This window comes from Actinomadura sp. NPDC023710, from assembly GCF_040639875.1.
Classification (GTDB): Bacteria; Actinomycetota; Actinomycetes; order Streptosporangiales; family Streptosporangiaceae; genus Spirillospora; species Spirillospora citrea.
On the sequence record NZ_JBFAGB010000056.1, the window covers coordinates 1 to 45860 of the forward strand.

The 45860-nt window shown below is 73.2% G+C and carries 41 protein-coding genes and 1 tRNA gene; 20 read left to right on the forward strand and 22 right to left on the reverse strand.

Annotated elements, in window-relative coordinates; translation table 11 throughout:
- Positions 1–109 precede the first annotated feature (109 nt).
- The 4 genes from AB0H37_RS40400 to AB0H37_RS40415 all read right to left on the reverse strand — a co-directional run bounded on the left by AB0H37_RS40400 (position 110) and on the right by AB0H37_RS40415 (position 2318).
- Positions 110–183: transfer RNA gene (locus AB0H37_RS40400), tRNA-Met, on the reverse strand.
- Between the two features lie 50 nt (positions 184–233).
- Positions 234–1283, reverse strand: a complete 1050-nt coding sequence (locus AB0H37_RS40405; protein WP_360617900.1) for a PDZ domain-containing protein — start codon at positions 1281–1283, stop codon at positions 234–236.
- A gap of 27 nt (positions 1284–1310) precedes the next feature.
- Positions 1311–1754, reverse strand: coding sequence for a molybdenum cofactor biosynthesis protein MoaE (locus AB0H37_RS40410; RefSeq protein ID WP_360617902.1), 444 nt, complete (start codon positions 1752–1754; stop codon positions 1311–1313).
- Positions 1755–1787: 33 nt separating this feature from the next.
- Positions 1788–2318 carry a PPA1309 family protein gene (locus tag AB0H37_RS40415; protein ID WP_179833053.1) on the reverse strand — a complete coding sequence of 177 codons (531 nt, stop codon included), beginning with the start codon at positions 2316–2318 and terminating at the stop codon, positions 1788–1790.
- Between the two features lie 118 nt (positions 2319–2436).
- Between AB0H37_RS40415 and AB0H37_RS40420 the strand changes: the two genes are divergently transcribed.
- The gene (locus AB0H37_RS40420; RefSeq protein WP_329094440.1) at positions 2437–5355 is read left to right on the forward strand and encodes a UPF0182 family protein; all 2919 of its coding nucleotides are present in this window, start codon (positions 2437–2439) and stop codon (positions 5353–5355) included.
- Between the two features lie 39 nt (positions 5356–5394).
- On the opposite strand, the gene AB0H37_RS40425 is transcribed toward AB0H37_RS40420, so the two are convergent.
- The gene (locus AB0H37_RS40425) at positions 5395–6477 is read right to left on the reverse strand and encodes an NAD-dependent epimerase/dehydratase family protein (protein WP_329094441.1); all 1083 of its coding nucleotides are present in this window, start codon (positions 6475–6477) and stop codon (positions 5395–5397) included.
- 89 nt (positions 6478–6566) lie between these two features.
- Here AB0H37_RS40425 and AB0H37_RS40430 point away from each other — a divergent pair, with 89 nt between their 5' ends.
- From AB0H37_RS40430 to AB0H37_RS40455, 6 genes are all read left to right on the forward strand, one after another.
- Positions 6567–7976, forward strand: a complete 1410-nt coding sequence (locus AB0H37_RS40430; protein ID WP_360617905.1) for a zinc-dependent metalloprotease — start codon at positions 6567–6569, stop codon at positions 7974–7976.
- Positions 7973–8149, forward strand: coding sequence for a hypothetical protein (locus AB0H37_RS40435; RefSeq protein WP_179833049.1), 177 nt, complete (start codon positions 7973–7975; stop codon positions 8147–8149). Before AB0H37_RS40430 ends, AB0H37_RS40435 begins: the two co-directional genes overlap by 4 nt.
- 193 nt (positions 8150–8342) lie before the next feature.
- Positions 8343–8972, forward strand: coding sequence for a hypothetical protein (locus AB0H37_RS40440; RefSeq protein ID WP_360617907.1), 630 nt, complete (start codon positions 8343–8345; stop codon positions 8970–8972).
- The gene (locus tag AB0H37_RS40445; RefSeq protein WP_360617909.1) at positions 8969–9973 is read left to right on the forward strand and encodes a radical SAM/SPASM domain-containing protein; all 1005 of its coding nucleotides are present in this window, start codon (positions 8969–8971) and stop codon (positions 9971–9973) included. Before AB0H37_RS40440 ends, AB0H37_RS40445 begins: the two co-directional genes overlap by 4 nt.
- Positions 9960–10619, forward strand: coding sequence for an HD domain-containing protein (locus tag AB0H37_RS40450; protein ID WP_360617911.1), 660 nt, complete (start codon positions 9960–9962; stop codon positions 10617–10619). The genes AB0H37_RS40445 and AB0H37_RS40450 overlap by 14 nt, the downstream gene beginning before the upstream one ends.
- Positions 10616–11218 carry an NUDIX domain-containing protein gene (locus tag AB0H37_RS40455; protein WP_360617913.1) on the forward strand — a complete coding sequence of 201 codons (603 nt, stop codon included), beginning with the start codon at positions 10616–10618 and terminating at the stop codon, positions 11216–11218. The genes AB0H37_RS40450 and AB0H37_RS40455 overlap by 4 nt, the downstream gene beginning before the upstream one ends.
- Here the strand turns inward: AB0H37_RS40455 and AB0H37_RS40460 are convergent.
- The 3 genes from AB0H37_RS40460 to AB0H37_RS40470 all read right to left on the reverse strand — a co-directional run bounded on the left by AB0H37_RS40460 (position 11208) and on the right by AB0H37_RS40470 (position 13401).
- Positions 11208–11876 carry a hypothetical protein gene (locus tag AB0H37_RS40460; protein WP_329094447.1) on the reverse strand — a complete coding sequence of 223 codons (669 nt, stop codon included), beginning with the start codon at positions 11874–11876 and terminating at the stop codon, positions 11208–11210. The two genes, AB0H37_RS40455 and AB0H37_RS40460, sit on opposite strands and share 11 nt — an antisense overlap.
- A complete protein-coding gene (locus tag AB0H37_RS40465) occupies positions 11873–12463 on the reverse strand; it encodes a M48 family metallopeptidase (protein ID WP_229810412.1) in 591 nt (196 codons plus the stop codon). The genes AB0H37_RS40460 and AB0H37_RS40465 overlap by 4 nt, the downstream gene beginning before the upstream one ends.
- Positions 12464–12600: 137 nt before the next feature.
- Entirely contained in the window at positions 12601–13401 is an 801-nt protein-coding gene (locus AB0H37_RS40470; RefSeq protein ID WP_179833045.1) for an enoyl-CoA hydratase/isomerase family protein, read from the reverse strand.
- Between the two features lie 173 nt (positions 13402–13574).
- On the opposite strand from AB0H37_RS40470, the gene AB0H37_RS40475 reads away from it, so the two are divergent.
- Positions 13575–14906 (forward strand): AarF/ABC1/UbiB kinase family protein, encoded by a 1332-nt coding sequence (locus tag AB0H37_RS40475; RefSeq protein WP_229810413.1) that lies wholly within the window; start codon positions 13575–13577, stop codon positions 14904–14906.
- A 285-nt stretch (positions 14907–15191) separates the two neighbouring features.
- On the opposite strand, the gene AB0H37_RS40480 is transcribed toward AB0H37_RS40475, so the two are convergent.
- The 5 genes from AB0H37_RS40480 to AB0H37_RS40500 form a co-directional block, all read right to left on the reverse strand.
- On the reverse strand, positions 15192–15500 hold the full coding sequence (locus AB0H37_RS40480) for a hypothetical protein (protein ID WP_218935012.1): 309 nt from the start codon (positions 15498–15500) through the stop codon (positions 15192–15194).
- A 7-nt stretch (positions 15501–15507) separates the two neighbouring features.
- Positions 15508–15786 carry a WhiB family transcriptional regulator gene (locus AB0H37_RS40485; protein ID WP_052357680.1) on the reverse strand — a complete coding sequence of 93 codons (279 nt, stop codon included), beginning with the start codon at positions 15784–15786 and terminating at the stop codon, positions 15508–15510.
- 118 nt (positions 15787–15904) lie between these two features.
- The gene (locus tag AB0H37_RS40490; protein WP_179833042.1) at positions 15905–16291 is read right to left on the reverse strand and encodes a hypothetical protein; all 387 of its coding nucleotides are present in this window, start codon (positions 16289–16291) and stop codon (positions 15905–15907) included.
- Positions 16292–16509: 218 nt separating this feature from the next.
- Positions 16510–17406: an acyl-CoA thioesterase II gene (gene tesB, locus AB0H37_RS40495; RefSeq protein WP_360617917.1), complete on the reverse strand. Its 897-nt coding sequence runs from the start codon at positions 17404–17406 to the stop codon at positions 16510–16512.
- An 88-nt stretch (positions 17407–17494) separates the two neighbouring features.
- Positions 17495–19561 (reverse strand): ATP-dependent DNA helicase UvrD2, encoded by a 2067-nt coding sequence (locus AB0H37_RS40500; protein ID WP_360617919.1) that lies wholly within the window; start codon positions 19559–19561, stop codon positions 17495–17497.
- Between the two features lie 128 nt (positions 19562–19689).
- Between AB0H37_RS40500 and AB0H37_RS40505 the strand changes: the two genes are divergently transcribed.
- Positions 19690–19980: a mycoredoxin gene (locus AB0H37_RS40505; protein ID WP_173395930.1), complete on the forward strand. Its 291-nt coding sequence runs from the start codon at positions 19690–19692 to the stop codon at positions 19978–19980.
- A 61-nt stretch (positions 19981–20041) separates the two neighbouring features.
- Here the strand turns inward: AB0H37_RS40505 and nudC are convergent, their stop codons facing one another.
- Together nudC and AB0H37_RS40515 are read right to left on the reverse strand one after the other, a co-directional pair.
- Positions 20042–20974 carry an NAD(+) diphosphatase gene (gene nudC / locus AB0H37_RS40510; protein ID WP_360617921.1) on the reverse strand — a complete coding sequence of 311 codons (933 nt, stop codon included), beginning with the start codon at positions 20972–20974 and terminating at the stop codon, positions 20042–20044.
- A gap of 20 nt (positions 20975–20994) precedes the next feature.
- A complete protein-coding gene (locus AB0H37_RS40515) occupies positions 20995–22380 on the reverse strand; it encodes a dipeptidase (RefSeq protein WP_360617923.1) in 1386 nt (461 codons plus the stop codon).
- A gap of 137 nt (positions 22381–22517) precedes the next feature.
- Here AB0H37_RS40515 and AB0H37_RS40520 point away from each other — a divergent pair, with 137 nt between their 5' ends.
- Positions 22518–22811 (forward strand): DUF4031 domain-containing protein, encoded by a 294-nt coding sequence (locus AB0H37_RS40520; RefSeq protein WP_329094452.1) that lies wholly within the window; start codon positions 22518–22520, stop codon positions 22809–22811.
- Here the strand turns inward: AB0H37_RS40520 and AB0H37_RS40525 are convergent.
- Positions 22808–23416, reverse strand: a complete 609-nt coding sequence (locus AB0H37_RS40525; protein ID WP_329094453.1) for an HD domain-containing protein — start codon at positions 23414–23416, stop codon at positions 22808–22810. The genes AB0H37_RS40520 and AB0H37_RS40525 overlap by 4 nt on opposite strands.
- Positions 23417–23553: 137 nt before the next feature.
- Between AB0H37_RS40525 and AB0H37_RS40530 the strand changes: the two genes are divergently transcribed.
- The 4 genes from AB0H37_RS40530 to AB0H37_RS40545 are packed head-to-tail and all read left to right on the forward strand — an operon-like array spanning position 23554 to position 29019.
- Complete coding sequence (locus AB0H37_RS40530; RefSeq protein WP_360617926.1) at positions 23554–24714, forward strand: siderophore biosynthesis protein; 1161 nt, start codon at positions 23554–23556, stop codon at positions 24712–24714.
- Positions 24711–26294: an IucA/IucC family protein gene (locus tag AB0H37_RS40535; RefSeq protein ID WP_360617928.1), complete on the forward strand. Its 1584-nt coding sequence runs from the start codon at positions 24711–24713 to the stop codon at positions 26292–26294. Before AB0H37_RS40530 ends, AB0H37_RS40535 begins: the two co-directional genes overlap by 4 nt.
- Positions 26285–27892, forward strand: coding sequence for an IucA/IucC family protein (locus AB0H37_RS40540; RefSeq protein ID WP_360617930.1), 1608 nt, complete (start codon positions 26285–26287; stop codon positions 27890–27892). The genes AB0H37_RS40535 and AB0H37_RS40540 overlap by 10 nt, the downstream gene beginning before the upstream one ends.
- Positions 27889–29019, forward strand: a complete 1131-nt coding sequence (locus AB0H37_RS40545; protein WP_360617932.1) for an alanine racemase — start codon at positions 27889–27891, stop codon at positions 29017–29019. Before AB0H37_RS40540 ends, AB0H37_RS40545 begins: the two co-directional genes overlap by 4 nt.
- On the opposite strand, the gene AB0H37_RS40550 is transcribed toward AB0H37_RS40545, so the two are convergent.
- Entirely contained in the window at positions 28987–29625 is a 639-nt protein-coding gene (locus AB0H37_RS40550; RefSeq protein WP_329094458.1) for a maleylpyruvate isomerase N-terminal domain-containing protein, read from the reverse strand. The genes AB0H37_RS40545 and AB0H37_RS40550 overlap by 33 nt on opposite strands.
- A gap of 35 nt (positions 29626–29660) precedes the next feature.
- Positions 29661–30512 carry a PhzF family phenazine biosynthesis isomerase gene (locus tag AB0H37_RS40555; protein ID WP_360617934.1) on the reverse strand — a complete coding sequence of 284 codons (852 nt, stop codon included), beginning with the start codon at positions 30510–30512 and terminating at the stop codon, positions 29661–29663.
- Positions 30513–30583: 71 nt separating this feature from the next.
- Here AB0H37_RS40555 and AB0H37_RS40560 point away from each other — a divergent pair, with 71 nt between their 5' ends.
- The 4 genes from AB0H37_RS40560 (at position 30584) to AB0H37_RS40575 (ending at position 34359) form a co-directional block, all read left to right on the forward strand.
- Entirely contained in the window at positions 30584–31501 is a 918-nt protein-coding gene (locus tag AB0H37_RS40560) for a LysR family transcriptional regulator (protein ID WP_360617936.1), read from the forward strand.
- Between the two features lie 60 nt (positions 31502–31561).
- Entirely contained in the window at positions 31562–31705 is a 144-nt protein-coding gene (locus AB0H37_RS40565; RefSeq protein ID WP_360617938.1) for a hypothetical protein, read from the forward strand.
- Positions 31706–31728: 23 nt separating this feature from the next.
- On the forward strand, positions 31729–32652 hold the full coding sequence (locus tag AB0H37_RS40570; RefSeq protein WP_329094462.1) for a MerR family transcriptional regulator: 924 nt from the start codon (positions 31729–31731) through the stop codon (positions 32650–32652).
- Positions 32653–32769: 117 nt separating this feature from the next.
- Positions 32770–34359: an AMP-binding protein gene (locus tag AB0H37_RS40575; protein WP_360617950.1), complete on the forward strand. Its 1590-nt coding sequence runs from the start codon at positions 32770–32772 to the stop codon at positions 34357–34359.
- Positions 34360–34413: 54 nt separating this feature from the next.
- Here AB0H37_RS40575 and AB0H37_RS40580 read toward each other — a convergent pair whose 3' ends face one another.
- The 4 genes from AB0H37_RS40580 to AB0H37_RS40595 all read right to left on the reverse strand — a co-directional run bounded on the left by AB0H37_RS40580 (position 34414) and on the right by AB0H37_RS40595 (position 42383).
- The gene (locus tag AB0H37_RS40580; protein ID WP_329094463.1) at positions 34414–34722 is read right to left on the reverse strand and encodes a hypothetical protein; all 309 of its coding nucleotides are present in this window, start codon (positions 34720–34722) and stop codon (positions 34414–34416) included.
- A 54-nt stretch (positions 34723–34776) separates the two neighbouring features.
- Positions 34777–35556 (reverse strand): methyltransferase domain-containing protein, encoded by a 780-nt coding sequence (locus AB0H37_RS40585; protein WP_360617940.1) that lies wholly within the window; start codon positions 35554–35556, stop codon positions 34777–34779.
- A 73-nt stretch (positions 35557–35629) separates the two neighbouring features.
- The gene (locus tag AB0H37_RS40590) at positions 35630–39214 is read right to left on the reverse strand and encodes an ATP-dependent DNA helicase (RefSeq protein ID WP_360617942.1); all 3585 of its coding nucleotides are present in this window, start codon (positions 39212–39214) and stop codon (positions 35630–35632) included.
- A gap of 19 nt (positions 39215–39233) precedes the next feature.
- Entirely contained in the window at positions 39234–42383 is a 3150-nt protein-coding gene (locus tag AB0H37_RS40595) for an ATP-dependent DNA helicase (protein WP_360617944.1), read from the reverse strand.
- Positions 42384–42637: 254 nt separating this feature from the next.
- Between AB0H37_RS40595 and AB0H37_RS40600 the strand changes: the two genes are divergently transcribed.
- Entirely contained in the window at positions 42638–44152 is a 1515-nt protein-coding gene (locus AB0H37_RS40600) for a hypothetical protein (RefSeq protein WP_360617946.1), read from the forward strand.
- Positions 44149–45522 carry an amidase family protein gene (locus AB0H37_RS40605; protein WP_360617948.1) on the forward strand — a complete coding sequence of 458 codons (1374 nt, stop codon included), beginning with the start codon at positions 44149–44151 and terminating at the stop codon, positions 45520–45522. The genes AB0H37_RS40600 and AB0H37_RS40605 overlap by 4 nt, the downstream gene beginning before the upstream one ends.
- The last annotated feature ends 338 nt before the right edge of the window (positions 45523–45860 follow it).

Below are 45860 nucleotides of genomic sequence, written 5' to 3' on the forward strand. Positions count from 1 at the left end.
GGGGGATGGCGGAGGCACAGGGGGCTCCGGGGGATCGTCCCCCGGGCGAAATGCGAAGGGCCCTCCCGGGGAAGCCGCAAAGCGGCGACCAGGAGGGCCCTAGGACCAGTAGCGGGGGCAGGATTTGAACCTGCGACCTCTGGGTTATGAGCCCAGCGAGCTACCGAACTGCTCCACCCCGCGGTGATGTCTTAAGTCTATGGCATGCGAGGGAGTGGTCGGTACGCGTGGCGTCAGCGGGTGCAGGCGGGGACGGCGCCCTTGCCGCTCGTGAGGGCGTTGAGGGCCTGGACGGCGTCGTGGAGGGTGTCGGCGCGGACGAGGCGGAGGCCGTCGGGGCGGGAGCCGGCGGCGTCGGCGCAGTTGTCCTTGGGGGTGAGGAAGACGGTGGCGCCGGCCCTGCGGGCGGCGATCATCTTCTGCTGGATGCCGCCGATGGGGCCGACCTTGCCGTCGGGGGTGATGGTGCCGGTGCCGGCGATGAACCTGCCCTGGGTGAGGGGGCCGGGGGTGAGCTTGTCGACGATGGCGAGGGAGAACATGAGGCCGGCGGAGGGGCCGCCGATGTCGCCGATGCTGATGTCGATCTTGAAGGGGAACTTGTACTGGTCGGAGAGGACGATGCCGACGACGGCGCGCTTGCCGCCGGGGTCGGCGACGGTCTTGAGGGTGGCCTTGCCCTGCTTGCCGTCGCGCGTGTAGGCGAGGGTGACGGGGGAGCCGATCGCGCGCTTGGCCATGCCGCCGGTGACCTGGGAGACGCTGGTGACGGCGGCGCCGTCGAGTGCGGTGATCTCGTCGCCGGGCTTGAGGGCGCCGTCGGCGGGGCGCCCCTTCTGGACGCCGTCGACGACGACGCGGGTGGTGACGGGGACGCGGAGTTCGTGGAGGGCGGCGGCTTCGGCGCTCTGCTGGGAGTCCTGCATCGCGCGGGTGTTCTCCTGGTCGACCTGCTTGGGCGACTCGTCCTTGGGGAAGATCGTCTCTTCGGGGACGATGGCGGTGTCGCCGGCGAACCAGCCGCGCAGGGCGGTGAACAGGTCGATGCGTCCGCCGGGGCCGCCGCGGTAGGTGACGGTGGTGAAGTTGAGGTGGCCCTGGTCGGGGTAGGTCTGGCGGCCCTCGATCCTGATGAGGGGCTGGCCCTTGTCGTTCGTGCCGAGGGTGTTGCTCGTGGGGCCGGGCATCAGGGCGACGTACGGGACGCGCATGACGGAGCCGACGAGGGCGAGCACGAGGACGAGCACGCTCGCGAGGGTGAGCGTGGCGGCACGACGAGACATGCCGGAAACTCTATGCGGTTCGGGCCCTCAGCAGGCCCCGACCCACTCGTCGCCCCCGTCGGCGAACGTCTGGTGCTTCCAGATGGGGACGTGGGCCTTGAGGTCGTCGATGAGGCGGCGGCAGGCGGCGAAGGCCTCCTCGCGGTGGGGGCTGGACGCCGCGACGACGACGGCGATGTCGCCGATGCGCAGGTCGCCGACGCGGTGGAGGGCGGCGAGGCCGAGGACGGGGAAGTCGGCGGCGACCTTCTCCATGACGGCGCGGAGTTCGCGCTCGGCGCTGGGGTGGGCGCTGTAGGAGAGGGCGGTGACGGCGCGGGCGTGGTCGGTGTCGCGGACGGTCCCGGCGAAGACGGCGGTGCCGCCGGCGCCGGAGGCGCCGACGGCGGCGTACACCTCGTCGACGGACAGGGGCGTGTCGCGCACGCCGATCAGCCGGATGACGTCCCCGCCGGTAACGCTTTGGCTCACGTCCCGCAGGCTACCTCTCCGGGGCGGTCGCCTTTACTCGGGTGCGCCGGGCTCGTCGGGTTCGAGGGTGGCGGCCAGCGCCTCGGCGAGGGCGGGGACGAGGTCGGGCCCGGTGAGGACCTCGTCGTCGGTGTCGTGGCGGCGCAGCCGGAGGGCGGAGTGCCGGGCGCCGTCGCGCAGCACGCCGACGATCATGCGCACGTCCTCCCGCCTCGGGTGGGACGTGGCGAACTCGGCGGCGCGGGCCTCGTCCTCGGGGATCTCCTCCTCGACCTCGGGCGGCAGGACGATCCGCTCCAGGACGAGGGCGCAGCCCTCGACGGTGTCGGGCCAGGCGATGGTGGCGAGGGCGTCCTCGACGCCGGCCTGGTCGGGCAGGGCGGGCTGTTCGAGGGCGGCGAGGGTGTCGGCGCCGTCCTGCAGGCCGAGTTGCTCGGCGAGCTCGGGCTCGGCGCGGCGCAGTTCGGAGCTGCGGACGAGGGCGTAGATGCGCGGCGCGCTGTCCCAGCCCTCCTGGGCCGAGTGACGTTCGAGGTCCAGCACGACTTCTTCCAGAAGACTCACGGGCCCATCTTTCCCCCATTCAGCCCGGGGAAGTGCGGGAACCCCCGTCCCAGTCGGTAAGTTGCATCTACAGCACCGGCGGGCGGCCGGTGGGAGAGATCTCGATCGGAGGGGCCACTTGACCTTCCGGACTCCCGGTATCGGGCGCCGGCTCGGTACCGGACGGACGCGGCTGCTGCTGCCGGTGATGGTGGCGCTGGCCGCGCTGCTGGTCGCCTTCCTGGTCTTCACGGCCGTGTACACGGACCTGCTGTGGTACCGCTCGATCGGTTTCTCGTCGGTCTACACGACGCAGCTGCGGGCGAAGGTGGTCCTGTTCTTCGGGGCCGGGCTGCTGATGGCGCTGGTGGTGGGCGCGAACGTGGCGGTGGCGTACCGGCTGCGCCCGGCGTACCGCCCGCTGTCGGTGGAGCAGCAGGGCCTGGAGCGCTACCGGGCGGTGATCGACCCGCGGCGGCGGCTGATCGCGTGGGGCCTGCTCGGGGTCCTGGGGATGCTGACGGGGTCGTCGGTGGCGGGCCAGTGGCCCGTGTGGCTGGCGTTCCTGAACCGGACGCCGTTCGGCGTGAAAGACCCGCAGTTCCACAAGGACGTCTCGTTCTACGTCTTCACGTACCCGTTCCTGCGCCTCGTCATCGGGGTCGTCTTCGCGACGGTGATCCTGTCGATCCTGGCCGCGGTGATGGTGCACTACCTGTACGGGGGCCTGCGGCTGCAGGGGCCGGGCGACAAGGCGAGCCCGCCCGCGCGGGCGCACCTGTCGGTGCTGTTCGGGTTGTTCATCCTGCTGAAGGCGGTCGCGTACTGGTTCGACCGGTACGGGCTGGTGCATTCGGAGCGCGGGGTGGCGACGGGCGCGTCCTACACGGACGTGAACGCGCTGCTGCCGGCGAAGACGATCCTGGCCGTGATCGCCCTGCTGTGCGCCGCCATGTTCTTCAGCAACCTGCTGCGGCGCGGCATGATGCTGCCGGGCGTCGGGTTCACGCTGCTGGTGCTGTCGGCGATCCTGCTCGGCGGGGTGTACCCGCTGCTGATCCAGCAGTTCCAGGTGAAGCCGGACGAGCTGGCCAGGGAGCGCCAGTTCATCCAGCGCAACATCGAGTTCACGCGCAGGGCCTACGGGGTGGACGGGGCGCGGGTCGTTCCGTACGGGTCGCAGCCGGTGACCGACAAGAAGTCCCTCCAGGACGAGGCCGGGAAGCTCGGGCAGAGCGGGGTGCGCGTCCTCGACCCGAACGTGGTGGGCGAGACGTTCCAGCAGTTGCAGCGGATCCGGCCGTTCTACCGGTTCCCCGACACGCTGGACGTCGACCGCTACCAGGTGAACGGCAAGCTCGTCGACACCGTGGTCGCGCTGCGCGAGCTGTCCGGAGCGCCGGTGGGGCAGCGCAGCTGGGTGAAGGACCACATGGTCTACACGCACGGCTACGGGTTCGTGTCCGCCTACGGCGACCGTTTCGACTCGACGGAGCCGGCCTTCATCACCCCGGACATGCCGGCGTCCCCGAACCAGCCGATCAAGGTGGCGCAGCCGGAGATCTACTTCGGGGAGCGCTCGCCGCGGTACTCGGTGGTCGGCGGCCGCGGTCAGCAGGAGCTGAACTACCCGGACAACAGCCCCTCGGGGCAGCAGAGCAGCACCTACGACGGGCAGGGCGGCGTGCCCGTCGACTCGTTCGCGCACCGGCTGCTGTACTCGGCGAAGTTCCAGGACAAGAACCTGCTGCTGTCGGGCGCGATCGACAAGAACGCGAAGATCCTCTACGACCGGTCGCCGCGGCAGATGGTGCAGAAGGCGGCGCCGTGGCTGACGCTGGACGGCGACCCGTACCCGACGGTGGTGAACGGCCGCATCCTGTGGGTGGTGGACGGCTACACGACGTCCGGCAGCTATCCGTACTCGGAGGAGATGAGCCTCGGGGAGGCCACCCGCGACACGATCACCGACACGCGGTCGGCGGTGGCGCGGCAGGCCAACGACCACATCAACTACCTGCGCAACTCGGTGAAGGCGACGGTGGACGCCTACGACGGCACGGTCCACCTGTACCAGTGGGACGAGAACGACCCGATCACCAAGACGTGGATGAAGGTGTTCGACGGCACGGTGCAGCCGCGGTCGTCGATCCCGCCGGAGCTGGAGTCGCATTTCCGCTACCCGCAGGACCAGTTCAAGGTCCAGCGGAAGGTCCTCACGAAGTACCACGTGACGGACCCGTCGGCGTTCTACAACGGGGAGGGCTTCTGGGAGGTGCCCGAGGACCCGTCCGCCAAGGGCAAGCAGCAGCCCCCCTACTACCAGAGCCTGCGGATGCCGGGCCAGGACGCCCAGTCCTTCTCGCTGACCACGGTGTTCAACCCGCGCGGCAACCCGCAGCTCGCCGCGTTCATGTCGGTGGGGTCGAACCCGGGGCGCGACTACGGGCAGATCCAGATCCTGCAGATGCCGCGCAACGCTCAGCCGGCGGGGCCGGGCCAGGTGCAGAACTCCTTCGAGACCGATCCGAAGGTGAAGTCCGATCTGTTCGCCTTGCGGCAGGGCGGGACGAAGACCGTCCCGGGCAACCTGCTGACGATCCCGTTCGGGGGCGGCCTGCTGTACGTGGAGCCGATGTACACGAAGGCGGCGGGCGGCTCCGAGCAGCAGCCCTACCCGATCCGCGGCAAGATCCTCGTGCGGTACGGGGAGGGCATCGCCGCGGCCGACACCCTCGACGAGGCGTTGAAGCAGGTGCTCGGCGGCACCGGCGCCCCGGCGCAGCCTGGATCGCAGGTGCCGCCGGACCAGCAGCTGAGCGCGTCGGCGCAGAAGGCGATCGAGGATCTGAAGGCCGCCGTGGCCGACTACGAGAGCGCCCAGAAGAAGGGCGACTACCCGGGCATGGGCGAGGCCTGGAAGCGGATCAAGGACGCGCAGGCCGCGCTGTCGGCCGCGGGCCACAAGGCGCCGAAGACCTCCCCCAGCCCGTCGCCGAGCCCGTCGGGGTCGCCGTCGCCGTCCGCCTCGCCGAGCGCCACGGCGCCGGCGAGCTGACGGCGCCGCCGGCCCGCCGGAAGGGCGGGCCGGCGGGGTTCAGCGGCGGCGCTTGCGGGCGCGGCGGATGGCGGCGGCCGCGCCGATCGCGGCGACGGTGGCGCCCGCGGCGGTCGCCATGGTGGCCTCCTTGCCCCCGACCCGACGGCCGACGACGGCGTGCCGTCCGGCGGTCTCCTCCATCACGGCGCGCAGGGCGGCCGCGTTGTCGTGGAGGGGTTTCCAGCCGGCGGCGCGCAGCCGCGCGCAGTCCACGACCCACGGGTAGGCGACGTAGTGCAGGTCGGTGGCGGGCGCGGGGGTCATGCCGAGCCGGTGCAGGCGCTGCGCCATCCCGAAGGTGAGGGCGGCGGGCAGCTCGATGGGGCGCTTGCCGGTGATCTCGGCGACCTCCTCGGGGCCGAGCCAGCCCTCGGAGCCGACGGCGAGGGGGCCGGCCAGGTTCTCGATGACGACGACGTCCAGGGCGGACGCGAGGTCGTCGATGTGGCAGAACTGCCAGCCGGGGGTGCTGCCCTTGACCGACAGGAGCCGGGGCGCCTCGAAGTGCCGGGTGACGACGGTGTCCACACCGGGCCCGGCGAGCGCGGCTGGGCGGACGACGGTGACCTCCACCCCGGGGTGGGTGAGGTGCGCGGTGGCGGCCAGCTCCTCGATCTCCAGATAGTCGCCGGCGATGGAGGTGCTCGCCTCGGCGAGCAGCGGCGCGTCCTCGCTCAGCGGCACCTCGTTGCCGGGCCCCGCCCCGTACACCATCGCGGACGTGACGAGGACCACGCGCCGGACGCGGGCCGCCGCCGCGGCGGTGACCACGGTCTGGGCGCCGCGGACGTTGTGGGTGCGGCGCTCGCGCGGGTCCACGTCCGGGGACCGTTCGAGGTCCAGGTTGACGATCACGTCGACGTCGGAGAGCCGGCCGGGCAGCAGCGGATCCCTGATGTCGACGACACGCCAGGTGACTCCGGCCACGTCGCCGCGGTGCCCGTCGATGGCGACGACCTTGCGGATCTCTTCCCGTTCGGCGAGCCGGGCGGCCAGCAGCCGACCCGCGCCGGTGGCCGCGCCGGTGACGGCGACGACCGGGCCCTTGCTACGCCGAGGGCGAACCTTGCCCGTTGCCACGGGGGTGCCCCCTTCCTTGAGTACGCGACCTTGCCGGGACCGGCTAACGTTGCGGATATGAGCCCATCATGCATCCCAGGGGCAAACCGATGAGTGACACTCCGTTCGGCTTCAACCGTCCCGGGGACGGCGACGACGACGACCGGCCCCAGGATCCGTTCAAGGGCATGGGCGGCGACATGGCCCAGTTCGCCGACATGCTGCACCGGTTCGCGGACATGATCGGCGCGCAGGGTGCGGGCGGCGAGGGCGGCGGCCCCCTCAACTGGGACCTGGCCAAGAACATCGCCCGGCACACCGTGGTGGAGCAGGGCGACCCGTCGATCGTGGACACCGAGCGGCGCCAGGTCGAGGAGGCGCTGCGCCTGGCGGAGCTGTGGCTGGACGAGCGGACGACGCTGCCCGCCGGGATCCGCACGCCGCAGGCGTGGAGCCGGTCGGAGTGGATCGAGCAGACGCTCCCGGTGTGGGCGAAGGTGTGCGACCCGATCGCGTCCCGCATGGTCGACTCGATGGGCGGGGCGCTCGGCGGCGGCGAGATCCCCGCCGAGATGCAGGCGATGGCGGGCCCGCTGATCGGGATGGTCAAGCAGATGGCCGGGGCGATGGTCGGCGGGCAGGCCGGGCAGGCGCTCGGCGGGCTGGCCCGCGAGGTGACCGGCTCCGCCGACGTGGGGCTGCCGCTGGCGCCCGACGGCGTCGGGGCGCTGCTGCCCGCGGGCGTCGAGGCGTTCGGGGAGGGCCTGGAGGTCTCCTCCGACGAGGTCCGGCTCTACCTGGCGCTGCGGGAGGCCGCGCACCAGCGGCTGTTCACGCACGTGCCGTGGCTGCGCTCGCACCTGCTGGGCGCGGTCGAGGAGTACGCGCGCGGCATCACCGTCGACCTGTCGGGCATCGAGCAGGCCGTCCAGGGGCTCGACATGAGCAACCCGGAGGCCATCCAGGAGGCGCTCGGCGGGGAGATCCAGCTCCAGCCCGAGGAGACGCCGCGGCAGAAGGCGGCGCTGGCCCGGCTGGAGACCGCGCTGGCGCTGGTCGAGGGCTGGGTCGACACGGTCGTGAACGAGGCCGCGCAGGGCCGGCTGCCCGGCTCGGTGAAGCTGGCGGAGGCGGTGCGGCGGCGCCGCGCGACGGGCGGCCCGGCGGAGCGGACGTTCGCGACGCTCGTCGGCCTGGAGCTGCGCCCGCGACGGCTGCGGGAGGCGGCGACGCTGTGGCGGTCGCTGACCGAGGCGCGCGGCACCGAGGGCCGGGACGCCGTCTGGGAGCACCCCGACCTGCTGCCGACGTCCGACGACCTGGACGACCCGGAGGGCTTCGTCCACGGCCGCGCCGAGATCGAGGGCCTGTCCGACATCGATCTGTCCAGGCTCACCAAGGGGCTGGACGAGGACGAGAAGCCCGACGAGAAGCCCGACGAGAAGGACTCCGGGGAGGAGCCGGACGGCGGCGATCCCGGTGGCGAACGGGGGCCCGGCGACGAGGGGCCGCGCGCATGAGCCGGTCGCGCCCGTCGCGGGTGAACGGCTGCCGGTACGAGCCCGGCTCGTCCACGAACGCGATCCGCAGGCGGATCGCGCGGGCGAGCCTGTGCTGGCAGCGGCCGCTCGACCAGGAGCGGCGCCGCCGCCATCCCGCCAACTCCCGCTACCCGCGCGTCGGGAGGGCCTGACGACGCCGCCGGCGCGACGATGCGGAAATGGCGCTGCATTCCGTGTAATCACGCATTGAGCGGCTAAGCGGATCACCGTACGCTGATGCCGAAATCTTCGGCCGCGCACGCTCTATCCGTCACAGGCAGGCTTCGGTTGGACAGGTTCCGTTCCTTCGTCAGGTTCGCCTTCGGTGTGGCTCTCGTCGGCATATTGATCAATCTGGTTTCCAGCGTTATCGACGACCGCTATCCGGCCTTCCGGAACCTGCTGATCGGCGTCGCGGTGGCGGGCGTGGTCGGCTGGCTGCTCGTGCTGCTCACCCAGTACGTCTTCTCCTATGTGGCGGGTGGCCGGTACGCCGTTGAGGCGCTCATATTGAACTCGCGGAACGAACTGCTCATGTACCGGCACCCGCACCACAAGGTGATGCTGCCGCCCGGCGGTCGCGTGAAGCGTTCGGAGTTCCCCAATTTCGCACTGCAGTTGCGGCTGGAGGAGCGGCTGGGTCTCAATCCGCGGCAGTACAGGTTCGATGACCACTTCCACCACGGCATCGACGAGAACACCGGGCACCTCGGCGAGATCCAGCGCTTCGCCGCGCCGTTCCTGGTGCAGCGCGAGATCCACCGCCAGCGCACCTTCGTGCGGTTCCACTACGACCTGATCTACGTCCTGCGGCTGCTGGACGACCACACGGCGTTCGACTCCCCGAAGTACGACCCCGTGCACTTCGTGGATCTCGCGGCGCTGCGGGAGATGGTGGCGCAGCGCCGGTCCTTTCCGGACGTCCTGGACGCCTACCGCAGGGTCCTCGACACCATCCACGGGGCGCAGGCTTGATCAGGATCAGGTTTCCCCGCGGCGTCGCCGCACCGGCGTGGCTGCGCGACCTCGGCGACCATGTCGAGGTCACCGAGGACCCCTCCGTCCTGGCGCTGGAGGAGGAGAAGAACACGGACCGGCAGCGGGCGGCCGTCGACCGCGTCCTGCGCCCGGAGTTCGCGCGGCTGTGGTCCGCCGAGGACCGGATCTTCAATCTGGTCTCGGTGGAGACGCGCGCGGGCTGCAACCACACCTGCACGTTCTGCCCGGTCTCGCGGGCGGTCGACCCGCGTCCCGCCGGCGAGCTGGACCTCGCCGCGATCGATCTGATCGCCCGGCAGCTGGGCGAACTGGGCTACACCGGGCGGATCGCGCCCTTCGGGAACAACGAGCCGTTGCTCGACCACCGGCTCCCCGACATCGTGGCGACCTTCCGCCGCTCCTGCCCGGCAGCCGACATCCGCGTCCTCACGAACGGCACCCTGGCCCGGCCGGCCCAGGTGGCGGAGCTGTTCGAGGCCGGCCTGTCGACGTTGTCCGTCAACAACTACTCCGACGGCAGACGCGTCATCGCTCCGATCCGCGGGTTGCTGGCCGAGGCCGACCGCCTGCGGCATCATGACATCCGGATCAGCGTGCGGCGGCGAACGGAGATCCTCACCACTCGGGCGGGCCTGGCACCGAACAAGCCTCACCCCACCGCGGAGCCCCGCGGCTTCTGCGCGCTTCCGTTCACCGACCTGCACATTTCCTACACCGGTGAGGTCAACCTGTGCTGCTTTGACGCCTACGGCCGCATCCGCGTGGGGAACGTCGCCGAGACTCCGTTGACGGAGATCTGGCGATCCCCGCTGCTCGCCCGCTACCGCGCGAGCCTGCTGCGGTCCGAGCGCGCGGACCTCGAACCGTGCCGGCACTGCGACTTCGACGGTTTCCGGGCCCCCACCCCCGATGCGTCCCGGCCCCTGGTCCGCAACGACATCCTGACTCCGGGAGCACCGACTCGTGAACAAGACTGAGGTCATCGAGCGCACCGCCGAATATGCCCGGGAGACGCTGCACTCGGACTCGTCCGGGCACGACTGGTGGCATGTGGCGAGGGTCCACCGGCTGGCCCGGGAGCTCGGCGCCGGAGAAGGGGCCGACCTGTACGTGGTCGAACTCGCCGCCCTGCTCCACGACATCTCCGACTACAAGCTCAACGGCGGCGATCTGGACGAGGGCTCGCGCCGGGCCTTCGCCTGGCTCGTCGGCCTCGGCGAGCCGGAGGATCTCGCGCGGGCCGTGGCGGACATCATCGCGACGATGTCCTTCAAGGGAGCGGGCACCGTGTCCGCGATGCCGACCATCGAGGGGAAGGTGGTCCAGGACGCCGACCGGCTCGACGCGCTCGGGGCCATCGGAGTGGCGCGCGCCTTCGCCTACGGCGGCTTCAAGGGCGAGCCCATGCACCTGCCCGACCTGCCGCCGCACCTGCATGCGTCCGTGGACGACTACCTCAACCGCCAGGGCACCACGATCAACCACTTCCACGAGAAGCTCCTCCTGCTGAAGGACAGGATGAACACGCCGGGCGCACGCCGCCTGGCCGAGCGACGGCATCGCGTCCTGGAGCAGTTCCTCGCCGACTTCCTCACCGAGTGGGACGCCGGGGACCTGACATGATCCCCGGCTCCGGCTCCCGGCCCGCCGGCGCCTCGGACCGTCACACCGATTCGGCTCCTCACGGTGAGGCGGTCTCGATGCTGCTCGGGTGGAGTGCGCCGAGCGGGGAGCAGGAGCGGCTCCGGACGGAGTTCCTGGAGCATCTGGCCGTTCATCCCGACGGCACCGATCGCGGCTGCGGGTCCGGTCACATCACGGTCGGCATCGTCGTCTTCGACCGGGCACGGGCGAACGTGCTGCTCACGCACCACCGCGGGCTTGGCAGATGGACTCAGCTCGGCGGCCACTGCGAGACCGGCGACGCCGACCTCGTCGCGGCGGCGCGGCGGGAGGCCGCCGAGGAGTCCGGCATCCCGGGCATCGAGGTGGAGCCCTCCCCCCTCCGGCTCGATCGCTATCGTGCTCGCTGCCGTGGCCGGGACCTGCTGCATTTCGACGTGCAGTTCGCGGCGACGGCCCCGCCCCGGGCGGTGCCGGAGCCTGCGGCCGGCGGGGACGAGGCGCGGTGGTTCCCGGTGCCGGCCCTGCCCTTCTCGGCGGACGAGTCCACGCGAAGCCTGGTCCGGCACGCCCTGGCCCGGCGTGGGCTCAACCCCTGAGCGGGTGGCCTTCCAGGAGGGCGCGGGTGCTCTCCCAGCCTTCCAGGCCGGGGTCCAGGAACCGCAGGTCGTCGGGGGTGCGGAGGCGGTGCCAGCCGGGGCCCTGCGGCACGAGCCCGGGGCGCGGCGCGGCGGCGCGGAGCCGGGCGAGGGCGTCGGGGGTGTCGAGGTCGACCTCGCGCAGGGCGCCGGCGAGCCAGCCGGGCAGCGGGAGGCGGGCGGCGAGGGCGACCAGGCCGTTGCCGCGGGCGTCGGCGCCTTCGGCCTGGCAGGCGGCGGCCGGGGCCGCGCCGAGGGCGCGGAAGAGCTTGCCGAGCAGCAGCGGCGGCAGGTCGGGGGCGTCGGGGGCGATCAGTGCGGCGGTCTCGGCGCCGAGGGCGTGCAGGGCGGCGAACGCGCCGGCGAGGGTGGCCTCGCGGACGATCGGCGTGCCCGGCCAGGTGACGGCCTCGGCGTCCGGCTGGTCCGGCGGGTCCAGGACGAGCGCGGGCGTCACCAGTTCGAGTCCGGCGACGACCTCGTAGGTGTCTTCGAGCAGCGCGAGCCGGAAATCCTCCGGGTCGAGGCCGGGCGGCACGGCGGAGCCGGAGGGCCACGCGAGCACGGCGGCGCAGCGCGCCGGGCCTTGCGGCCGCCCCGTGGTGACCTGCTCGGTCACCCGGCGGCCTCGTGCGGGTACTCCTCGCCGGGGTGCAGGCCGTCGCCGTGGTGGATGTCCGCGACGTCGTCGGGGGCGTCGGCTTCGAGCGGCAGGTGGGCGGCCGCGGCGACGCCCTCCAGGTAGCCGCGGGCGCGGTCGGCCTTCGGGTAGTTGCCGACCAGCTGCCAGAAGTCGGCGCCGTGCCCGGGGATGAGCAGGTGCGCCAGCTCGTGGACGAGGACGTAGTCCACGACCCAGCCGGGCATGCCGCGCAGCCGCGTGGACAGCCGGATCGTGCCGTCGTCGGGGGTGCACGATCCCCAGCGGGCGCGCTGGTTGGCGACCCAGCGGACGCTGACCGGGTCGGCGCGGCCGGCCAGGTAGCGGCGGGACAGCTCCTGGGCGCGGGACTGGAGGTCGGCGTCGGTGGGCCGCCGCCGGCGCTCCCTCTCCGCGAGGCGTTCCAGGATGGTCGCGATCCACTGTTCCTCTTCGGCTTTGCTCAGCCTGGACGGAACCATCACCACCACCTTGTCGCCCTCACGGTAGGCGGACACGGTGCGCCTGCGCCTCGGGCTGCGGCGGACCTCAACGTTAGGGGGCACGGTCAGAACCGTACTCGAATTTTTGCCAAATCCACAGGGGGTGTTGGGCGTTACCGCAGGTCAACCCCTACGTTTTGGACAGTTCTCCAACGCTTCCACCAATCTCGGCGGACGGTTCCGGCGACCGCCCGCGCACTTTACTCGCCTGAGAATTGCGGGCGGCGCTTCTCTCGCTGGGCCGCGAGCCCTTCGCGCATGTCCTTGGACGCCATCGTCACCGGCTGGGCGAGGGACTCCCAGCGCAGCGCCGACTCCATGTCGGGGTGGCCGCCGTTCGCCAGGGCGACCTTGGTGAGCCGGGTCGCGATCGGCGCCTGCGCCGCGATCCGCGCGGCGACGGCGAGGGACTCCTCCAGCACGTCCTCGCGCGGGAGGGCCCGGTTGACCAGGCCGTGCTCGGCGGCCTCGGCACCGGTGAGGACCCGTCCGGCCAGCAGCATCTCGCGGGCCAGCGGCAGCCCGGCGACCTCGGGGAACAGCCAGGTCGCGGCCATGCCGGGGTGCAGGCCGAGCGCGGTGAACGGGGCGAGCAGCTTGGCGTCCCGCGCCGCGTACCGCAGGTCGCAGGCCAGCGCGAGGCAGAGGCCGGCGCCGACGGCGTGCCCGTTGACGGCGGCGATCGTCGGCACCTCCAGGCCGCGGATCGCGAGCCACGTCCGGTAGAACTCCAGCATCCGGTCGCGCAGCGGCGGGACGGCGACGTCGCCGGTGCCGGCCAGCCAGGACAGTTCGCCGCCGGAGCTGAACGCGGTGCCGGCGCCGGTCACGACGACGCAGCGCAGGGCCGGGTCGGCGCGCAGGTCCTCGACGGCCCGCTTCCACGCGGCGGTGAGGTCGTCCGCCATGGCGTTGCGGCGGCCGGGGTCGTTCAGGGTGAGGACGGCGATCCCGTCGGGACGGCGGTCGATCACTAGCACATCGGCAGGCTCCGCGGACATGTCCGGCACCGTACCGCGCCCGCCGGGGCGCGCGGCGCGCGGCCCCTCCTCCGCGTGAGAAAGCGCACACTTACCACATTTGCCCAGGTCAGCCGGGTGGGCCGGTTCCGGCTTCGGGGAGAGTTCGAGAGGGTTGTGGCGTGCACGACAGTGGATCATCGACAATGGTCGACGTGAGCGATCTTCCCCGCCGCGCGGTGACGCGGTCAGCAAAGCTGGCGTCCCTCCCCATCGGCTTCGCGGGACGCACCGCCCTCGGCATGGGGAAGCGGACCTTCGGCCGGCCGGCGGAGACGGTCGCGATGGAGATCCAGACCCGGACCGCCGAGCAGCTGTTCAAGGTGCTCGGCGAGCTCAAGGGCGGCGCGATGAAGCTCGGCCAGATGCTGTCGATCTTCGAGGCGGCGCTTCCACCGGAGATCGCCGGCCCGTACCGGGCCACGCTGACCAGGCTGCAGGAGGCCGCTCCCCCGCTGCCGGTGTCGACCGTCCACAAGGTGCTGGAGGAGTTCCTCGGGGAGGACTGGCGCGACTACTTCGAGTCGTTCGACGACCGGCCGGCCGCCGCCGCGTCGATCGGCCAGGTGCACCGCGCCGTCTGGCACGACGGCCGGGCCGTCGCGGTGAAGGTGCAGTACCCGGGCGCGGGCAAGGCGCTGATCAGCGACTTCAACCAGCTCGCCCGGCTGGGCCGGCTGTTCGGGGTGCTGATGCCCGGCCTGGACGTCAAGTCGATGCTGGCCGAGCTCAAGGAGCGGGTGGTCGAGGAGCTCGACTACACGATCGAGGCCGAGTCGCAGGCGCGGTTCCGCGAGGCCTACCTGGACGACCCCGACTTCGCCATCCCCGAGGTCATCGCGCAGTCCGGCAACATCCTGATCACCGAGTGGATGGACGGCACCGCGCTCTCGAAGATCATCAGCGACGGGGACCAGGAGACCCGCGACCACGCGGCCCTGCTGTACTGCCGGTTCCTGCTGTCGGGACCGAAGCGGTCCGGGATGCTGCACGGCGACCCGCACCCCGGCAACTTCCGGCTGCTGGAGGACGGCCGGCTCGGCGTCCTGGACTTCGGCGCCGTCGACCGCATTCCCGGCGGGTTCCAGCGCCGGCTCGGGCTGCTGCTGCGGATCGGAACGATGGCCGACATCGACGAGGTCGAGGACGCCCTGCGCCGGGAGGACTTCATCCGCGAGGGCGTGGACATCGACGCCGAGTCGCTCCAGGCGTTCCTCGCACCGATCACCGAGCCGTTCGTCACCGAGACGTTCAAGTTCAACCGCGAGTGGCTGCGCGACATGGCCGCCCAGGTCACCGACCTGCGCCCCTCCAACGTCGTCCGGCAGCTGAACCTGCCGCCCGAGTACGTGATCATCCATCGGGTGCTGTCGGCGGGCACCGGCGTGCTGTGCCAGCTCGAGTGCGAGATCCCGGCCCGTGCCGAGTCGCTGAAGTGGGTGCCCGGCTTCGCCGACGACGCGGACGGCGAGCTGGTCAGCGGCTGACCGCTCCACCCGGGAGGCGCCGCACGCGGAGGCGCCGGCACCCGGAGAAGCCCGGGGGCCCCGCGCACTGATGAGGTGCGCGGGGCCCCGCTCTTCACGCGTCCGGTGAGTGGGCCACCGGACGCGCTCCACGCGCCCGCCGGGAGGCGTGCCGTCCGCCAAACCATCCAAGAAAGAACGGACGGCGGCCTGCGACCGGCGAGCTCTGTGTCTTTCAGTCCTGCTGCGTCTTTCAGTCCTGCTTCGTCTCTCGGTCCTGCTTCTCTCTGGGGCCCGGTCGGTCGGTCAGTCCCGGTGCCGCGGCCGCTGCGGGTGCGCGTACGCCTCGCCGGCCGCGGTGGGCGCGAGCAGGACGCGCCGCACCCGCGACGCCCTGGTCCGCGCCTCCCGGCGGGCGCGCCTGAGCGCGACCACGCGGGCGGCGAGCTCGTCGGGCACGGTCGCGGGTATTCGCTCCCGGGACAGATCCTGGCTGAGCAACGTCATCTCGCTGAGCACCGTCATCTCGTTCTCTCCGGCCGCCCGGAGGCGCGGTCCCCGCGCGGGGGCCGCGCCTCCGGAATCGGTCCGGCCGATCACCGGCGTGGTGGGCATGGTCGCCTCACACCGCCACTTCGTCGGGGCGCGGGTGCTTGCGCGGGCGGCCGCGCGGCCGCTTGCGCGGCACGATCACACCGCGGACGAACAGTTCGCCGCCCCAGACGCCCCAGGGCTCCTTGCGCTCCAGCGCCCCGGCGAGGCACTCCTTGCGGAGCGGGCACTCCAGGCACAGGGCCTTGGCGAGCTCGACGTCGGCGGGAGCCTCGGCGAAGAACAGCTCCGGGTCGGTCCGGCACGGAAGCGTGAGGTCCTCCTCGCTTACTGCGAGAGCCCCCTGCATCACAGTCACCCTTGTTCCTCTCGTTGGATCTCAACGGGCGTGTCGGTGGGTCTGGACAAAGAAGAAGGCCGCGGATCCGGTGTCTGGATCCGCGGCCTGGGGGCTTGCCGGTCTTGTTCTAGACCGGTCGTCGCCTCCAGGGGTACGGACCCGACACGCCACCCTTGAAGGTGACGCCCACGTGGGCCGTGGCCGGAGCCGGAGCGCTCATGTCCTCGAGAAGGTGTTCGAAGACACTGCGCCCCTGGTCGTCCTGGATTCGCTGCTCGAAGCGCAGATCGCACAGATTCGTGCCGCGCAGCCCGCGCTCGTCGCGCCGCCACATGCCGCGCTCACGCTGTCGCAGGGCGGACGCCTCGATGACGGACGCCTCGAAATACGCGACGGACTCGCCGGGCTTCGAGAGACGGGTCATCGGGGCGCGGGACACGGAGGTGCCGAGCATCGAGGTGCCGGGGCAGGCCGCGGTCCAGGACGACGCGGATTTGATCAACGTGTTGCTCACCGGACTGCACACCACCTCTCTGGCTCCTCGGGCCGGGCCGGCGGATTCAAGATCCACACCGGTCGGCCGGTTGATTGCTCGCGTCGAGCGTACGGGGACTCCGCCGGATCAAGCAAGATATTTTTGACCTGCGGTTTCGTGGGGGACTTCACCCTCGTTCCGCAGAACCCCGGGCGCCTCGCGAGCGTCGAAACTCCCGGGAGCCCCGTACGGAACGATCATCTCACGGACGGGTCACCGGGCGCCTTGCGTTCGGTGCCCGAGACGCGGATGAGGCCCTCCTGCATGACGGACACCACCAGCTCCCCCGAGCGGGTGAACACCTGGCCGCGGGCGAGCCCGCGGGCGCCGCCGGCGAACGGCGTGTCCTGGTAGTACAGCAGCCAGTCGTCGGCGCGGAACGGCCGGTGGAACCACATCGCGTGGTCGAGGCTGGCACCCATCGTCCGCTTGTCGCCCCAGGCCAGCCCGTGGTTGAGCAGGACGGTGTCGAGCAGCGTCATGTCCGAGGCGTAGGTCATGAGGCACACGTGCAGGAGCGGGTCGTGCGGCAGCTCCCCGTCCACCTTGAGCCACACCTTCGACTCGGGCGTGGCCAGGGCGGGGTCCTTGGCCGCCTCCCACGACAGCGCCGTCGCGTGCCGGATGTCGAACGGGCGGCGGGTGACGAACTCGCGTGCGCCGACCTCGCCGAACAGCGGCGTGAGGCGGGTCAGGCCGTCCGGCAGCGTCTCCGGGGCGGGGGCCTCCGGCATGGGGGCCTGGTGGGACGGGCCGTCCTCGTCGACCTGGAACGACGCCGACAGCGTGAAGATCGCCTTGCCGTGCTGGACGGCGGTGACGCGGCGGGTGGTGAAGGACCGCCCGTCCCGGACCCGGTCGACGGTGTAGACGAGGGGGACCAGCGGATCGCCGGGCCGGATGAAGTAGGCGTGCAGCGAGTGGACGGGCCGGTTCGCCGGGACGGTGCGCCCGGCGGCGACGAGCGCCTGCCCCGCCACCTGCCCCCCGAACACGCGCTGCCGCCGCTCCTCGGGGCTGCGGCCCCGGAAGATGTCGTTCTCGATCTGCTCCAGGTCGAGCAGGTCCAGCAGTGCCTTCAGCGATTCCTTCACGGCGGCAAGTCTTCCCTATCGGTGCGTGTGAGCCGGCTCTCACCCCGCGACGCCGGCCCCCTCGGCGCCCGGCCCCGCCCGGGCGGCGTCAGTGCCCGCAGAGGCCGAGGACGGCGTCGCCGTAGCGGTCGAGCTTGACCCTGCCGACGCCCGGGATGCGGGCCAGGTCCTCCCGGGACTCGGGGGCGTGCTCGGCGATCGCCTGGAGCGTCGCGTCCGTGAACACCACGTAGGCGGGCACCTTCTGCTCGCCCGCCGTCTCGGCGCGCCACTCCTTGAGCGCGTGGAGGAGCTCCTCGTTCAGCTCGGAGGGGCAGTCCTCGCAGCGGCCGAGCTTGCGCTCGACGGCGGCGGTCAGCGGGCGCCCGCAGACGCGGCACGGCTGCGGCCCCTTGGCGGGACGCCGCTTCGTCCGGTCGACGCGCGCGGGCGTGTGCGTGGTGGTCTTGCCGGTCAGGCCGTCCAGGAAGCGGGACGGGCGGCGCGCCTGCGTTCCGCCGGGCGAGCGCGCCAGCGCCCACGACAGGTTCAGGTGCACGCGGGCCCGCGTCACGCCGACGTACAGGAGGCGGCGCTCCTCCTCGATCTGCTCGGGCGTCTTGGCGTAGATGATGGGCAGCGTGCCCTCGGCCAGCCCGACGAGGAACACCGCGTCCCACTCCAGGCCCTTGGCGGCGTGCAGCGAGGCGAGCGTGACGCCCTCCAGCGGCGGCGCGTGCTGCGCGACGGTGCGCTCCTCCAGCTCGGCGACGAACTCGGTGAGCCCGGCCGCGGGGTCGTCGGCGGCCATGTCCTCGGCGAGCTGCGCCAGCGCCGCCAGGGACTCCCAGCGCGCGCGGGCCGCGCCCGCGCCCTCGGGCGGCCGGTCGGAGAACCCCGCGCCGCTCAGGACGTGCCGGACGGTCTGGATCAGCCCCATCCCGTCGGTCTCGGCGTCGGCGCCCGCACGCGCCGCGCCGCGCAGCCGGACCACGGCCTCGCGCACCTCGGGCCGCTCGAAGAAGCGCTCCGCGCCGCGCAGCACGTACGGGACGCCCACGGCCGCGAGCGCCGACTCGTACGTCTCGGACTGCGCGTTGATCCGGTAGAGGATCGCGATCTCCCTGGCGGGGACGCCCTCCTCGATCAGCTTGCGGGCCCGCCGGGCGGCGTCGTCGGCCTCGGCGACCTCGTCGTCGTACTCGTTGAACACGGGCTCGGGCCCGTTGTCGCGCTGCGCGACCAGCTCCAGCTTGTGCCGCGCCCCCCGCGCCTGCCCGATCACCCCGTTCGCCAGCCGGACGACCTGCGGCGTCGAGCGGTAGTCGCGGACGAGCCTGACGACCTTGGCGTCCGGGTGCTCGCGGGTGAAGTCGAGCAGGTGGGAGGGGGACGCGCCGGTGAAGGAGTAGATCGTCTGGTTGGGGTCGCCGACGACGCACAGGTCGTCGCGGTCGCCGAGCCAGGTGTCGAGCAGCATCTTCTGCAGGGGGTTGACGTCCTGGAACTCGTCCACGACGAAGTACCGGTACTGCTCGCGGACCTGGTTGGCGACCTCGCGGTGCTCGGTGAGGACGGCGGCGGTCAGCTCCAGCATGCCCTCGAAGTCGAGCAGGTTGCGCTCGCGCCTGAGCTGCTCGTACATCGCGTAGACGCGGGCCACGTCGACGACCTCGGCGGGCGGCCGGCGGCCCGCCTTCACGACCGCGGCCGGGTAGTCCTCGGGGCGGTTCTGGGTGACCTTCGCCCACTCGATCTCGCTCGCGACGTCGCGCAGCTCCGTGCGGCCGAGCGTGAGCCGGCACGCCCGCGCCGCGTCCGCGACCAGCCGGATCTTCGAGTCGACGATCTTCGGTGGCTCGCCGCCGACGACGCGCGGCCAGAAGTAGCCGAGCTGCCGCAGCGCGGCGGCGTGGAACGTGCGGGCCTGGACGCCGGGCGCGCCGAGCTGCCGCAGCCGGCTGCGCAGCTCTCCCGCCGCCCGTGTGGTGAACGTCACGGCGAGCACCCGCTGCGGGGTCACGACGCCGGTGAGGGTGGCGTAGGCGATCCGGTGGGTGATGGCCCTGGTCTTGCCCGTCCCGGCGCCCGCGAGGACGCAGACCGGGCCCTTCACCGCTTCGGCGACCGCCCGCTGCTCGGGGTCCAGTCCCTCCAGCACCGACTCAGCTGACATTCCCCCATACTCGCAGCCCGCCTCACCTGTATCAGCCATCCCGCCGCCTGTGGACAACGCGGAATGGGAAACGGCTGTCTACTGTTCTTGCGGAGGCACACCCCCGAGCGCAAGGAGACGCGGAAGCGATGGCGACGCCGACGACCGACCGGGCCAAGGGCGCGGCCGGCCAGCTCACCATGTACACGACGTCCTGGTGCGGGTTCTGCCGGCGGCTGAAGAGCCAGCTGGCCCGCGACGGCATCCAGATGGTGGAGGTCGACATCGAGCGCGACCCCGCGGCCGCCGATTTCGTGATGAGCGTCAACGGCGGGAACCAGACGGTCCCGACCCTGGTGTTCCCCGACGGCACGGCCGCGACCAACCCCAGCGCCAAGGAGGTCAAGCGCCGCCTCGCGCAGATCGCCGACGCGGGCTGAGACCCGAGGAGAAGGCCCGCCGACCCGGACGGTCGGCGGGCCTTTCCGCGTGCGCGGGCCCCTAGAACGGCGGCATCTTGGGGAGTTCGCCGCCGTACCAGCGCATGATGAGCTGGGCGGCGATGGACAGCGGGCCCGGTGCGACGATCTCGCCCGCGTCGATGGCGGCGCGCAGCTCCTCGCGCGTGTACCAGGCGGCGTCCAGGATCTCCTCGGGGTCGGGGCGCAGCGGGAGGTCCCCGTCCGTCCGCGCGGTGAACCCGAGCATGAGGCTCTGCGGCAGCGGCCACGGCTGGCTGCCGAGGTAGCGGACGTCCCGGACGGGCAGCCCGACCTCCTCCTCCACCTCCCGCGCGACGGCCTGTTCGAGCGACTCGCCCGGTTCGACGAACCCGGCGAGGATCGAGCGGCGGTCGGCGGGCCACTGGGGGCCGCGGGCCAGCAGCACGCGGTCGGCCTCGTCCGTCACCAGCATGATCACGGCGGGGTCGACGCGCGGGAAGTGCTGCGAGCCGTCCTCGGGGCAGACGCGCACGTGCCCGGCGGACGCCACGCGCGTCCGGGCGCCGCACCGCGGGCAGTACCGGTGGGTGCCGTGCCAGTGCTCCAGGGCGACGGCGTGGGTGAGCAGGCCGGAGTCCTGGTCGCCGAGGAGGGCGCCGACGCGGCGGAGCCCCGCCGGCCGCGCCCCCTCGATGACGGGCAGCGGGCCGTTCACCCCGAAGTGGGCGACGCCGTCGCCGTCGACGCCGAGGAGCCACCGGTCGCCGTCCGGCGCCTGGTCCGGCGGGACGAGGACCAGCGCGGGAGCGGGCTCGAAGGTGACCGGCGCCTGACCTTCCTGGATGACCAGCACGCGCGTCCTGGGGTCCGCCCATGCCGCGTCCACCCAGGCCTCGTCGCGGCGGTTCAGCGCGACGCGGTCCAGCGTGCCGCGCGCGAGCGCGAGCCATTCCAGCGGGGCGTGCAGACTCTCCAGCGGGGCGTCGGTCATCGTGCTCCTCTCCGGCGTGTTCAGCGCAGCGCGGCCGCGAGTTCTTCCCACAGGTACGCGGCGGTCTCGGCGCCCTTGAGCAGCAGGGGGATCTCGACCTTCTCGTTGGGGGCGTGGATGCGGTCGCCGTCCAGCCCGACCGCGACGAAGACCAGCGGCGCCTCCAGGATGTCGGCGAGGTCGGCCTCGGGGCCGCTGCCGCCCTCGCGGGTGAACAGCACCTCGGCGCCGAACGCCCGCTCCATGGCGCGCCGCGCGGCCTTCACGCCGGGCGAGTCGATCGGCGAGAAGCAGGGCCGGACCCCGCCGGCCGGGACGCGGACCTCGGCCTCGACCCCGGGCGGCGCCTGCTCGGCGACCCACGCCTCGAACTGCTTCTGGACCTTGCGGGGGTCCTGCCCGGCGGCGAGCCGGAACGAGATCTTGGCGTGCGCCTCGCGGGGGACGATCGTCTTGCCGCCCGGGCCGGTGTGCCCGCCCCACATGCCGTTGATCTCGGCGGTCGGCCGGGCCCAGACGCGTTCGAGGGTCGTGTAGCCCTTCTCGCCGTGGGCGGCGCGGCTGTTCCCGGCGGTGCGCAGCCACTCGGCCTCGTCGAACGGCAGCCGGGCGAACAGCTCCCGCTCCTCGTCGGTCAGCGGGACGACGTCGTCGTAGAAGCCGGGGACGGCGACGCGGCCGTCGGCGTCGTGCAGGGCGGCGAGCAGCGAGGCCATCGCGTGGAGCGGGTTGGGGACGGCGCCGCCGAACGAGCCGGAGTGCAGGTCGCCGTCCGGGCCGCGCAGCGTGACCTCGGCCTCGGCGAGACCGCGCATGCCGGTGCACATGGACGGCACGTCCGCCGCCCACATGGTGGTGTCGCTGATGACGACGGCGTCGCAGGCGAGCCGGTCGCGGTGGGTGCGCAGCAGCTCGGCGAAGTGCGCCGAGCCGGACTCCTCCTCGCCCTCGACCAGCAGCTTGACGGTGACGGGCGGGGACTGCCGCCCGGACGCGGCGAGCGCCGCGCGCAGGCCGAGGGTGTGGAAGAAGACCTGGCCCTTGTCGTCGGACGCGCCGCGCCCGATGAGCCGGTCGCCCTTCTCGACGGGCTTGAACGGGTCGGTCTCCCACTCCTCCAGCGGCTCGACCGGCTGGACGTCGTGGTGCCCGTAGACGACGACCGCCGGGGCCTGCGGGTCTTCGGCGGGCCATTCGGCGTACACCGCCGGCAGGCCGGAGGTCTCCCAGACCTCGACGGTGGGGAATCCCTGGCCGCGCAGGTACTCCGCGAGCCATCCGGCGGAGGTGCGCACATCCTCGGCGTGCGCCGGGTCCCCGGAGATGGACGGGATCGCCAGCCACTCCTTGAGGTCGGCGACGAACCGGTCGCGGTCCGCCTGGATGTAGGCGACAACATCGTTCACCTGCATGCCCCTTCGCATGTCGTAATGTCGGGCTGAGTGACCTCTGTCCGGGATCTCCGGACGTCCCGACCCCTCGGGTTCCCCGAGACTGGAGAATCACAGTAAGGGATCGCCTTGCCTCGATCGCGGGAGTGGCCTTGATCCTCATCGACCCGCCGCTGTGGCCCGCGCGGGGACGCGTGTGGTCGCACATGGTCAGTGACGTGTCCTACGACGAGCTGCACGTGTTCGCCGCGGAACTGGGGATGCCGCCGCGGGCGTTCGAGCGCGACCACTACGACGTCCCGTCGGAGCTCTATGAGGCGGCGCTGCTCCAGGGCGCCGAGGCGGTGGGCTGCCAGGAGCTGCTCTTGCGGTTGACCAGAGCGGGCCTGCGCCGCCGCAAGGCGTACCGGCCCCGGCCGGTTCCGGACGGCCGGCTGGGCGTCTAGGCGTTGAGGAGCAGGAGTTCCGTCCGCACGTTGTTTCGGGCGCGTTCCTCGAACCGTTCGCGTGCGGCGGGCGTGTGGAAGAGCCGGGGCAGGGCCAGGAGGCCGTTGAGGACTTCGGCCCGTCCGGCGCGGAAGAACTCGTCGGGGACGAACGCGTACTCCTCGCGGACGGCGGCCGCGTAGGCGGCGTACCGCTCGGGCTCCGCGCCGAGGACCGCGAGGTCGGCGTCGCAGAGGACCTGCCCGTCGCGGTCGCCCTCCTCCGGCGCGTGCGTGGCGGTCAGCTCGACGAGCCGCACCACGCGCGCGACGACCGCGTCCGGGACGTCGGTGTCGGCGAGCATGCGCGCGGCCAGGCGGGCGCTGCGCTCCTCGTTGTCGGCGCGCTCGGGGTCGTAGACGGCGTCGTGGAACCAGGCGGCGATCCGGACGGCGTCCGGGTCGTCGGCGTGCCCGGCCAGCTCGTCCACGAGATCGAGCACCGCGACGAGGTGCGCGCGGGTGTGGTAGCGGCGGTGCGACTCCCCGTAGCGCCGGTCGAGCTCGGTCCCGATGTGCCGGGTGTGGGGTCCCGCCAGCGCCACCCACCGGTCGACAAGATCCATGGCGTCCATCCTGGCGGATCGCGGGACGGGCCGGGACACGCGGTGCCATCGTTCTTGCGTGCGGAGGGCCCCCCGGCCACTATGGTTGATCACTGCGAGTTAGGCAAGGCTTACCTCACTCACTGGAAGGGCCGGTCGTGGCCGCCTCTCTCTACCTGGTCGCCGGCAAGGCGACCGACTCGGTGACGCACGGATTCCTGCCCGCCGCCGCGCGCCTGGGCCTCGACGTCACGCTCCTCACCGACCGTCCCTCCGCCCACGACGCCGGCGTGCCGGTGGTCGAGTGCGACGTCTCGGACTTCCGCGACATCATCGCGCGCGTCGAGGACGGCGCCGCGTGCGGCGGGGGCGAGCCCGCGGCCGTCTTCTCCAACAGCGACTTCCTGCAGGCGCCCGCCGCCTTGGCCGCCGCGTACTTCGGCCTGCCCGCGAAGGACTGGCGGGCGGCGATCCGGGCGAAGAACAAGGCGCTGATGCGGCGGCACCTGGCGTCCCTCGACCCGGTCTTCTCGGCAGACGCGGGGCGGGTCCCGGCGGGCGCGCCGTATCCGCTCGTCCTCAAGCCGCGCGAAGGGGTGGCGAGCGAGGACGTGTTCCTCGTCCACGACGGCGTGGAACTGGCCGCCCGGGTGGAGGAGATCCGGGCCCGCCGCGGCGATCCGCTCGTGGCCGAGGAGTACCTGCCGGGCCGTCTCCACACGCTGGAGACGCTGGGGGACGGACGGGAGCTGCGGGTGCTGGGCTCGTTCCGCACGACGCTCTCGCCGCCGCCGTTCTTCGTGGAGGAGCGCCTTGAGTGGGCGCCCCCTCCCCCGGAGACGGAGCAGGTCCTGCGGCAGTTGGAGGCGCTGGGCGTCGGTTTCGGGGCGTGCCACACCGAGTTCGTCGTCCACGAGGGGCGCGCCCGCGTCATCGAGGTCAACTACCGGCTGATCGGCGACCACTGCGACTTCCTGCTGGCCGATCTGCTGGGCGTGCCCCTGTTCGAGCAGATCCTGCGGGTCCATCTCGGGGCGTCCCTGCCGGAACGGCGGGTCCCCCGTCCTCGCCATGCCGTGGCCGAGCCGGTCATAGCCGACCGCTGCGGCACGCTCACCGCGGCTCCCGGCCCCGTGCAGGTGGAGGACGGCGCGGTTCGACTGGCGTACCGTCCTCAGCGCGCGGTGGGCGACACGGTCTCCCTCACCCGGACCAACCGCGACTACCTGGGCACCGTGCGCGCCATCGGTCCTGGACCGGAGGAAGTGAACGCCGCCCTGGCGCGGTTCCGCGCGACCCACGACTGGATGATCGCGTGACGGACCACGACGTCGAAGGCCCGCTCGCGGCCCGCGTTCTGGACGCGTTGCTGAGGGAGGACTACGCGGGCCTAAGACGCCGGGTCCGGGGCCGCACGTTGGAGCTTCCGGGCCGTTCCGTGCGTCTTGTGGAAGCCCGGCCCGCCTTTCTTTCAGAGCTCGTCGTGGATCCTGGGCAGGGCCTGAGGCTGAGCGACGTCTTCCATGCCGTCCGTCTGGTCGCCGACCCGGGTGACGACACGGCTTCCTTCGAGCGCGAATGCCTTGAGGCCCTGGCGACCATCCAGCTGCACGGCGAGGCGCGTCCGGCCGTCCACCGGCGGCTGGGACGCCTCCCGGCCGAGATGCGGACGGGCCCCGGCACGTTCTACGAGACGCTGGCGGCCTGCAACGACCACCCTGTGCACCCCACCGGCCGGAGCCGCTCCGGGCTGTCCCTGGCCGAGCTGAGCCGCTACGCGCCCGAGTTCGCGCCGTCGTTCCCGCTGCGCTGGGCGGCGGTGCGGAACGCGACGCGGACCGGGTCGCTCCCCGGGTGGTGGCCCGCGCCGTCCGACGTGGGCCTGCGCTCGGACGACGCTGCCGGGGCGCTGTTCCCCGTCCACCCGCTGGCGGCTCGGCAGGTCGGCCCCCGCCCCGGCGTCTCGCTCGCGCCCGATCCGTACTTGCAGGTCACACCCACTTTGTCGATGCGGACGGTCGCGGCGGCGCCGCTCGACCACGTGAAGATGCCGCTGCCGACGAGCACGCTCGGCGTCCGCAACCGGCGCACCATCGTGCCCGGCACCCTTCCGGACGGCGCGCTCGTCGAACGGATCCTGCGCCAGGTCCTTTTACGGGAGCCGTCGCTTCCCGTCCTTCTCGCCGACGAACAGACCTACGGCCACGCCGACGACCCGCTTCTCGGCTATCTGGTGCGGCGCTTCCCGCCCGAGACCGCCCGCGCGCACATCGTCCCTGTGGCGGCTCTGCTCGCCGAGGCGCCGGACCAGGGTCACGTCATCGAGCGCTGGGACGTCGAAGCGCTCTTCGGCGCCTACCTGACGGCGCTGCTCTCCTTTAGCGTCACGCTGTTCCGGTACGGCATCGCGCTAGAGGCGCATCAGCAGAACGTGGCGCTCGTCTTGGACGAGTCTCCGGTCCGCCTCCTCATCAAGGACAACGACGGCGCGCTGATCGACCCGTCCCGCCTCCGGGAGCGCGTCCCGCCCTCCCCTGGCACGGACCCTCGCGATCTCGTCGACCGCCGGATGACGACGTCCGATCCCGAGGCCCTCGCCCGCGTCTTCGTCACCATCACCCTGCATCTCTGCGCCGCGGCGCCCGCCCTGGGCCTGGCCGGGCGGGGCCTGCTCCCCTGGCGGACCGGGCGCCGGATGATCCGCGAACGGCTCGACGGGGCGCTCGGGCCGGAGGACGCGTTCCTGCGCGCCCGCACGCTCGACGCCGACACCCTGCCGGGCAAGGCCATGGTCACCGCCGGGACCCTCGTCGACAAGGCGAGGACAGGCGCGGCCGACATCAACAAGCACTACGGCCCGCCGGGGCCCAACTACCTACTGGACACGACGTGCTGCTGACAGAACCGGCCGTCACGGCCGACGACGCCACCGCGACCGCGCTGCTCAACTGCCTGATCCGGGAGGTCTGCGGGCCCGAGCAGCAGGTCTGGCCGGACGGGGCCCGCCTCGTGTTCCGGCTGCCCCGCGCGGGGGTCCTGCTGCGCGCGGGTCTGGCCCGTCCCCCGGTCGGGGCGACCCGCCGCCTGGCGCCGCCCTACGAGGAGCGCCGCGAGGACGAGTGGATACCGGCTCCGTGGGACAGGCTGGCGAACCTGGTCGCGGGTGAACTGGAGCTGGCGACCGGCTCCCCGAACGCGGAATTCCTCGTCCAGGTCGGAGACAGCCACGCCGCGCTCACCGCGATCCTCGCCGCCAGAGGTGAATTCGCTGAGGTCCACTCCATCGACTACATCGACTCAGAGCAGTCTCTTGTCGCGGGGCACCGTTTCCACCCGTCTCCCAAGGCCCGCCAGGGTTCGCCGGAGGAGTGGCTGCCGTACGCGCCCGAGACGAGGGCCCGGTTCCGCCCGCTGTGGCTGGCCGTGCCCGAAGGGCTCGTCGCCGAGGAAGGGGCAGCTGAGGCGTTCACCACCTTGGAGGAGTACGGCCCTTCGGTGCCGCCTGGACGTCGGTTGCTCCCCGTCCATCCGTGGCAGTTCTCCTTGCTGGCGGACAATCCCGTCTTGCAGAGGGCCCTGGCGACCGGGTCCCTGGTCAATCTCGGCCCGTCCGAGATGGAGGCGGTGCCCACCTCGTCCGTCCGGACCGCGTATCTGCCGGACGCCGATGTGTTCTGCAAGTTCAGCCTCGATGTGCGCATCACCAACTGCGTCCGCAAGAACGCCTGGTACGAACTGACCGGGGCGATGACGCTCGACGAGTTGCTGCCGCCCATCCTGGAGAAGCTGAACGCCACGTTCCTCAGAGAACCCGCCTACCGCAGCGTCGCCCTCCCTGACCGCCGCCTGTACGAGGGTCTGGGAGTGATCCTGCGGCAGGGCATCAGATCCCTTCCCGGCACGCCTCTCCTGGCGGGCGCCCTGGCCGACCCCTACAACGCGCTCCTCTCCGGTCTGCCCGCCCTCTCCTCCCCGGACAGCGCCCAAGCCTGGTGGGACGCATACGTGGCCCAGGTGGCACCGCCCGTGCTGGGCGCCTATCTGGACCACGGCGTCGTCCTGGAACCTCACCTGCAGAACGTCCTCGTCTGCGTCGACACTGACGGCATGCCCGTCCATGCCGTTTTCCGCGACATGGAGGGCACCAAACTGACCGCGGGGCACTGGGACCTGTCGCACCTCCCCGCCCGCGTGGCCGAGGGCCTCACCTATGCCCCCGACAGGGGCTGGAACCGTGCCGTCTACTGCCTCCTCGTCAACCACCTCACCGAGATAGCCGCCGCCGTCGCCGACCTCCACCCGTCCTTGGACGAGACCCTCTGGCAGGCGGCGCGCAAGCATTTCGCCGCCTTCGACCGCCACCCGCAGGTCAGGGCTCTCCTGGCCGGTGTGCCGCTGCCCGCCAAGGCGAATCTCCGCACCCGCTGGTCACGGACGGCCGACCGCGGCGCGGCCTACGTCCCCGTTCCCAACCCGCTCGCCGCCCGACCGCTGTGAACGAGTTCGCGCTGGACCTCGACCGCTACCCGGCCTATGTGTACGACCTGCCCGGACTCGAATCCCATGTCCGCGGCATACGCGCCGCGCTTCCCGGCACAGAGGTCCTGTACGCCGCCAAGGCCAATCCGGACGCCGAGATCCTCCGGACTCTCGCGCCCCACGTCGACGGCGTGGAGGTGTCGTCCGGCGGCGAACTCGCCCACGTCCGGGAGACCCTCCCCGGCAAGGCGGTGGCTTTTGGCGGGCCCGGGAAAACGGCTGACGAACTGGCCTTGTCCCGCATGCTCAAGGCCGACCGGATCCATGTGGAGAGCCCGAACGAGCTGGCTCGCCTGGCCGCCCTGGGCCCCGCGGACGTCCTGCTCCGCGCGAATCTGCCCGTGAACGTGCCGAACGCGGCCCTCACCATGAGCGGCCCTTTCGGCATGGACGAGGACACCCTCGACCATTGCGCGCGCCTTTTGGCCGAGTATCCGAACATCACCCTTCGAGGCGTCCACGCCCACCTGGCCTCCGGCCTGGACGCGCCCGCCATGCTCGACCTGGCCCACCGGACGGCAGAATGGGCGATTCCCTGGCTCCGCTCCCGGGGAGTGGAGGACCCCGAGTTGAACGTGGGCGGCGGCATGGCGGTGGACTACGCGTCCCCCGAATCCCGCTTCGACTGGCGGACCTACGGGACGGGCCTCAGCCATATCCCAGCGAAAGTCCGCATAGAACCGGGACGGGCGATGACCGCGTACCACGGCTGGTACGTCACCGACGTCCTGGACGTGAAGACCACGCGCGGCGAGACCTACGCCGTTCTCAGAGGCGGCACCCACCATCTGAGGACCCCCGTGACGAAGGGCCACGACCAGCCCTTCGAGGTGCTCACCGCGAACGGCCCGGAGCGCCGGGCCACCCTGGTGGGCCAGCTCTGCACGCCGAAGGACGTCTTCGCGCGCGACGTCCTCGTCCCGCCACTGGCGCCGGGCGACGTCATCGCCTTCGCCATGGCCGGGGCCTACGCCTGGAACATCTCCCACCACGACTTCCTGATGCACCCGAAACCGGCCTTCCACTACCGGCGCCGACCGGACGCCGGAGGGTCAGCCGCGAGGGCTCCCGTACCAGCGCCATGACGTGACGCGCGGGTGTCCGGGAAGGTCCCCGCGACCGGTGGCCCACAGCAGGGTCGGCCAGGGGTCGGTGTCCTGCGGCGCGCCGGGGAACAGGCGCCCCAGCACGCGGGCGCACACGTCGGCGGGCGGCTCCCAGGGCAGCCCCAGCCCCTCCGCCAGGTCGTGCATGTGGACGAGGGTCTCGACGAGACCCATCGCGGCGAACCCCTCGGCGTCCGAAGCGCCGAAGACATGGTGCGCGCGGACGTCCGGGGCCGTGCGGCGGACCACGGCGGACAGCATCCCGCCGCACGCGTCGAGTACCTGCAACAGCCCCGCGGGCCCGGCGCTCCTGTCCGCGTGCACGGCGTTGGCCGGTCCGCCGGACCGCCGGCTCTCCCAGACGAACGGCACCTCGCCGTCCATCGGCGGCGTCCTCGGCGCAAGCTGGGCGGCGTAGGCGAACAGGTCGTCGCTGAGATGCTCGACGGTCTCCCAGCAGTCCCATTCGAGCGACCCTGCCTTCCCGTCCCATGCCTCGGGGGGAGCCTCCCGCAGGGCGGCGACGGCCAGCTGAACGGCGAGGTCGAGATCGTCTGCGGTCACGGCGGCGGTCGAATGCGGCATGGCCCCGACCGTACTGGACGTCCCCGGGGCGCCCGTCAGCCCATCGGCGCGGCGGTCCCGCTCACGCCGATGCCCGTGTCCCCCGAGGGGACGTCCACGAGCAGCCGGCTGGGACGGCCCATGTCCTCACCCTGGTGGACGGTGATCCGGGCCGGAGGGGCGACGAGGCCCAGCGAGCGCAGGTACCCGCCGAAGGCCGCCGCGGCGGCGCCGGTCGCCGGGTCCTCCACGACCCCGCCCGGCGGGAAGGGGTCGCGGGCGTGGAAGACGGTCGCGCTCTCCCGCCAGACGAGGTGGACGGTCGTCCAGCCGCGGCGCGCCATGAGCCCGCCGAGGGCGTCCCCGTCGTAGTCGAGGTCGGCGAGCCGGGCGCGCGTGGACGCCGCCAGCACCAGGTGGTCGTTGCCCGCGTTGGCGATGCGCGGCGGCAGCTCCGGGTCGAGCTCCCCGGCCTCCCAGCGCAGCGCGTCCAGGGCCGCGGCGAGGTCGGCCTCCTCGACGGCCCGGACGGTGGGCGGGACGCTGGTCAGGGTGGCGAGGACGCGGCCGTCCGCCTCCCGGGTCTCGACCCCGACCTCGCCGGCCGGGGTGCTCAGCCGCAGGCTCCCCGTCCCCCGCCGCTCGGCCAGCGCGACGGCGGTCGCGATCGTGGCGTGCCCGCAGAAGGCGACCTCGGCCAGCGGGCTGAAGTAGCGGATCGCGAACCGCCCGGGCGCGCCTCCCTCGTCCACGAGGAAGGCCGTCTCGGAGTACCCGATCTCGGCCGCGATCTCCTGCATGCGCGCGGCCTCCAGGCCCCGGGCGTCCAGGACGACCCCGGCCGGGTTGCCGCCCTCCCCGTCCACGTCGAAGGCGGTGTAGCGGAGTGCTGGTGCGATGTCGCTCATGCGAGCAGTCTGCTCCAGCCGCTAGCATCGCGTCCAACGATGAATATTGATCAGAGGCATCGGGATATTCGATGGACACGCGCCTCCTCACCACCTTCCTCGCGGTCCTGCGCAACGGCGGGATGACCGCCGCCGCGGCGGAGCTCGGCTTCGTGCAGTCCACCGTCACCGCGCACGTCCAGGCGCTGGAGCGCCTCGCCGGGACGCCGCTGCTCGACCGCCTCCCCGGCGGCGTCTCCCCCACCCGTGCCGGTTCCCTGCTCGCCGAGCACGCCCGGGGCGTCCTCGATCTCCAGGAGCGGATGCTCGCGGAGGTCACCGCCGCCGCCACCGAGCCGTCCGGCCCGGTGCGGCTCCGGGCCCCGGAGTCCGTGTGCGCCTACTGGCTCGCGCCCCTGCTGCCCCGGTTGCGGGCGCGACTCCCGGACGTGACCGTCTCGCTGTTCCCCGCCGACACCCGGACCGCGCTCACCGCGCTCGCCGACCGCGGCGCCGACGTGGCCCTCATCCTCGACCCCTCGCCGGACCCGTCCGGCGTGGACCTGGTCGACCTCGGCGCCCAACCCCTGTCACTCGTCGCGGCGGTGTCCACACCCCTCCCCAGGAACCGTCCCCTCACCCCGGCGGAGCTGGCCGCGACCGGCATCGTCCTCCTGGAGGAAGGCTGCTCCTACAGCGACGAGTTCGCCGCCCTGGTCACGGCCGCCCAGCCCACGGCGAACCCGCCCCGCTTCGGAGGCATCGAGACGGCGAAGCGCTGCGTGGCGGCGGGCCTCGGCGCGGCGCTGCTGCCCACGGTCACGGTCGCCGACGAACTGGCCGCCGGCGCGCTCGCCGAACTGACCCCGCCCGCCGGCCTGTCCCGGCACCACCTCTGGCTCGCCGAGCCGGCCTCCCGCTGGCGCTCCCCCGCCGTCCGCGCCCTCCGCACCGCCCTGATCGACTCGATCACCGGGCCGGGCGCCCCCGGTTCGCCGCCGCGCCCCTGACGTTCCGACTTCGCGCGCTCGTAGTGCCGGGCGGCTTCGGCCCGGTTTCCGCAGACGGCCATGGCCGCCGCGGTGGCGGGCGCCGGACGGCTGGTCGAGTTCACCGTCACCGGCGTCGTCGAGACCGCCGGGGCGTCACCGCCGCGGTGGAGCGACCCCGTCCCGTCCCGCTTGAACCCGCCCGTGGCCTTGAATCTCCCCTGAGGGGAGATGCCAGGGTGGGATCCATGGACGGGGAAGCGACCTACTCCATCGGCGAACTCGCCCGGAGCGCCGGGGTCACCGTGAAGGCCGTGCGGTTCTACACCGAGCGCGGGATCGTCCCGGCGCGCAGGACCGCGGCGGGCCACCGCCGGTACGGAGCCGGCGCCGTGGCCCGGCTGGGCCTGGTGCGGACGCTGCGCGAGCTGGGGATCGACCTGGCCACCGTCCAGAAGATCGTCGACCGTGAGGTGCGGGCCGCCGACGCGGCCGCCGCCCACGCCGAGGCCGTCGCCGCCCAGATGCGGATGCTGCGGCTGCGGCACGCGGTGCTGACCATCGCCGCCCGCCGCGGCAGCGACCCCGAGGAGATGGAACTGATGCACCGGCTCGCCCGCCTGTCCGCCGCCGAACGCGACGACCTCGTCGCCGACTTCCTCGACAGCTCCTTCGGCACCCCCGACGCGGGGCCGATGTCCCGCGTCCTGCACCGGTCGCTGGCCCCCGAACTGCCCGACGACCCCACGTCCGAGCAACTGGCCGCCTGGGTGGAACTGGCCGAGCTCACGCGCGATCCCGGCTTCCGCGCCCTGATGCGGGGCCTGTTCGACGACCATGCGACCGAGGCCGCCCGGCGCACGGGCCCACCACGCAAGCACGCCGTGGCGCGGGTCGCTGAGACCGTGCGCCCCCTGCTCGCCGCAGGAGCAGCCCCCGACTCACCCCAGGCGGCCCAAGCCGTCACCGACGTGGTCGCCGCCTACGCCGAGTTCCAGGGCCGACCCGACACCCCCGCCCTGCGCGCCCGCCTGGCCGCCTACCTGACCGGCGCCAACGACCCACGACGGGAGCGCTACCTGCATCTCCTGTCGACCGTCAACGACTGGTCCCCGCCCGACCACCCCCGCCACGAACTCGACTGGTTCCTGGCAGCCCTCACCAGCTCCTGACAACGGCTCGGCACACCCGTCGCTACCCGTCGCTTGGCGGCGCCTTTGCTCGGCAGAAAGCCGGGTATGCCGGACGGCGGGACGAGGAGTTCGGGGCAGCGGAGGAGTGTCTTGCAGGTGCTTGAGCGGGTGCGTGGTGCTGCGGAGGCGGGAGTCAGGGCGGCCCGGGCGGTGCGGGACGCCGGGGTGGTGCGGCCCGTCCGGCCTGATCGGGCGGCGCGGCTGCTGTTTCCGTACGTGCGGTTCGGGCCCGTCCCCGCGACGCTCGGCGCCATGGCCGCGCTGCGGTTCCCCGACCGGACGGCCCTGATCGACGAGCGCGGCGCGCTGTCCTACGCGGAACTCGAACGGCGGGCGGCGGCGCTGGCCACGGCGCTCAGCGGCCGTGTGGGCGACGGGAAGGTCGGGATCCTGTGCCGCAATCACCGGGGGTTCGTCGAAACGGTCCTCGCGGCGTCGCGGCTGGGCAATGACGTCGTGCTGCTGAACACCGATTTCTCCGGGCGGCAACTGGGGCAGGTCGTCGAACGCGAGGAGATCGAACTGCTCGTGCACGACGAGGAGTTCGGGCCGGCCGTCGAGGAGTCGGGGTTCGCCGGGAAGCGGGTGGTCGCGTGGGCCGACGGCGGCGGGGCGATCGACGCGCTGATCGAGGAGACCGCTCCCGAACCCATCAAGCCCGAGCGGCCCAGCCGGGTGATCCTGATGACGTCCGGGACGACCGGCACGCCCAAGGGGGCACGGCACGATCTGTCCGCCTCGTCGCTGCTGCCCGCGGCCCTGAGCCATCTGATGCGCGTTCCCGTCCGGTCGGGCGCGCCGATGGTCATCGGGCCCCCGCTCTTCCATCTGCTCGGCTTCGCCTACACGACGGTCGGGCTCGCCATGGGGATGCCGCTCGTGCTGTCCCGCCGCTTCGATCCCCGGCAGGTGCTGGAGACGATCGCGGACCGCCGGGCGGAGGCGCTCGTGGCGGTGCCGGTGATGCTCCAGCGCGTCCTGGACGTGCGGGACGCGCCGCCGACGCCGGCGCTGCGGGCGGTCGTGTGCGGCGGGGCGGCCCTGCAGCCGCACCTGTCCGAGGCGTTCATGGACGCGTTCGGCGACGTGCTCGTCAACGTCTACGGCGCGACCGAGACCGGCTGGGCCACGATCGCCACGCCCGAGGACCTGCGGGCCGCGCCCGGCACGGTCGGCAGGCCGTCCTTCCGGCTCACGATCAAGGTGCTCGGGGAGGACGGGCGGGAGCTGCCCGCCGGCGAGACCGGGGAGGTCTACACGGGCGGCGGCCTGCGGTTCGCCGGGTACACCGGCGGTGGCGGCAGGCGCGTGCGGGACGGCCTGACCGGCACCGGCGACCTCGGGCACTTCGACGCGGCGGGACGGCTGTTCATCGACGGCCGCGCCGACGACATGATCGTCTCGGGCGGGGAGAACGTGTTCCCCGGCGAGGTGGAGAACCTGCTCGGCGGCCACCCGGACGTCGCGGAGGTGTCGGTCACCGGGGTGGACGACGAGAGGTTCGGGCAGCGGCTCGCCGCGCACGTCGTCAGGACCGAGGGGGCGGAGGTCGCCGAGGACGACCTCAGGGAGTACGTGCGCGCCCACCTGGCCCGGTACAAGGTCCCGCGGGACATCCGGTTCGTCCGGGAACTGCCCCGCACCAGCACCGGCAAGGTCAAGCGACGGCCCGACGGCGGTCGATGAGGGAAACGCCCGGGCCCAGGGCCGCGAGGTCCCGGGCGTGCCCCGTCCCGAGGGTCAGGCGGCGCCGGCGCGCCGCTTGGCGGCCATGCAGATGCGGGCGAGGTCGTTGAGGGCGTCGGCGCGGCGCTCGTCCAGCGTCCGGTGGTCGCCCGGCCCGGCCTCCGCGAGCGTGTCGATGACCAGGGAGAACACCGGCCATTCGGCGGGCCCGATGGCGCCCTGGAAGTCGACGCCGTCCTCCAGGTCGTCCAGGTCGAGGTTGCGGGCGAAGGTGGCGAGGGCGGCCTCGGCCGCGACCACGCCGATGCGCATCGCCAGCGCGGCCGGCTCGCGATCAAGGGCGCGCACGGTGCTAGAACCCATGTTCGACAACATAGACCACACGCGTCACACGCGTCGAACGTTTGCTCGAAACCGTTATCCGACGATGGCCTGCTGGAAGAGGTAGGAGTGCGTGAAGTGCAGGGCGCCGTCGACCATGCTCGGGCGCATGCCGGTGGCGGGTCCGCCCGCCAGCTCCTCCTCCAGCTCTCGCCTGATCTGCGCCGCGGCGTCCGAGGGGGTGTGCGAGAACTCCAGCCACGGGTCCAGCGGGCGGCTGTGGTCGAACCGGTCGGCGCGCTTGACCGCCGCGCCCGCCGCCGTGACGAGCTCCGCGATCCGCGCCTCGGTGAGGGCCGCCCCGTGCGAGGGGTCGCGGAGCCGCTCGATCCGGTCGGGATCGCCGTCCAGGCCCTCGGGCCGGACCAGGTCGGCGATGATCAGCGCGGCGCCGGGGCGGCTGACCCGGGCCATCTCCGTCACGACGGCCCCGGGGTCGGCGACCTGGTGCAGCGAGAAGCGGGTGACGACGAGAGTGAACGACCGGTCGAGGTAGGGCAGGGCCGTGGCGTCGCCGTGCGCGAAGGTGACGTTGGTGAGGCCGGCGTGGTCGGCGTCGCGCTTGCCCTCGGCGAGCATCGCGGGCGTGAGGTCGAGCGCCGTCACGTGCCGGACGCGGCGGGCGATCGCGCGGGACACGATGCCGGTCCCGGCGGCGACCTCCAGAACGACGTCCTCCAGGTCGAGTTCGGGGTCCATGAACCGGACGAGCCGGTCCAGATGGCGGGTGAAGGCCGTGTTCAGCCTCGGGTCGGAGAACCCGGCCGCCTGCTTGGAGAACTCCCGTACCACCTTCTCGTCATGGGTCACCGACACGCCGCCTCCTCGGATGGTTGCCCGGATCATCCCCGAAACCACGCATGGTGAACAGGGGGCGGCGACCAAACCCTCAGGCGGCGGGGACGCCGTCCAGCAGCGCGGCGAGCCCGGCCGCGTCGAGCAGGTCGGCGGGACGGACGGTGACCTCGGCGGAGACGTAGTGGAACGCGGCGCTGACCCGCGCGACGTCCACCCCCGCGAGTTCGGCCCACGCCAGCCGGTACGCGGCGAGCTGCACGGCGGAGAACCGCGCCTCGTCCCCGCGCGGCGGGGCGCCGGTCTTCCAGTCGACGACCTCGTAGCCGCCGTCCCGGGACCGGAACACCGCGTCCATCCGGCCCCGGACCAGCCGGTCGCCGATGATGGTCTCGAAGGGCACCTCGATGTCGAGCGGCTCGCGCGCCGCCCACTCCGACCGCTCGAAGCGCTCGCGCAGCGTCGCCAGGTGCGCGTCGTCGGCGGCGCCCTCGTCGGCGGCGCCGGGCAGCTCGTCGGGGTCCAGGAGGCGCTGCTGCCCCCAGCGGCCCTCCAGCCAGGTGTGGAAGGCGGTGCCGCGCCGCGCGTAGGGGGCGGGCGGGCGCGGCATGGGACGGCGGATCTGCCGCGCGAGCGCCGCCGGGTCGCGCGCCAGCGACACCAGCGACGACACCGACAGGTGCGCGGGCAGCTCGACGAGCAGGCCGTCGCCCCCGCGCCCCCGGTCGCGCTCGGCGAGCAGCAGCTCGACGTCGCGCGCCCACGCCGTCATGCGCCCCCGGTCGGCGTCGGACAGGCCGGTGTCCCCGGCCCAGTGGCGGGTGCGCCCGGCCATCTCGTCCTCGACCATGCGGGCCCCCTCCACGACCGCCTCGTAGCGCGCCCGCGCCGACAGGTCGGACCGGCCGCGCTCGCCCGGCGCGATGGGCCACTGCGCCTCCTCGGGGTCGGCGAGCAGCGGGTTGGCGGCGCCCTCCTCCGGCGGGTCGGCCCACACCGCGACGGACCCGGCCCCGGCGAGGCAGACCGCCCGCACCTCCTCCAGGAACGGCGACGGGCCGAGCGGGCGGCCCGAGGACCCCCACCAGTAGCCGGTGGTGATCAGCAGGCTGGACGCGCGGGTGACCGCGACGTAGGCGAGCCGCCGCTCCTCCCGCAGGTCGCGCTCGGAGCACGCCTGGTCGAAAACGGAGAGGTCGTCCTTCTCCAGCCCGGTCAGCGCGGGCAGGTCGGCGCGGTCGCCGCGCAGCATGAACGGCAGGACGCGCGGGTTCGCCGTCCAGCGGGTGGCGTTCTGCGGCGGCGAAGGGAAGATCGACCCCTTGGCGGGTGAACCGTTCTTCTGCGGCGTGTACGCCAGGCCGGGGACGACGACGACCGGCCATTCCAGGCCCTTGGAGGCGTGGACGGTGAGGAGCTTGACGCTGTCGGTCTCCCCGACCCGTCCGGCCTCCAGGCCGAACTCCTCGGTCTCGGCGGCCTTGAGGTAGGCGAGGAACGCGCCGAGCGTCGGGTCCTCGGCGTCGCCCGCGAACGTGGCGGCGGCGTCGATGAACGCGTCGAGGTCGGCGCGGGCGGTGACGGGGTCGAGCCCGGACCGCGCCGCGACCTCGATGTCGAGGCCGAGCGCGCGCTCGACCTCGTTGGCCAGGTCGGGCAGCGGCAGCCCGACCTGGCCGCGCAGGGCGCGCAACTCGTCGCGGAGGCGGCGCAGGCGCCCGTACCCCTCGGGCGAGAACGCGTCGGGCGGGCCGAGGTCGTCGAGCGCGTCGACGAGGCTGCCGGTCTCCTGGTTCAGCTCGCTGACGAGCTGCCGCAGCGGATCGTCCCCGCCGTCACCCTCGCCGTCACCCTCAACGGACGCGGCGCCGAAGGCGGCGTCGGACGCGGCGTCGGCCCCTTCGCGGGGCGCAACGCCGGACTCGTCGCCGGAGGTGGCGCCCGACGCGGGACCCGACGCGGGGCCGGGCGCGGTGGCGGAGGCGGGGTCGGGCTCGCCGGTCGACACGCTGCCGAGAACGGTGCCTGACGCGGGGCCGAGGCCCTCGCCGGGGGCGGCGGGGCCGGGCCCCTCCTCGGGCGCGGCGGCGGGGGCGGGGTCGGGGCGGGTGATGTCGCGGGCCGATTCCTGGGCCAGGGCGCGGGCGCGGCGGCCGAGGGCGACGAGGTCGCGGGGGCCGAGGCGCCAGCGCGGGCCGGTGAGCAGCCGGGCGAGGGACGCGCCGGCGGTCGGGTCGTGCATGACGCGCAACGTGGCGACGACGTCCTGTACCTCGGGGACGGTGAGGAGCCCGCCGAGCCCGACCACCTCGACCGGGATGCCGCGCGCCTCCAGGGCCCGCCTGATCAGCGGGAACTGCGACCGCTTCCGGGCGAGGACGGCGACGTCGGAGTAGCGGAGCGGTTCGGCCTGGGGGCCGCCGTCCGGGGCGGTCTCGGGGTCGCCGGCCATGAGCCCGGCGATGCGCGCGGCGACGCGGTCGGCCTCGTCCTCCACGGTGGGGAAGAGGGCGCATTCGACCCGTCCTCGCCCCTCGCGTCCGGCGCCCGGGATGAGGCGGGGCACGGACCTCGTCTCGGCGCGCAGCTCCTCCTGCACCCTGGCCGCCGCCTCCAGGATCTGCTCGCCGTTGCGGAACGACCGGCTGAGCTGCACGACCGGCGCCGCCACGGGACGCCCCCCGGGGGCCGGCGCCGGCTGCAGAGGGAAGTCGTGGGCGAACCGCAGCAGGTTCCCGGCGCTCGCGCCGCGCCACCCGTAGATGGACTGGCAGGGGTCGCCGACGGCCGTGACGGGGTGCCCGCCCGCGAACAGCGACGTCAGCAGGACGAGCTGCGCCTGGCTGGTGTCCTGGTACTCGTCCAGCAGGACGACCGAGAACCGGGACCGCTCGATCATCCCGACCTCGGGGTGCTTGTAGGCGATGCGGGCGGCGAGGGCCATCTGGTCGCCGTGGTCGATGACCTCGCGGTCGGCCTTGGCGCGCCCGTACGCCTCGATGAGCGGCATGAGCTGCTCGCGGACGGCGTGCTTGGCGAGGATGTCGCGCTGCGCCTTGAGCGGCTTCTTCACCACGGCGAGCCGCTCGTCGAGCCAGGCGCCGACCCTGCGGACGTCCTCGGCCGTGCGCAGATGCTCCGACAGGTCGCCGGACAGTTCCATGACGGCCTTGGTGACGGTGTCGGGCTGCCAGTCGATCCGGTCCATGGGGCCGTGGTAGGCGTCGACCACCCGCGAGCAGATCTGCCAGGCGACGGCCGGCGAGATCAGCCGCATCGTGGGTTCGAGCGCCTCGCGCAGGGCGTGGTCGCCGAAGAGCCGCGCCGCGTACGAGTGGTACGTGGACACCATCGGCTCGCCGTCGAACAGGGCCTCACCGCCCAGCCGTTCGAGCTCGTCGCCCGGCAGGACCTCGCGGAGCCTGTCGAGCCGCTTGCGCACGCGCACGCCGAGCTCGGCGGCGGCCTTGCGGGTGAAGGTGAGCCCGAGGACGCGCTCCGGCCGGACGAAGCCGTTCGCGACCAGCCACACCACCCGCGCGGCCATCGTCTCGCTCTTGCCCGACCCGGCGCCGGCGATCACCGCCATCGGCGCCATCGGCGCCTCGATCACCCGGGCCTGCTCCTCCGTCGGCGCCGGGATCTCCAGCAGCCGGGCCAGCTCTCCCGGCGTGATCACCTCGCTCCCCCCGAGCCAGTCAGTCGCTCACCTGCCCGCCCTCGTCATGGACGGGGCAGCAGGAGCGTACGGGACAGGTGCGACACTTGTCGTTCGCCCTGGCCTGGAAGACGTCGCCGGCCATCCCCGTGGCGACGATCTCGACGAGCCGCTTCGGCCACTCGGGGTCGGCGTCCTCGGCGGGCGGGGGCTGCTCCTGCTCGCGCGCCTTCGCCGTGAACGCGGCCTTGCCGACCTGGATCAGCTTCGCGCCGCCCGGCTCGATCAGCCCGTGCCGCTCGAACGCGCCGAGCATCACCGCGTACTGGTACACGCCGAGCTGCGGGTGCCGGGCCAGGTCGTCCTTCGGGACGGCGGTCGAGGAGGTCTTGATGTCGATGATGACGGCCCGGCCCTGCTCGTCGCGCTCGGCGCGGTCGATGCGGCCCTTGATGACGACGCGGCCGAGGTCGACCTTGAACGACTCCTCCAGCGCGACGACCTCGTTGGGGTTGTCGCGGTGCCAGGCGAGGAACTTGTCGACCATCTTCGCGGCCTGCTCGCGCTGCTTCTCCGAGTACCACGAGCTGCGGAACTCCAGGTCCTTCCAGATCTCGTCGAGCCGCTGCGCGACGTGCACCTCGTCGACGCCGTCGTCCGCGCCCGCCATCTCGGCGACGGCGTGGACCACCTTGCCCATCGTGCTGTACTCGTTGGGCCCGCCCTCCTGGGCGCCGACCGCCGAGGCGAGCAGCCAGCGCAGCCCGCACGTGGTGAACGCCTCGACCTGGGACGGCGAGATCGTGATGGGCTCGTCCTCGGCGAACGCGGGCCCGCCGTCGGACAGCGCGGTGATCGCGTACCAGTTCTCCGGCCTCGCGCCGCGCACACCCGCGCGCGCCAGGCGGGCCAGGTGCCCGGCCGCCGCGCGCCGCAGCGGTTCCGGGCGGGACGGGTCGCCGACGACGGAACGCAGGTCGGCCACCAGCGCCGACAGCGACAGCCAGCGGGTCTTCTCGTCCAGCTGGGACTGCTCGATCGCGCCGGGGAGCAGCTCGTTCAGGAAGCGGGACGGCCTCTCCTCGGTGTCGTCGCCGCCGACGGCCGTCACCACGAGCCGTCTGCGGGCGCGCGTGACCGCCACGTAGAACAGCCGCCGCTCCTCGTCGAGCATCTTGGCGGCCATCGAGGCGCCGGCGGCGGCGTCCCCGTCGGGCTCGGCCCCGGCCGCGTGCTCGACCAGCTCCTCGACGCCGAGCAGCGACCCGCGCAGCCGGACGTCGGGCCAGACGCCCTCCTGGACGCCGGCGACGACGACCACGTCCCACTCCAGGCCCTTGGAGCGGTGCGCGGTGAGGATCCGGACCGCCTCGCCCTCGGGCGCCTGCTCGGCCAGCGTGTCACCGGCGATCTCCTGGGACGCGACGTTGTCGACGAACAGCTCGGGCCCCGCCTGGGGGAGCCGGTCCACGAACCGCGCGGCGTGGTCGAACAGCGCCACCACGGCGTCGAGGTCGCGGTCGGCCGCCGCGCCGCGCGTCCCGCCCTTGACGCTCTGCTCCAGCAGCACGTCGGCCTGGCCGCTCTCCTGCCACACGGCCCACAGCACGTCCTCGGCGGTGCCGCCGTCGTGCACGCTGCGCCGCGCCACCTCGATCAGGTTGGCGATCCGCTCCGCCGGCGCCCGGACCCTCTCGTGGACCAGGACCAGCTCGCGGGGGTCGTTCACCGCCGCGACCAGGAGATCGCCCAGCGCGCGCTGCCCGCCCGACAGCTCCTCCAGGTCGCGCAGAGCGCGCTTGAGCCGGCGCATGGCGAGCGCGTCGGCGCCGCCCAGCGGGCCGGTCAGGAGGTCCTCGGCCACGACCTCGTCCAGGAAGCCCTTCTTCAGCGCCGCCCGCAGCAGGACGAGGAACGGGCGGACGGCGGGCTCCCCCACCAGCGGCACCTCGTCACCGGCGACCACCACCGGAACACCGGCCTGGGCGAGCGCCCGCCGCAGCACCGGGACCTGCCGGACGGCGCTGCGCACCAGGACCGCCATACGCGACCACGGCACGCCGTCGAGCAGGTGGGCGCGGCGCAGTTCGTCGGCCACCAGCGCGGACTCCTGGCTCTCGGAGTCGGCGATGACCGCGCGCACCTCGCCCTCGTCGAGCTCCTCCACCGGCCGCAGCGCGCGGTGCTCGGCCGCGCCCGCCGCCCCGGCGGGCAGCCGCCGCGCGATGCGGCGCGAGGCGGTGAGGATCTCGGGTCCCATCCGGCGGCACGTCCGCAGCGCCACCACGGGCGCCGGGGCGCCGTCCAGGGCGGGGAAGCGGTCCGGGAACTCCTGGATGCCGCGCACGTCCGCGCCCCGGAACCCGTAGATCGACTGGTCCGGGTCGCCGACCACGACCAGGTCGCGCCCCTCGCCCGCGAGGTGGTGCAGGAGGGCCTCCTGCGCGGGGTCGGTGTCCTGGTACTCGTCCACGAACACGGCGTCGTAGGCGTCGCGCTCCCGGATCCGCACCTCCTCGTCCGCGAGCATCCCCGCGGCCAGGTGGATCAGCTCGCCGTAGTCGTAGGTGGGGACGGGGTCGAGCAGGAACCGGTCCACGTACCGCTCCATGAACCCGCCGATGGCGGCCCAGTCGTCGCGGCCCCTCATGCGTCCGAGAGCGGCGAGGTCCTCCGCGGCGTACTGCCGCTCGACCGCGCGCAGAGCGAAGTCGCGCAGTTCCTCGGCGAACCCCCGGGTCGCCAGGGCGGCCCTCAGCCGCTCCGGCCAGTCGCGGGCGCCGTCCGCGAGCTCGCCCTCCAGCAGCCGCCGCACCTCCAGCAACTGCTCGGGCCCGGACAGCAGCCGGGGGGCCGGTTCCTCGTTCAGCACGGCGTCCCGCCGGATCAGCGCGTACGCGTAGCTGTGGAAGGTGAGGGCCAGGGGCGTGCGCGTGGTCCGGTGAAGGCGACCGGTGATGCGCTCCCGCAACTCCCCCGCCGCCTTGCGGCTGAACGTCAGGACGAGCACCCGCTCGGGGTCGACGCCGCGGTTCTCGATACGGTCGACGACCGCCTCCACGATCGTCGTCGTCTTCCCGGTGCCCGGCCCCGCCAGCACCAGCATCGGCCCGCCGGCGTGCTCGACCACCCGCCGCTGCTGCTCGTCGAGCACGGGCGGGACGCTCCGCGCGGGACCCGCGCGTCGCACGAGACGGTAGGAAGCTGACGGCACAACAGTTCATTGGAACAGATCACTGAGCCTCGTCTGACCACAACGCACGCATGTCGCGAGAGAGAAAAACCACCCCCGGACGGCCCCCGCACGGCAACACCCTGCACAATCCACGCCACCCGGCCTGTGCGCTTTCGTCATTGCTCCTGCCAGGAGAGATCGTGCACATTCACCAGAACCCTCGTGCACGGACGTGGAGGCTCCACGTCCCGGAGGTGGGAGGTAACGCGTTGTCCCCTGCCCACTGGATCTACCTGCTCGGCCTCGCCGCCCTCATCGCGACCGTGGTCGCGCGGAGGAACGTCGTCGGCCTCGCCCTCGCTGGAACGTTCCTCACCGCGCTCGTGTACAGCGGGAGCGTCACGACCGGCCTCGGCGCGGTGTTCAACGCCGCCATCACCGCCGCGAGGGAACTGCTGCCGGTCTTCGTGATCATCGCGGTCGTGACGGCGATGCTCGGCGCGATGCGCACGCTGGGCTCCGACCTGATGATGGTGCGGCCGCTGCAGCGGCTCGTCCGCAACGGGCACGTCGCCTACCTGGTGCTCGCCGTGGTCACCTACCTGCTGTCGATGTCGTTCTGGCCGACGCCGGTGCTGCCGCTGATCGCCGCGATCCTGCTCCCCGCCGCCGTCCGGGTCGGGTTGCCGCCGCTGGCCGCCGCCATCGCGATCGCCATCACCGGGCAGGGCATGGCGCTCAGCTCCGACTACGTCATGGGCGTGGCGTCCGGGCTGTCCGCGCAGGGGGCCAAGGTCCCCGCGGACGCCATCGCCGACCGCGCGCTGGTCATCTCGCTGATCGCGGGCGTGGTCGCGCTGGCCTTCTGCTACCTGCGCGACGTGCGCGGCAAGCTGCTGGACCCGGCGGCGGCGGAGTCGGCGGCGGTCGATCTGGCCGCGGTCGGCGAGGGCTCCGCGCACACGGTGGTCCGGGAAGACGGGACGCAGACGGTGAGCGCCGAGCCCGCCGGCGGCGGAACCGCGACTCTGACCGCCGCCGGCGGCGGGGGCGACGACGGTGACGCGGAGGCCCCCTCCGGCCGGACGCGGTTCGTGGCGTTCGCCGTCCCGCTGGCGTTCGCCGCGCTCCTCGCGGTGATGCTGCTCGGCCGCTTCACCTCCCTCGTCCCCGGCATCGACGACGGCGCGGGCGCGCCGCTGGTGGGCGGGACGGCGGCGCTGGCGCTCGTCGTCGTCTGCGTCATCGCGAACCGGCGGACCTGGCTGCAGGAGTGCGCCGACCACTTCACCGAGGGCATCGCGTTCGCGTTCCGCACGATGGGGGTCGTCATCCCGATCGCCGGGTTCGTCTACGTCGGGCTCTCCGACTACTCGGGGCAGATCCTCGGGCTGCCGGAAGGCGAGCAGGGCCCGGCGCTCCTGCTGGACGCGATCGCCAAGGTCCAGCCGCACATCCCGCACGTCCCGGTGTTCGCCTCCTTCGCGATGCTGCTCGTCGGCATGGTGATCGGGCTGGACGGCAACGGCTGGCCAGGGCTGCCGTTCACCGGCTCGCTCGCCGGGGAACTCGGCCACACCGCGGGCGCGGACCCGGCGACGCTCGCGGCCATCGCGCAGAACGGCGCGAGCTGGACCGGCGGCGGCACCCTCGTCATCTGGTCGTCGCTGATCGTCGTCGCGGGCCTGACCGGCGTCTCCGTCATCGACCTCGCGCGGCGGCTGTTCCTCCCGGTGGTGACGGGCCTGGTGGTGGCGACGGCGGTCGCGGCGGTGGCGCTGTGAACGCGGTCGAACTGGCGGAGGAGGTCCGCGCCGGGCGGCGCGCGGCGCGCGAGGCGGTGGCGGAGGCCCTCGGGCGGATCGAGCGGTCGGACGGCGCCCTCGGCGCGTTCGTCCACGTGGACGCCGAGGGCGCGCTCGCCCGCGCCCGTGAGATCGACGCGACGGTGGCGCGCGGCGAGGACCCCGGGCCGCTGGCCGGCGTGCCGCTCGCGGTGAAGGAGCTGCACGCGGTGGCCGGGTGGCCGTACGCGATGGGCAGCGTCCTGCACGCCGGCCGGGTCGCCGACCACACCTCCACGATGGTGGCGCGGGCGATGGCGGCCGGGGCGGTCCCCGTGGGGCTCACGGCGTCGCCGGAGTTCGGGCGCGCGTCGTTCACGGCGTCCGTCCTGCACGGCGTGACCCGCAACCCGCACGCCCCGGAGCTGACGCCGGGCGGGTCGAGCGGCGGCTCGGCGGCGGCCGTGGCGTCCGGGATGGTCCCGCTCGGGACGGGCACGGACGGCGCCGGCTCGCTCCGCATCCCCGCCTCCTACTGCGGGCTGGTCGGGTTCAAGGGGACCTACGGGCGCGTCCCGCGCGGGCCGCGGCACCGGGGAACGGCCGAGAACGACCACTACGGCGTCCTCACCCGCACGGTGCGCGACACGGCCCGCTTCCTGGACTGCGTCTGCGGGACGGACGAGTACGACCGCGCGTCCCTGCCCGCCCCCACCGCGCCCTTCGAGACGTCCCTCGACGGCGTCGACCTGCGCGGCCTCCGGGTCGCGTGGTCGCCCGACCTCGGCTACGCGCCGTGCGACCCGGAGGTGGCCGCCGTCGTGGAGGACGCGGCCAGGGCGTTCATCGCCGGGACCGGCGCCCGCCGGGTCCCCGCCGACCTGACGCTGGAATCCTGCGGGGCCGCCTTCCGGACCCTGTCGGTCCCCGACGTCCACGCCGAACTCCGCGACGCCCCGGCCGACCGCCTGGACTCCGTCCACCCCACGGTCCGCCGCTACGGCGACGCCGCGCGCACCCTGGACGCCGACGCGCTCGTCGACGCCCACGAGGCCCGCGCCCGCCTGGTCGCCGCCCTCGCCGAGGGCTTCGCCCGTTTCGACCTCCTGCTCACCCCGGCCACCCAGGCACCGGCGTTCCCGGCCGAGGGCCCGATGCCGGCCGAGATAGCGGGCCGCCCGGTGGACCACTGGGGCGCCCTGGCCGTCACCTTCCCCTTCAACCTCTCAGGCCACCCGGCGATCTCCGTCCCCGCAGGCCGTGCAGGCGGCACCCCCACCGGCCTCCAGATGGTCGCCCGCCGGCACGAAGACCTGGTCGCCCTGGCCGCCGCAGCCACCTACGAACGCCTACGCCCCTGGCCCACCTGACCCAGTGCCCTGCGGGCGCGGGCCGGACCGGTGCGGGCGACCGGTCCCAGCCAGACGACCCACCCCCGTGAGCCAGGCAGCGCCGGTCCAATACCGGAGCACGGCGGGGCGCGGGTGGCGCGACAGACCATCGCGAAGCACAGAACCAAGATCTCAACGACCTAGGCCGTCACACCAACCCCGCGACAACGCCGAAACCCGCGATCGCGTCCAAAGGCAGATTCGAGCGAAGCAAGAATCTGATCGCGCAGCGAGCCGCTAGGCGAGCCGGAGCGATGCCAGCGATCGCCGCAGTGCCCGACGATGGAGGGCCCTCCGGGCCCGAAGGAGGAGGGCAC

Excerpts from the sequence above, each read along its gene's own strand:
- AB0H37_RS40480 (WP_218935012.1), bottom strand. The coding sequence starts at position 15,500 with ATGCCCACCACGCCGGTGATCGGCCGGACCGATTCCGGAGGCGCGGCC.
- AB0H37_RS40560 (WP_360617936.1), top strand. The coding sequence starts at position 30,584 with ATGGACACGCGCCTCCTCACCACCTTCCTCGCGGTCCTGCGCAACGGC.
- AB0H37_RS40565 (WP_360617938.1), top strand. The coding sequence starts at position 31,562 with ATGGCCGCCGCGGTGGCGGGCGCCGGACGGCTGGTCGAGTTCACCGTC.
- AB0H37_RS40550 (WP_329094458.1), bottom strand. The coding sequence starts at position 29,625 with ATGCCGCATTCGACCGCCGCCGTGACCGCAGACGATCTCGACCTCGCC.
- AB0H37_RS40470 (WP_179833045.1), bottom strand. The coding sequence starts at position 13,401 with ATGTCCGCGGAGCCTGCCGATGTGCTAGTGATCGACCGCCGTCCCGAC.
- AB0H37_RS40525 (WP_329094453.1), bottom strand. The coding sequence starts at position 23,416 with ATGGATCTTGTCGACCGGTGGGTGGCGCTGGCGGGACCCCACACCCGG.
- AB0H37_RS40435 (WP_179833049.1), top strand. The coding sequence starts at position 7,973 with ATGAGCCGGTCGCGCCCGTCGCGGGTGAACGGCTGCCGGTACGAGCCC.
- AB0H37_RS40405 (WP_360617900.1), bottom strand. The coding sequence starts at position 1,283 with ATGTCTCGTCGTGCCGCCACGCTCACCCTCGCGAGCGTGCTCGTCCTC.
- AB0H37_RS40580 (WP_329094463.1), bottom strand. The coding sequence starts at position 34,722 with ATGGGTTCTAGCACCGTGCGCGCCCTTGATCGCGAGCCGGCCGCGCTG.
- AB0H37_RS40455 (WP_360617913.1), top strand. The coding sequence starts at position 10,616 with ATGATCCCCGGCTCCGGCTCCCGGCCCGCCGGCGCCTCGGACCGTCAC.
- AB0H37_RS40505 (WP_173395930.1), top strand. The coding sequence starts at position 19,690 with ATGGCGACGCCGACGACCGACCGGGCCAAGGGCGCGGCCGGCCAGCTC.
- AB0H37_RS40570 (WP_329094462.1), top strand. The coding sequence starts at position 31,729 with ATGGACGGGGAAGCGACCTACTCCATCGGCGAACTCGCCCGGAGCGCC.
- AB0H37_RS40485 (WP_052357680.1), bottom strand. The coding sequence starts at position 15,786 with ATGCAGGGGGCTCTCGCAGTAAGCGAGGAGGACCTCACGCTTCCGTGC.
- nudC (WP_360617921.1), bottom strand. The coding sequence starts at position 20,974 with ATGACCGACGCCCCGCTGGAGAGTCTGCACGCCCCGCTGGAATGGCTC.
- AB0H37_RS40430 (WP_360617905.1), top strand. The coding sequence starts at position 6,567 with ATGAGTGACACTCCGTTCGGCTTCAACCGTCCCGGGGACGGCGACGAC.
- AB0H37_RS40555 (WP_360617934.1), bottom strand. The coding sequence starts at position 30,512 with ATGAGCGACATCGCACCAGCACTCCGCTACACCGCCTTCGACGTGGAC.
- AB0H37_RS40500 (WP_360617919.1), bottom strand. The coding sequence starts at position 19,561 with ATGTCAGCTGAGTCGGTGCTGGAGGGACTGGACCCCGAGCAGCGGGCG.